The organism is Paenibacillus sp. J5C2022, from assembly GCF_025567625.1.
GTDB lineage: Bacteria > Bacillota > Bacilli > Paenibacillales > Paenibacillaceae > Pristimantibacillus.
In genome coordinates, this window is record NZ_JAOQJC010000032.1 from 1 (window position 1) to 57,671 (window position 57,671).

Below are 57,671 nucleotides of genomic sequence, written 5' to 3' on the forward strand. Positions count from 1 at the left end.
GTTTGATCAGGGTACTGTTGCAAAAATTCGTGCGGCGAATTGAAAACGGACGGGTTTATTGCGCGTGTCTGTCTAGATTCAGAGAGGGGAGACTGGTTGATGTTAGTCTGCACAACGGAAGCTAGCTTCCTGCATTATCGAGGTGTTTGTTGCAATTTTATTCGCAGTAATAATAATATAGGTTCCCTAAATCAGAACTAAATAAAGGGGGTAGTTTATGCTGTTGCGTAAGCCATGGTTCAAGAAGCTTCTCCTTTCCTACCTGCCTTTGTTTATGGGAATTTCGCTGATTTTGATTCTAATTTTTGTTCTGGCAGCGATCGAGGAAGGCAAGCGTGAAGCGCAGCGGGCGAATCAATTGTTTGCTCGTCAGGTGTCGCAGTCTGTCGATTATTCTCTGCGTACAGTTGACCAGATGATGCTGAACGAATTGGGCCTTAACGAGATATGGCGTCAATTTTTTAATCCGCGAGCAGGCACAAATAAGTATTTAACAGAATATGAGCTGTCTAAAAAGCTATCAGGCATTGTGAATAACTATCCTTTGATCGACTCGGTCTATTTGGTGCGGTTCAGTGATCAGACTATCATGACCAACTATGCCATGCTAAGGCTGGACAATATGCTGGATAAGGATTTTATTGTAATGATGCAGCAGCAAGAGGCGAGTCATCGCTTCTGGACAAGTCCCCGGTATGTAAAAGGTTTAGGCACTCAAGCCCATAGATTGTTCTCGCTCTTTATCCGCTATCCGCTGTTGTCCGGAGATGAGGGCATGATGATTGTCAATTTGCAGACAGATGCGGTAGGGGATTTATTGGCGGGACTTTCAGGTTCGGATCTGAACTTCGTCTTGATCTGCGATGAGGCGGGGAACTTGGTGGCAGGATCAACAGGCAAGCAAGCGATTCATACGGAAGATGAGATCGGATGTAAGCGGAAGAACATGATCTCCATGGTCCAATCAGATTACACAGGCTGGACGGTTTATAGCGGTATGAACAATGGAGGATATGCTGCAGTGTATACAGTTCCCTCCAGCGTATGGATTACGCTGGCGATTCTCGTTGTGCTTGTCGGGACAGCAGCAATGATCTATTTGACAGCACGCAACTATAAGCCAATCGGGAAAATTATGGAGCGGATTGAAGGCAACGACAGCATCAATTTGTCCACGCTGCGCAGCGGCGGCAAGGATGAGCTGTCGTTCATCGAGCGCGCCTTGGATGATTTGATCAAACAAACAGGCGAGGATGTTATCTTTAGGCGCAAGCTCTTTTTTCAAGAACTGTTCCAGGGGAATCGTATTATTGCTCAAGAGGAGTGGGAGGAACAGACGCGTTGCATGGGCTGGAAGAGCCCGTCCGAACGGCTCCAGGCAAGTATTATGGATATTGACCGCTATGATGACTTTTGCTTAAGCTACAGCGAGCGGGACCGCGGATTAATAAGGTTTGCCCTTATAAATGTTGTATCCGAGCTGGTCCAGCAGCAAGGACTGAATATTTGGTCAGAGTGGATTTCGAATCAGCGCATGGGAATTTTGATTTCATTGGATACGAAAGATATTAGTGAATATGAGCTCTCCTTTATTCGGGTTATGAATGGGATGGTGCAGTGGGTGAAAGACAATCTGCATATTACCGTTACCATTACAGCAGGAGTTACAGTAGATCAAGCAGCTGATATTGGAATATCGTATGAAAGCGCGATAGAAGCATTAAAATATAAGTCGGTAATCGGCAATAACCGTGTAATCACTCAATTGGATCTTCCTGTTCAATCTGCGGGGGATGTGTACCATCAATTGCAGCCTATTCGTGCCATGGTGACTGCCTTTCGGCTTGGCGAGGAAAAATGGAGCGAGCTGCTTGAGCAAATAATGGGCGGCTTCGCTAAAAATCTGTTCTCGAGAGACGATATTGTCAATCTGATGAACTATATGCTCTATCAGTTTAACCGCGAATTAATCGAGCTGCCGGAAGACATTCGCCTCTATTGGGAAGATATAGCTGCACCCGCGCTTGAACTGGCAGTTAATCGTATGGAAACGTTGGATGAGTTATCCTCTGAGATTATGATCATCATGCATGAGCAGGCTTCTTTGATTCAGCAAGTTCGGGAGCAAAGAGCCTCTCATTCGATGATTCAAGAGGTGTGTATCTTTATTAAAGAGCATTACCATAATCCGGATATGTCGCTAACCTATATAGGCGAACAATTTCATATTAAGTCCAACTATATGAGTCGTTTGTTTAAGGAAGAGACCGGCGAAAACTTTGTGGATTATTTAGCCCGTATCCGAATTGAACAGGCAATGCATTTGCTCAAGGAAACTGAGCTGCCGGTTCAAGAGATTGCCGGTATGGTTGGATATAGCCATTATGTATCTTTCAATCGTGTGTTCAAAAAAATAGCCGGTGCCACACCGGGAGATTACCGCAGGGAGGCCGTCCGCTAGGACGGTCTTTTTTGAATTATAGGAAAGTGTAAGTTTTCTCCACTTGACCTATAATTCTCGGAACGAAACGCGCAGCGCTGCCAAAGGAGGGCGACAGTCGTTTCACCTTGATGTTCAAAGGAAGACATATGCACAAGAGCCATAGATGCAACGGCCTTCGGCTGGATTGCTGCCGAAAGAAGATGTTATCTTGCAAAAAAGGCTATGTGGCCCGGAATTAAGCGTCTTATTTATAGATTCCAATTCTGTTATCTGATGCAATAGGTGTTAGTTGCCGCTGTCAATATAGGGCATCTATAATGCAATTGTATCGACCAGGCAGATGCAACATGAATTAGAAAGGTGGAGCTTTTATGAGGGGAGATCAACTGGAATCCGGGCCTGCAGCGGCTCAGCTTAATCAGCCGTCCATAAAGGACGGCAAACGCTTGGCTAGCAGCAGAAGATGGAATTTGAATAAGCCGTTAATCATAATGTTCATTCCGGTTGCTGCTTATTTTATTATCTTCAAATACATTCCGATGATGGGCATTGTGATCGCTTTCAAAGATTACAACATGGCGGATGGGATATGGGGAAGCCCTTGGGTAGGATTGGAGAATTACAAGTATTTATTTAGTAATCCGCAAATGATGAATGTCATCCGCAACACATTTATATTGAGTCTGTTAAATGTCTTTGTTGGATTCCCGTTTCCAATTGTGCTGGCTATATTGCTTAATGAAGTACGCAAAGCATGGTTTAAAAAATGGGTACAAACATTGGTCTATTTACCGCATTTTTTAAATTGGGTCATTGTCGGCGGTTTGATTGTTATGGTATTTGCACAAGAGACCGGTATTGTTAATCAGTTGGTGAAAGCAGTAACGGGAGATGTTTACCCGTTTTTGTATAAACACTTTACTTGGCTTTCGATCTATGCCGGTTCTACTATTTGGAAGGGAGCGGGCTGGAGCGCCATTATTTATTTGGCTGCGCTGACCGCTATAGATACTAGTCTCTACGAGGCAGCTAGTATCGACGGTGCCAACAAATGGCGAAAAATATGGCATGTCACCTTGCCCGGAATACAAACAACAGTCGTGCTGATGTTTATTTTGAACATTGGCCACGTCATGGAGGTTGGCTTTGATCAAGTGTTCGTCCTGCAAAATGCGCTTGTTTCCGATATTTCTGAAGTTATCAGCACATGGAACTTCAAATATGGACTTGGTACCGGGGAATTCAGTTATGGTACTGCATTGGGGCTGTTTGAATCACTGATTGGCCTGGTGCTTGTGTTAACCGCAAATGCGATTGCACGCAAGTTTGACCAGGGAATGTGGTAAAACGATAAGGCTAAGCTGAAGTAATAATTGTAGGGAGAGATTAAGAATGAAGGATTCTTTGGGAGAACGGGGTTTCTATACCGTTAATTTTGTCATACTGACTGCCGCAGGACTTGTTTGCCTGTTGCCCCTGCTTCATATTTTGGCTGTATCGCTCAGCAGTAACACGGCTATTGCGACAGGGAAGGTCAGCTTATGGCCTGTCGAACCTTCATGGCGGGCTTACGCGAGTATGATTGAGGGGACGAATATTGTAAGGGCGTTTCAGAACAGTTTGTTCATAACAGCAGCAGGTACAGCCTTTAATATGCTGCTTACGATTTTGGCTGCCTATCCTTTGTCCAAAAGGCAATTTTACCTCAGACGTTTTTTTACGCTGTCGCTTGTGTTTACGATGCTATTCAAGGCAGGGCTTATTCCCGATTATATGCTGGTAAAGTCGCTGCATTTGGTCGATAGCTATTGGGCATTGTGGCTGCCGGGACTTATTAGCGTCTACAATATGCTGTTATTACGCTCTTTCTTTACAGCAATTCCCGAGGAACTGGAGGACGCAGCAAGAATGGACGGCTGCAGTGAGTGGAAGCTGATTCTAAGAATTATCCTTCCATTGTCCTTGCCGGTTATTGCGACATTGACATTGTTTTATGGGGTTGCGCACTGGAATTCTTTTTTCAACGTGATGATCTATATTAATGATTCGAATAAGTACAACCTTTCCGTCTTGGTTCAAAATATGATTCAGAGTTCAACTCTCTTAACAGAAATGAGCAATTTAAATCCGGAAGATTACCAGATGCTCACGCCAGAATCTATTAAATCGGCAAGTGTTATTGTCATGACGCTTCCTATGCTGGTGATTTACCCATTCCTGCAAAAGTATTTTGTCAAAGGCGTTATGCTTGGCGCAGTGAAAGGATAGGACCAAGGAATGAAATGGCGTGAAAGGGGTGATGCGCAACACAAATAAGGATGTTTATTTTGCCGTATGATTTTCATTTATATTTAATTGTAAGGGACAATGAGACGATGGAGGGGTTTGCATGAGTAAAAGGAAGTTGAAATCGTTATCGACAGCTTTGGCATTGACAGCAATATTGGCGACGGGAGCGGTTCTGTCCGGTTGCAGCGGAAATAATGGGGCGGGAGGCAATAATCAACAGCCTGCGGCCACCGGACAAACTGAACAGCAAACAGATGAAGGGCAAGCAACAGAAACGGAAAAGCGCGGACAGATAAGTGTGACGATCTATGATCGCGGTCAGATATCTCCTGATGAAGGGACTTATGGCAACAACCGTTGGACAAAATGGGTTAACGAGAACGGACCGGTTGATGTTGACTATGTGCCTATTCCGAGAGCGGGGTCGGATCAGAAAATTCCGGTGCTCTTTGCATCAGGCAGTGCCCCGGACCTTGTACTGGAGTATAGTGCTGTGATGCGCAACCAGTTATGGGCGCAAAAGCAATTAATGCCATTGGATGATATTATTGAAAACTACAGCACCAACTACAAAAAACTACTTGAGCAATTTCCGCAGTTGAAACAAGTCTCGGCAATGCCGGATGGAAAAACGTATCAAATAGGTCTAGTAAACAAGCCAACAGCACTTACTGTTATGGTTATTAGAAAAGATTGGTTGGATAAATTGGGGCTAAAAGTACCGGAAACAATTGACGAGTTCTATGAGACAGCCTATGCTTTTGCACATCAAGATCCTGATGGCAACAAGAAGGATGATACTTATGGATTTAACATGAATCAGCATACTATTATCGACAAAATGTTTGGCAGTGAGCTGTTTATTATCGAAAACGGTGAATTGGTCAGACAGTTTGATCGTATTAAGCCAGCAGCAGAAGTGAAGAAAAAATTGTTTGAGAATGGAGTAGTTGATAAAGATTTTCTAACGGACAAGACCGGACAAAAAGCACAACAAGATTTTGCTAACGGAAAAACAGGCATTTTTGTAGACACCGTGGTCAATGTCAAGAAGAACTATGAAATTTTGAAAAAGAATGCTCCTAATGTAGAAATTATTCCGATTCTTCTTCCGGAAACATCTTATGGGAAGTACAGTCCCGACTTTGGTTCACCGATTGATGTAGTAGGAGTAGTAAATGCGAATGCGAAAAATCCGCAGGCCGTTATGCAGTATATTGACTTCATGATTGAAACGTCTACGGTGGAGCACTTTCTTAATGGGGAAGAGGGGGTGCACTATACTAAAGGGGCGGATGGTGCGCCTGAAGTAATTGATAGAGAGAAGAATGCAAAGGAAATGGACTACAACGCCGACTATCGAATGTTTATGTCGAAATACGCAATAAAGGAATACCAGAAGGACGGTGTTTCTTTAAGTTCCAAAGATCCTTTCGACCAGGAATGGATTAAAATTTCACGACAGATGGATGAAATGTATATTGATCCGAGTCGGCCTGTACCAGGGTATACCCATTTCAAAATCCGACCGAACTTGGAAAAGGATATTAACGCAACTGTTGATGGAGGCTGGACGCAATGGCATGACACTATTATGAAAGCTGTGGTAAGTAATGGAGATCTGGATCAAGCGGTGAAAGAGATCAAGGACGCGTGGTATAATACCGGCGGGCAAAAAGCGGAAGATTGGCATAAAAAATGGTATCAGGAAAACAAAGACAAGTGGGTATTCATGGAGGATCTTTACAAAATGAAGTTCGACTAAACTAGCATCAATCTGTCTGGAAACGAGCCGAATTGTATTCATTGCCTATCAATTTGGCTCGTTTTTCCTTACTATATTCGCATTTCTATTTCGCAAAATGATAACAAATTAAGAGTAAAGGAATGAAGAAGATGAAGCTAATCAAACATAGAAAAATGCGTGAAGTTATTACAGCAGTATTGACTTTGGTGCTGCTTTTCACCTCTGTTGGCTCGGTACTAGCAGATGATGGGGCTGTCACTGCAAATATGAACGTAGAGAACAAGGAACTCGGCAATTTTAAGGAAGATTTCAATTATTGGAAATTCGAAAATGGACCGGAGTTTCCGGGAGCCGTCGGTTTTTTTCAACAAGAGCAAGGGACAGATATGAGCATTGGAACAGATGGTTATATAGCGAAAATGATGGGTGATTTTACGAATGGGGGGCTGTATGTGGCTGCCCGCCGTCCCTTAGATTGGCTTGATATTAAGAAGTTGGACCTCCGCGTGAAAACAGAGGATTCCTCCTTTGTTCGTCTGCGTATGATTGATAACACAGGGCAGGTTCACCAGCAGAAACTTGCATTAACTGCGAATGGCCAGTATGAGAATATTGAGGTCAACGTATTTAACGGCGGAATTGACTATTCAAGCTGGGGCGGTGCCAATGACGGCATCTGGCATGCGCCTGCCAAAGAAATTGTACTTATTCTGGATCGTAAGGATCTAATAGGTGGTAAAAAAATCGGGCAGATTCAGGTCAGTGATGTAACCGCTTTCGTTCCGATGCCGCCGCTCAGGCTTAACCAAACGAAGCTCGGCAATATTTTTATACAAGGGGAACAGCCGATTATAGAAGCAGTAACAGCTGGTGACGAAATAGCCTGGCGGGCTGTGAATTTTGGGGGCATCCAAGTGGCGGAGGGCACGATTCCAGCTCCTGCAGGAACAGCCTCAATTGCAATACCGGTGACGGTGAACGGCTATTACTCCCTGCAGGTAACCGCCTTGCAAAGCGGAGCTCAGTTGGCGACGACGGAAACGTCATTTGCGATGCTTGAGCCGTTTGACATTAACCAGTTTGACGACTCCCCTTTTGGGCTGGCCACACATTTCGGACAGACATGGAATACGGAACTGATCTCCTTGATCAGCAAGCTAGGAGCCAAGACGATTCGGGATGAGATTTATTGGAAAGATGTGGAGAAGGCGCTAGGACAGTATGAGTTTCCGGCTAAGTACAACGATTATATGAATGCGATTGAGCAGAGCGGAATCAAGCCGTTTATCGTGTTATCTTATGGTAATCCACTCTATGACGAGGGGAAAAAACCATATACTGATGCTGGACATAATGGTTTCGCAAACTACGGAAATTCTATTCTGAATCAATATCCGACTCTGGTCGATGCTGTGGAAGTTTACAATGAATTCAATCACGGTTTGGGAGAACACAATAACAGCCAGCATTATTTGCCGTTGCTTGAAGCAACTTATGAAAAACTCAAATCACAGCATTCAACTGTTACAGTTGTCGGACCTGCCACTGCGGGGGCTCCTACTGCTTGGATTGAGGAGTTATTCCAACTTGGCGGACTGCAGTACTTGGATGCCATATCCATTCATCCATACCGCTACCCTCTTTCCCCTGAAAGTGGATTGGTTGGAGATTTAAACAGAGTTCAAAATTTAATTAAAAAGTATAACAATCAACAAACAAAACCAATTTGGCTCAGTGAGCTGGGCTGGCCATCTCACCAAGGGTCTGAGGGTGTCAGTGAGCAAGTTCAAGCAAATTATTTAACCAAAAGTTATGTGTTGGCACTCGCTAACGGTGTTGAAAAATATTTCTGGTACGATTTTATGGATGATGGAATATTGAATACTGAAAGAGAGCAGAACTTTGGTATTGTTCGCAATGCTACAAGTCCATACGGCAAATATGCACCTAAACCTTCCTATGTAGCTTACGGGGTAATGGCAAGACAATTGAGCGTGGCAAAATTTGAACAAAAGGAAACTATACATGACTCAATTAATAGCTTTTTGTTTAATGATCACAACGAGGATATCCGGGCCATGTGGTCTTCGGAGCCAACACTAATTACTTTAAAAGCATCTACTCCTATTATCGTGACTGATATGATGGGGGTTGCTCAAAGCTTCGCTCCTGACCATAACAATACTATCTACCTATCGCTTTCTGAACAGCCCATTTATGTTCGTGGAGAGCTTACTGAGGTAGCTGCTGGCAGCCAATTTATTCTTTCTGACGGTGAAGCCGTAATTGGCGAGCCGATTATAATGAAGCTTCAGGTGAACAATACGACCCCTGCTGCCAAGCCGATCGATGCTGTACTGAAAATCGGAGAACTGAACTATCCGGTGAAGACGGCTGCCGGTGTGCGCGAGGAAATCAGCATCACCTTGCCGCCACAACAAGAAGCAGGCATATGGCCTGTAGCGGCAGAGTTGATGATGAATGGCGAGGTTATCGGCAGGCTGGATGCACAAATGCATATTAAGTGGCCTTTTACCTTGCAGGCTAGGCATCAGTGGGATGAGAAGCGGAATAATGAATTTCTGCGTGTTACGATCAGCAATCAATCAGGAACCCCACAGTCTGTAGACAGCCTTGTATGGAGTATCGGCGCAAGCAATGGGACCGAACAGCTTGAGAAGTCAGTTCCAGGCCGTTCAAGCATTGAAGTGCTGCTGCCATTAAGTGAGCTTGACGGACCCAAAACCTACGATCTTGAGCTGAAGCTGCACGCACAGCAAAATGAAATTCTGAGTTATAATGGCAAGGTTGTTATTCCGGATAAAACTGCTGTGACTGAAATGCCAATGCAGATGATCAAAATTGACGGAACGCTTGATGAGGTCACAGATATACCTGTAATCGATATAATGAAGGAGGGCAACAATCGATTATCGCCATATAATGGCGAAGCGGATTTAAGCGGTCAGGCATGGCTGAGCTGGGATAAGCAAAATTTATATTTCAGCGCACGAATTCAGGATGATATTTTCTCACAGAAGGCTGTAGGCGATCAGATTTGGGAAGGAGACAGCATTCAATTTGCATTGGCGGCTGGTTATCCGGGAGAGCGTCAGGAGCGATTCGAATATGGGATCGCATTGACACCGGAAGGACCTCAAATTTACAGCTGGTATGCGCATGGGAGAAGTCCCGGCGCCCAAAATGGGCAGCTGGTTGTTAAACGTGACGATGACAAGCAGCAAACCGTCTATGAGTTAGCCCTGCCTTGGGAAGAAATTAGTCCGATCGATCCCGCAGACGGATTGTTCAGCTTCTCCTTTCTCGTCAATGATAATGATGGTCAAGGGAGAAAGGGGTATGTCGAGTGGGGATCAGGGATCGGCACTGCCAAGAACCCAGCACTTTTCAAACCGGTAAGGCTGACAGGAGCAGAGAATGAACCATCAGCAGTTATGACGCCATCCGAGCCGGATGGTTTGGACGGATGGTACACAGTGCCAGTTACGATGGCATTGTCGACCTCCGGGAAAGCGGAATATAGTCTGAACGGCGGGGCTGCATGGCATTCCTATACTTCTCCGATCGTCTTAGATCAGGATGGCGTTCATGTGATAAATTACCGTTCAACAAACGCTGCCGGAATGATCGGGGCAATCCAAACGGTCACGGTAAACATCGATAGGACGGCTCCGGCAGATGCAATCTTTGCTGCAGATATCACAGCACCGACCAATGCCGATGTCACCTTAACGATTAGCTATCCGGATGACGCTGCTGTGAAAGAATTCAAAGTGGGCGCAAATGGCACATGGACTACGTACGGGGAGCCAATGGTTGTTTCGTCTAACGACACGGTATATGCAAGAGGTATGGATGCTGCAGGCAACGTATCGAATGTAACCAATTATGTAGTAAGCAACATCAATAAGATTGCCCCTGTAACAGTCGCAAAGTTAAGTCCGGCTGCACCTAACGGCAGCAACAACTGGTATACGACCGATGTTTCGATCAGCTTATCCGTAAGCGCCAATGTATACGGAGGGGGGACGTCAACCGAATACCAGGTGAATGACGGGGCTTGGATTGCTTACACCGGTTCCATTCCTGCCTTCGGTGAAGGGACTTATAAGTTCGGTTACCGCAGCAAGGATCAAGCAGGCAACATAGAACAGGTCAAAACCATCGAGTTTAAAGTTGACAAAACGGCGCCATCACTATTCGTCCATTTGGATAAGACGTCCATATGGCCGGCGAATCACAAAATGGTTACGATTCATGCCACCCTAAATTCGAGTGATGATACATCGGGTGTTGAATCTGTGGTGTTAACCTCCATCACGATCAATCACTCGGATAGCGGTCAAGGCGACATTGATGCTAATCTTGGTACAGAGGCCACTTCATTTAGTTTACGCGCTGAAAAAGGGCGTACCTATACGATCACCTACATGGCAACCGACAATGCGGGCAACCAAACGGTTTCTTCTGCAACTGTCACAGTGCCTCATGATCAATCAGGAAATCATTAACAGAGTAGGGCCCTCAAAATAGATTTAAAACACTAAAATATACCCGAAAAACATATAAAACTCACCTAATGTTATGGGCGGCATGATGTAACCCATCAAGCCAAAGCCCTTATATAGAAAGCGAAACGGGACCTTTCGGGGTCCCGTTTCACTTATAAAATCACGAAAAAGTCACATTACTTGCAAATTGGTGTCCTTCAGAATGGTAATTTCATTATGAATCGTAATGACGATCATAAGCTAAAAGGCGAGCAGCTCCTGCTCGCCTTTTTTCCATTATTAGCGTATAAGTTCCGGGCTCCCCGCAAAGTACCCCAGTAAGCTTGGAAGTAGAGCCCCACTTCCAGAACCTGTAGAATCAAAAAAATGAAGTAATGAAGAAATAATGAATCATTGAAAAAAAATGCATCATGCATAATGTGGAAATGTGAATCCTCAGATGGAATGATGATTATTTCAATTAAGGTTGAATTGGGCTAGCTTTAGGTTATGCGAGATACACCAAATATCAGGAGGAGTTTGAGAAATGACCGATGGATGGAGGAATAACCTGGAGCTATGCGAATTCTCCGAAGCGAGTATTTTTTTATCGGACTCTGTGTCTGTTAGAGGCCGGCATGCGGTTCGTATACTAATTGAAGAAATTGAACGAAGAACGGGTATTCACTTACCTGTTTTAGATTCTGTTCCTGTCGATCAACGGCCGATCATCTCTATTACAATGATCCATTCCCAAGGTTCCTCCGGCGACAGCACTTACTCATCATCCCCAGTCTATGGTCAGGAAGGCTACCGAATTAAGATAAGTCATTCGAGCGCAAGACGGTTAATCGAAATTGAATCGGCGGATGACAGAGGGATGCTGTATGGTGTTGGAAAGCTGCTAAGAATGATGTATCTGACAAAAAACAAAATCGAAGTTCCAACTGATGTGGACTTGGCGGAAACCCCGCATTTTTCCCTGCGAGGACATCAATTGGGCTACAGACCCAAAACGAATGCCTATGACGCCTGGACGCCTGAAATCTATTCGCAGTATATTAGAGAGCTTGCATTGTTCGGGACGAATAGTATCGAACTTGTACCGCCAATCACCGACGATGAAAGAACAGGACCGCTAATGAAGGTTGACCCGTTGTTTATGATGCGTCATGTTTCGGAGGTGTGCGATGTAATGGATTTGGATGTGTGGATCTGGTACCCGAATATGGGAAGTCCGGATAACTGGTATCCCGCAACTGGAAATGATGAGGAGTTTATGAAGCCAGAATACTTGAAGCGGCAATTGGAAGAACGAGAAGAGATATTCAGTTCCTTGAAGCGCATTGATCATATTCTGGTCCCCGGCGGAGATCCCGGTGCATTAAACGCTCAGGATTTGTTTGATTTTATGGCTATGGAAGCAGAATTGCTAAATAAGTATCATCCGAATGCGAAGCTGTGGGTATCGCCGCAAGCTTTCAATCCTACGGATGAATGGCTGGATACGTTCTATGCGAATGTGAGGAAAGAGCCTGCCTGGCTCGCTGGAGTCGCATTTGCGCCGTGGGAGAAGCATTCGTTGCCAGAATTGCGCAGATTGATCCCTGAGGGGATGAAGATTCGCAATTACCCGGATATTACGCATACGATCAACGCGCAGTACCCTGTGCACAACTGGGACACGGCATTTGCTTTGACTCATTCCAGAGAATGCATCAATCCTCGGCCAATGGCGATGAAGCATATTCATAATCAATTAAAGGACGAAGGAATTGTCGGTTCGCTTACTTATTCGGAGGGCATTAATGACGATGTGAATAAATATGTCTGGAGCGGGCAGGATTGGAACCCCGACACGCCTGTTTTGGAGACGCTGAGAGAATATGCCCGTTTCTTCATACATCCGGATGTGGAGTATAGTGTAGCTCATGGACTTCTTGCACTGGAACAAAACTTTGAAGGACCGATGATGACGAATCGTCAAATCCCGCACACATTGAATCAATGGAAGAAGATGGAGTGCAGAGTGGGTGACAATGTTTTACAAAACTATCGATTTGAATTGGGGCTGCTCAGAGCATATTATGATGCCTATGTCCAAAGAAGGCTTATCCATGAGCAGGAGCTGGAGCAGCGAGCAATGGAGGTGCTGTATCGAGCGAATGAGTCAGGGATTATGCCCGCAATGGAACAGGCAGAAGAAATTCTGAATCAGAAATATACACATCCGGTCTGCGTGGAATACAGAAAAAAATGTTTAGATTTAACAGACCGATTGTTTGCGCATATTGGCGCGCAGCTGACAGTGTCGAAGCATCATGGAGTCAGCATTACCCGGGGAGCCTTCGTAGAAGCGATAGACACTCCTCTTAATGACATGGCCTATCTTTTGTCAGCCTTCAACGTGATCAGAACCATGAAGGATGAGTCTTCAAGGGTAGAGGCCTTGGATGCAATCATTTATAGAACTGATCCTGGAGAAGGCGGGTTTTATAACAGCTTTGCAGCAGATCAGTCGTTATTAAAGGTTGAAATTGCCCATGAGTGGAAGGATGATCCTGGATATCTCAATACAGCGCTTATCAGACATAACCCGGGTTTGCTAGAAACGGCTTATTCCATTTTAAATGGCAGTAATTCGCATACATTGCTTAGCAGGGAAACGTTGAATCGTATTCTTCCTGGTTTAACAAGTCCGCCGCTTGCCTGGATATCCAATCTGTCTACTTATTATTCAGCTCCAGTCAAAGTAACCTATTCGAATTTGGACTGTCACAGCTCCTATACCTTGCAAGTCATGGGCCTGTGGGGAGGAGGCGTTGATATGCTGCTTAATGGCAAGAGTACGGCAGACGACAGTATAAAACACAGAGGACTGATGGAAACCTTTGAAGTAACTCCGGATATGATCCCGACCGGGGTACTAGAGATTGTTTGGGCTAATGAAGAATCAGGAATCGGACCTTATATCAACGAATTGTGGTTAAGAAAAAACAACAGTCTAGGACACGTTTAAAATAGATAATTTTCAAGGGATCGTGGTTTACTTAAGATAGATCTAACTACTGATTTATCAAAGTTGAGGGGTATCTTATGAAAGCCAATCGATTGTTTTACCGCATCCTGTTTTATTTTCTCACATTGCTCGTTCCGTTGTTAATTGTGTCTTTTATCTTTTACGGATATCAGACCATGCAGGCCAAACAGGAAGACTCAAAAAAAATAGTGCACTACTTGCAGTCATCAGCGAAAACCGTTGATCTGTATTTGAGATCTGTGCATGAAGTCAGTCTTGGCCTGCTTCGCAACAAGGCGATTGTAACTGTCCTAAGACCTTACGATATGCTGACACTGGAACAAAGAGTGCAAATGTCGGACATATCAAGAACGATTGCGCAATCCGAAAATATTATTGCCGAGTTTACGGAAGATATCTTTTTATACGTGGATCACGAACGGATTTATACTGTAGGCGGCGCTGATGAATTCTCCCTTTATTTCGAAAAGTTCTACGTGCATCAGAAGTACCCTGTTGATTTTTGGAAAGGCTTGCTTGACCGGCAAGAGTCTTTTGAGATTCTTTCCCCGACCCTGGTCTCGACTAATGGCCAAGGGAAGGGGCGGGTCATTCCTTTTATTGTGAAATCGTACGTGAACAGTCATGATGCTGTAGTGTCTGCCAATTTATCCGAAAACAATATATTAAAAATATTTACGGAAAACTCCATTTTTAGAGAAAGTGATTTTTTTGTTATAAATGAAAACGAGCAATTGATGCTTAGCAGCAACTCTGCATTCATTGACGAGCATTCATTGGACCAATTGAATTATGCATTTGACAAACATGATAAGACTTATCGGGAAATTCGCTTTCGCGACAACATGTATTTGCTAGCCTATGTAAACTCTGAAAGATACGGATGGAAGTATTATTCGTTGACTCCACTCAGCGCGCTGGATCAGGAAGCACGAAGCATATTTGGATTCGTTGTGGCAATTAGTGTAACTTTCTTAATTCTTGGTGTGGTGTTTTCATTTATTTTTAGTATGAAAATTTATAATCCTATCCGAAAAATTAGCGAGATTGTGAACGGGTTCGAAGATTTGGATGAAAGGATAAACTATAAAAATGATTTCGAGTATATCGGTATGAATATTAAACAAATGCATGATAAAAGCGCTCAAATTAAAAAACAAAGTTCGCAAATCTCTCGCGAGTTTCTCGACTACACTTTTTACGATCTGTTTATGGGGAGGTCGGTCGAACCGGATACATTGAACATTTTGAACAACATTCTTAAAGATGAATGGCATTTTTCCGGAAATCGCTATGTTTGCCTGAACGTCTGGTTTCAATTTTCGGAAGCGTTTTATCAGGAAGTTCAGGATACGGATCGTTTAATTATTTTAAGCAAGCTTAATAATGTCGTCACTGCCTTGAGTCGTGAATTTGCTCATGCATATGTACAGGAATACAACGATCTTCTCTTTGTTTGTGTGGTCAATATGGAGGAAGGCAATGAAAAAGGAGTGCTGGACAATATTATTCGTCATATATATGACACTTTTTCGTTCGATTTCAAGTATTGCCGGATTATCATTGGAAGCGGTCGATTTTGTACAGAACTGTCTGATTTAACGCATTCTTTCAACGAAGCGATGACAGCGCTGCAACGCCGTAATGCACAAGAAAAGTTTCAAGTTATTCCTGCCGAGGCGACCAAGCTTGAGAATTCATTTCTATATTCGTCTCAGGAGGAGAATCAACTGATTCATGCCATCAACTCTGGAGATTTGGAAGCGGTATCTAACCATGTTCGACTCATTATGGAGGAAAACCAAAAGAATAGCGCGTCATATCATGCGATGAACGGCTTGCACAACGAAATGATACGAACAGGATATAAGTTGATGACGGTAAAAGGCATGCATGACGAGCACATTTCGATTGAGGCCAAAACATATATTGCAAGTCCAGACAAGTTGATTATTCGATTCGAAGAGCAGTATGAGAAGCTTATGGCTTTTTATACTCACATGATTGAGGCAGAAAAGAATCAGAGTAATCATTTGAGCTCGATTGTGCTTACGACGATGGATTATATTCAGACACATCTGGAGCATGATTTGTATTTGGAAAAGATCTCTGAGCAAATGGGTATTTCAACGAAGTATTTGTCGAAAATTTTCAAAGAGCAAACCGGAAATAATTTAACGGATTATATCAGTTTTTTACGAATTTCCAAAGCAAAACAATTATTGATTGCATGTGATATCAGTATTAATGAGGTAGCTGAGAAAGTAGGCATATTCAACAGAACGACCTTTTTGCGGACATTTAAAAAGTACGAAGGAGTATCTCCTTTGGAGTTCAAGAAGCTTAATGAAATAAGAAAAGACAAAGCGTCTCTTCGAACAGAAAAGGGAAGTGATGAATGAATGAACAGTGAGGTTTGGCTTGCTTCCTCAAAGGGCATGAGTGAGCGGAAAGGCAGACGGAATCACATATGGAACCAAATAAAGAGCAGCGGATATTTATATTTGATTTTTCTGTTGCCGCTTGTGTACTTTCTTATTTTCAAGTACGGGCCGATGTTCGGAATTCTGATCGCCTTTAAGGATTATAACGTTTTTGCAGGTGTATCAAACAGCGAGTGGGTAGGCTTGAAGCATTTTGAACAATTTACTTTCGAACCGTATTTTTGGAAGCTAGTCCGAAACACTGTACTTTTAAACGTTTATATGCTGATCTTTTATTTTCCGGCGCCAATTATACTTGCTTTACTGCTGAATGAAATTCGTATCATAGCTTTTAAGCGAGTGGTGCAAAGCATCAGCTATTTGCCCCATTTTTTATCTACAGTTGTTATAGCGGGCATGCTCGTCAATTTCCTGGCTACGGATGGATTAATTAATCAAATAATTGCCTCTCTGGGCTTCAATAAAATCCAGTTTCTCATGATGCCGGAATGGTTCCGAACGATTTATGTTTCATCTGAAGTTTGGCAGAAGATTGGCTGGGGATCGATCATCTATTTGGCAGCGTTAAGCAGCGTTGATCCTCATTTGTACGAAGCGGCAAAAATGGACGGCGCGAACCGGATCAAGCAGGCCATACATGTTACACTCCCTGGTATATCTTCCGTTATTATGATTCTTTTTTTGCTAACGCTGGGCGACTTAATTTCGATCGGGTTTGAAAAAATATTGCTGCTTTATACCGGCCCGACATATGAAACAGCGGATGTGATCTCCACCTTTGTGTACAGGCGCGGTTTGCTTGGTGCCGATTTCAGCTATGGAGCAGCCGTCGGTCTATTCCAATCCGTAATCTCGTTCTTATTGATTGTAGGTGCAAACTATATAGCTAGAAGGCTAAATGCAACCAGTTTATGGTAGGGGAGGAGATGAATTTAGTGCGTATAAACGCGGGGAAGATATTTGACGCTGCGAATATTTTATTCATGGTTGTTTTGAGTATGACTATACTGTACCCGATTTACCATATGTTCATCGTATCGGTTAGTGATGGTCATGCTGTGCTTAGAGGTGATATCAAGTTATGGCCGGTGTCTCCGTCATGGGATACGTATAAGGCAGTTTTAAAGGATCCAGATATACTGGGTTCGTATAAAAATACGTTCCTGTATACGACTGTAGGTACGTTGATTAATGTGACCCTGACTGCCTTCTGCGCATATCCGCTTGCTCGCAAAAAATTTTTTGGGCGATCCTTTTTTGCTATGCTGGTCATATTTACGATGTTTTTCGAAGGTGGAATCATCCCCAATTATATTGTGATTGACGGTTTGGGCCTTATTAATACGATGTGGGCGATAGTATTGCCTCCTGCGATTCATGTGTTCTATATGATTATTATGCGCACCTTCTTCCAGCAGATTCCAGAAGATATTTATGAATCCGCCTACATTGACGGCGCAAATGATTTACGCATCTTTTTTCGTATGATTTTACCTTTATCAGTGCCAGTGATTGCGACGATTACTTTGTTTTATTTAGTCTGGCATTGGAATAGCTTCTTCCCTGCGCTGATGTATCTGAATGAGAAGAGCAACTATCCGATGCAGCTCATTATGAGGAACATCGTGATTGCGGGGAATGTAGCCGCGCAAGAATCAGCTGCTGCTTCGATGAATGCTATGATTACCGGACAAAACATCAAATATGCCGTTATTATTGTGACTATTGCACCAATATTGGTCGTGTACCCGTTCATTCAAAAATATTTCGTCAAGGGTATGATGGTAGGATCCTTGAAAGGCTGATTACAACTGTATTTGTACGTGGAACCAAAAGTAATGGAAATGGGAAGTTTTAATTCATTTGGGAGGGATTCATATGTTGAAAATGAAAAAACATGTGTTAGGACTTACGTGCATGCTGCTTAGTTTTACTCTCTTGTTTGGAGCTTGTAGTGGTAGTAACAATAAGTCGCCGTCTTCAGAGAAAAACACCCCTGCGAGCGGGCAGCATTCATCGCAGCCATCTGCCACAGAAGGCAAGAAACCTTTGCCGGCGAATCCTTTGAAGTTAAGCTGGATGCTGGAGGACAATCCCAATCAACCTATTCTTTCGAACACTCCGGTAACACGGGAAATACTAAGCCGGATGAATGTGCAATTACAACTGGAGTCGGTGCCAACAAGCAACTATGTAGAGCGAAAGAATGCGTTGATTGCTACTAATAATATACCCGACATGCTCACAGTCGATTTAAATGATATTCAGATGTTTGCCCGAACGGGGATTTTTCTGAACATATCTGATTACTTGCATCTGGCTCCCAATTTCCAAAAAGCAATCGAAGATAGAGAAGAAATGAAGAAAATGTTGGTCGATGGGAAATTGTACGCTTTCCCAACCTTGGAGTATTATCGTGTGGCTGTAGCCCCGCAACCTCTTATGCGTGTGGATTTGCTGAAGGAGTTGAATCTCGAGGAGCCCCGCACATTTGATGAGCTTTTTGATGTACTACTAGCATTTAAAGAAGCGTATCCGGAAAGTATCCCATTTGTCGGAAGTCGCAGAGGGACGTTGTACATGCTTGGTCAACTGGCATATCCTATGGGAGCCGGCGGCTTTCAAGGCTTTTCAACAAGCGGTATGTATTTCGAGCCGAGAGAAGGCAGGTACGTTTTTGGACCGACAAGCGAAAATTATAAAGACGTCGTTGCTTACTTGAACAAATTGTACAGTCATAAGTTGCTTGATCCCGACTATTCAGTCAATACGCAGCAAATGGCTGTTGAGAAATTGTCTTCCGGTCGTTCCTTCTTTACTTATGACAACAACACGCATGCGGTAAGATTATTCAACCCGGCAATAGCCGAAATTGATCCTAAAGCCAAATTCGATATTATTGGTCCATTGCAAAATCAGTATGGGGAAACGAGAAGCTTGCGATATGAACAGGATTGGCTTGGCACTAGCACTGCTATCAGTTCCAAGGTGAAAGACCCTGAAGCAGCCGTTCGTTTTATGGATTGGATGTATTCGGAAGAGGGTATGCTGGTCACCAATTTCGGAATTGAAGGCGAAACTTATGAAATGAGAGATGGGAAGCCTTATATTCTTCAGAGTATTCTCGATGATCATAAGGACCAGCAAGATGTATTTTCAGCTACACAGAGTACATTGGGAGTAGGCTATCTTACATTTGCAAAGTATGTTCACGAAGGCACGTTGGCAGACATTTCCGAAGACCTGCTTATAGACATGTCGGAACGTATTGACCGTCTTACCGAAGAAGGCACGATTCAATTTATGGGCAATAATCCTCCGTTTACCGAGGAGGAATCTGAAGCGCTCAGGAGATTAGAAATTCAAGTTACGACTATATTCGAGCAAGGCGTGGACCGATTCATCATGGGTACGCGGCCGATGAGTGAATGGGGCGCGTTCCGCCAGCAGATGCTTGATGCAGGAGTCGCTGAGATTGAAAAAATATATAATGATGCGTTGTCGCGTCTTTAGGAGATACAAAGAAATGATCATTGATCAACTTGAAAATGCGGCTATCTATGCAGAAATGCATGCAAAGATTGGGGCTGCACTGAACTATTTGCAGCGTTATCCTTTGATCGACCGGGAGCCCGGCAGATATGAAATCGAAGGCAGCGACATGTTCTTACTGCTGCAGCAGTACGAGACACGCGAAGTGAAAGACAGCTTTTGGGAAGCTCATCAAAATTATATTGACGTGCAGTATATGCTGCAAGGAAGTGAAAGCATGGGATTTGCCCATGTGAACCGATTAAAAGTAAAGGAGCCATACTGTCCGATTAAAGATTTTGTCGTACTGGAGGGCGAAGGGGATACCATGACCGTACATGAAGGAAGCTTCGCAATATTTTATCCCCAGGACGCGCACATGCCCTGTCTGTCTTGCGGAAAACCCGAGATCATTAAGAAGGCCGTAATCAAAGTGCCTGTAATCTGATTTTAGTCCTTGGAGGTATGTATGAACAGTAAACAGTTGATGAATGAACTGAAAAATGGCGGCCGCGTGTACGGGACATTGATCGTATCGACTTCCCCGAGGTGGCCTCAAGAAGTGAGCAAGCTTGATATTGATTTTGTTTTTCTTGATGCCGAACATATGGCGTTGGATCGCGGTTTGTTGTCCTGGATGTGTCAAACATACAAGGCGCTCGAATTGGCGCCGATCGTGCGTATTCCTTCGCCGGATCCCTATCAGGCGAGTATGGCGCTTGACGGCGGTGCTTCCGGGATTATCGCGCCATACATCGAAACGCCTGAGCAGGTCAAGGCACTCCGGGCAGCCGTTAAACTCCGGCCGTTAAAAGGCCAGTTCGCTAGACGGCGCGCCGAGTTGCAAGGTCAACCGTCCGATTCGGCGGAAGCGGAGTTGAATGAATATATTCAGGAGTATAATGAGTCCAATCTGCTCATTGTGAATATCGAAAGCGTTCCCGCGCTAGAAGCGCTTGATGACATTCTTGCCGTGGATCAGCTGGATGCGGTTCTTATCGGTCCGCATGATTTGTCCTGCAGTCTGGGAGTGCCGGAACAGTATCGTCATCCCATCTTCGTGGAAGCAGTCGAAACGATTATTAGCAAGGCGAGGGCGGCAGGTGTTGCTGCGGGAATCCACTATTTCTTTGGAATTGACCAGGAAATTCAATGGGCGAAGGCGGGTTTGAATTTGCTTGTTCATGCTTCGGATATGACCGCTTTTATGGCGCGCATGTCTGACGAGATTGCGGAGATTAAAAAGGCGTTGGGCGATCCGATTCGTGAATTGCATAACCGTATAAATATTTGATTCAAAAGGATTATGGAAGGTATGGTAAAAATGAAACCAAAAGTGTACGTTACAAGACAAATTCCGGATGAAGTGTTAGCCATTATTCGGCAGACCTGTGAGGTGCGTGTATGGTCAGAGAGCGATGTGCCGGTGCCGCGGGATGTTTTGGAACGAGAGATTACCGATGTTGAAGGGTTGTATTGTTTACTGACTGATCGGGTCGATGAGGCTCTTCTGGAGCGGGCTCCCCGATTAAAGATAGTCAGTAATATGGCAGCAGGATACAACAATATTGATGTAGAAGCGGCGACACGACGTGGTATCATGGTCACCAATACACCTGATGTACTGACAGAAACAACAGCAGACCTTACATTCGCGCTATTGATGGCTACAGCACGGCGGCTGCTTGAGGCTTCTGAATACTTGCATAGAGGAGATTGGCAGACTTGGTCTCCTATGTTGCTGACGGGTCAAGATGTGTTTGGCTCTACCCTCGGTATAATCGGAATGGGGCGCATCGGCGAAGCGTTGGTTAGGCGTGCCAAAGGCTTTAACATGAATGTGCTGTATTACAACCGCACACGAAAGGCAGAGACGGAAGAAGCTTACGGTATTCGATACACCGATATGAACGAGCTGCTTCGTATGTCAGACTTCGTCTGTGTGCTGACACCTTATTCTCCACAGACACATAATTTGATTGGTCCGGCAGAGTTGCGTCGGATGAAACCGACAGCTGTGCTTATCAATACCGCCCGTGGTGGTATTGTCAATGAGGATGCCTTGTATGAGGCGCTGCGAGACGGTACTATCTGGGCCGCCGGCCTGGACGTGTTCGAACGTGAGCCGGTTGTCCCTGACCATCCGTTGTTGACTTTGCCCAACTTGGTCAGCTTGCCTCATATCGGCAGCGCTAGTGTTGCAACGCGTATCAAGATGGCGAGCTTGGCCGCTAATCATTTAATCGATGCGATCGGCGGTCATCGTCCGGCGCATCTGGTGAATCCGATCGTATGGGAAATAAACTGATTTTAAGTTATTCGTGAATACATACAGTAAAGATGATAGAATCAGAGTATAAACGGATTATCATTTCATATGAAACGGCATTTGGCAACGAGGTGAATGGAATATGGCGGTCAACACGAAAAAAGAGCTGGAGCGCGAGGCAGTTGATCTGTTTATTAGCTTGTACAACGAAACGGCGGATAATCGCCTAAGATTGCTTTATCAGCAGGAAAAGCCGGACGCTGTGCTGATGGATAGTCGCGGGAACAAGTTAGGGCTGGAAATTACACACTTGTTCTATAGCGAACAGGAAGCTCGTCAATTGTTTCTGCGAGAGCATCGCTCCATGATTTGCATTGAATCGATTGATCATTTGATTGAATCGCTAAATCAATTAATACTGCGAAAAGAAGCCAAGAGCGCCGGCTACAGCTCCGACTATCCACTGGCTTTGCTTATTCGGAACCTGTCGCCCAACTTCGGCTGGAGCGATTTCAATCAGGCTTGGGACAAAATTGCAGTCCCTTCGGCAGCCTTTACGGAGATCTGGCTGCTGACAAGGGATGAGCCCGCAACGGAACAATGGTATCTCAAATCATTGCGCTCCAGGTTAACAGGAACTCGTTCTATTATGGGGTCATGATAGGAAATAAAAACAAGCTTGAAACGATTCCGTTTAAAGCTTGTTTTTATTTTGCGGCAGAGCACTGAAGCGTCGAAAAGGGGCGCACGGGAAGTTTAATCTAACTGTATTTCATGTCATAAGCAGCCTCCAACTCCGAATGAAGTGCGAGGGCTGGAGTTTTAAAGTGCGAGGGTTGGAGGCTTTGACGGCGCTCACAAGAGAAAACGACCGCCATATCCTGACAAATTGACATGTAACCCCACGTCCTATAGTGGCTTTATACTATGGGGAGGCAATGAATGAATGGTGGGGAGGTTATGGAAATATGAGAAAAGCGATGAAGCAAGTAACGGCTGCGCTTGTTGCGGGGACGGTGTTTGGCTGTTTGCTATACGTCAGCCCGGCGGGGGCCGTGAATTCGTCTGCAGGAGGCGCGGAAGCCGAAGCGAACCCGGCTGCCGTCAAATCCATACGCAAAGTCGATCGAATGGCCGATTGGGCGAGTTCATATCGCTATATGGATTTTGACGGGATGGCGCAGCGTTATGACGAGTTATTATTTGCTTTTGCCGCCAATCCTGCATATGTGCCTGTCGATCAGACGGCATCGTATATGCCGATCGGCTATTGGGACGATACCAATCACAACGGGTATGGTCGAATGTTCGGATTCCCGTCGTACATAGGCCATGTCAACGGCTCGGGGGAAGGCACGATGACGCCGGGAGCGCAGGAGGCGATCTCGACGCTGGCGCCTCTGCTGTCTGGCATGCTGGCGGGCATCGATAAGACGAATCAGTACGGCTACAATTTGGCGGAAATGGCGAACGGCTTTCACAATGCCGTAAATGGCGAAGAGATGGTGTTGAACCGCACGAATACGTCCACCGGCCAAAGCTTCTGGTACGAGCTATACCCGCAGTTGCTTCACATTCAAATTTATGAGACGGCAAAGCGGAAATTCGGACGAGAACTTCCTTCGATGCGCAATATTATTGTGCAGGGAGCGGAAAAATGGCTGGAGGCATTGCCGAACTTCAAAGATAGCAGCGGGAAGCTGTCATTTGACTTCACCTCCTACAACATGAAAACAGATGAGCCGGTCCGCAATGAAGGGTGGATAGAACCGCCCGGCGGGGCACTTGCTTATATTTTTTATTCGGCTTACGAGACGACAGGCGAGCAGAAGTATCTGGATGCAATGGCGTTGGTCATGGATGAGCTGAATGCAAGCGCTATCAACCCCAATTATGAGGTCACCCAGGATTACAGCCCGCTGATGGCGGCCGTGATGAACTTCAGATTTGGCCAAAAGTATAATGTCGACAAAATGATCAATTGGCTCTTCGACGCGGACAGCGATGTCCGTACCGGCTGGGGCGTCATGGAGGGCGAGTGGGGCGGCTATCAAGCTGACGGGCTTGTTGGCGCGGAACGGGACGGCGGTGGATATGGTTTTCTGATGAACACCTATCATCTGGGTTCGGTGCTTGCGCCGCTTGCCAAATATGATCCCCGTTATTCCGACGCTGTCGGCAAATGGTTCCTGAGCGCCTCCAACAGCGTGCGGCTAATGTATCCGAACGAAGTGCCGGCTACCAATCAGTCGCATGGAGGTGCGTTCCAGCATGACCCGGACGGCGTTATTGGCTATGAGGGTGTCCGGCGTTCGGAAAATGGCGTTGCGCCGTACGCTACAGGCGATCCGGTCAGTCATGGCTGGGGACAGACCAACTATGGCATTTACGGTTCGTCGCTGATTGGCGTTTTTGCCGCAATTATCGATCCGACAAGCGTGGAGCGCATTCTGCGTCTCGATCTGAATGCAACAGATTATTATCGCGAGGCGGGCAGCTTCCCGCAATATTTGTATTACAACCCGTATCCGGAGGCCAGACATGTGACAGTTGAACTGGACGGTCCCTCCAAGCTGTTCGACGTCATTGCCAAAACTACAATTGTCGCCAATGCAACGGGTAACTACAACCTGACGATTCCGTCGCAATCATCGCGCAATGTGATTGTGCTGCCTGCCGAGGCGGATATTCGTCATGTCGGAACCAACTGGATGGTCGGCGCGCGGACCATCGCCAAAGACGCGATCGGGGTTAACATCCTGTCACCGTCTGTACAACGCAAGAACATATCGGCGGATACGGTCGAGCTGACGCTGGAGCTGACGGGCAGCGACAACGCCTCGATGGAAATTGCCGCTGGCGATACATTGCTGTACTCGGGTCCGTTCATGGCTGATTATTCACTGGAGACGGCTCGGCTGACCAACGGGATCGTCGATATTGCGGTAACGGTGAACGACGCGAACGGGTTAAGCGATACGGCGAATATTAAGCTGGAGATCAGTCGTCCCGATGAGGCCAACATCATCTATGAGGCTTCAGCCGCGGATGCGCTGCTGTATACGCCGGTAGCGGTGATGCCGGCAACGGTATCGGATAGCGGCGAGGGTTACACGCTTATTACGGAAACCAATGAGGACGGCGACTGGGGAGCGGTGCAATCCGATTCAATTGAAGTTGATTTCTCCCGCCGACCGTTTCTGGAACTGGAGGCGGTCTGGCCCGACCTGTATTATACGGTTCAGATCAAATTCGAAGATGAGCAATGGGGCAAATATGTGCTGTCGAATGGGGGAGATGCCGGCAAAAAGCTGATCGATCTGAAAAATGCGCTGGCTTCGTTCGGCGACCGGGATCGAACGGGCAAGGTGCCGCTGCGCATCTATCTGATGGCGAACGGCAAGGAAGGAGCGTCCTTTGGAATGAAGTCGCTTAAGCTGTTCTACGACGATCCGCCGGCTGTGGCTGCAGATGTTACCTTTGAAGCTTCTGATATCGTTAATTTTGTATCCGGCGAATCACCAGGTACGGCAACGCTTATCGGCAAAAAAGGCATTATGGAAAACAGGACCGACAACGAGGGTTACGGAGGTGTTCAATCTGATGCATTTACGCTCGATTTTGCGAGAAATCCGTCTCTACTTATCGATATTGCGGAGGTCGGCGAAGGAAACACCTATACGCTCAAGCTGCTGTGGGGTGGTACATCCTATTATGTATACGCGAACCGGGTGGCCACCGGCATGCAAACGATCAATCTGGCTCAGGGAATATTGGACTATCAGAGCCAGGCGCCGAACGGCTCCGGCGAAGCAAGGCTGGAGTTGTGGGCGACCGACAAGAAAGGCGCGTACTTCATAGTTAATTCGCTAGAGGTTATATATGAGGATGAAACAACGGCTTATGCGGCGGATAAAGCAACGATCGAGACGTTCGAATCTTCCTCGGCACCGGGGCGGATCGGTTACATTAACGCAGCGGCGCGCGTGACGGAGAATCATCCTGACGGCGATTATGGCACGGTTCGGTCGGCTCCGTTCCTGCTGGATTTCGACAAGCCGATCCGGCTTGCGATCGATGTGGCGCAGGCAACAGCCCGATGGACGTTGCAATTGAAGTTTGAAGGCGACGAACATCCGAAATACCTGGTGGCAGATTATACAACAACAGGAATTGTGGAGGTGGATGTAGCGTACATGCTGCGTCAATACGACGCATTGTTCGACAAGACGGGGTTGCAGCGGGCGACGTTGTACGTGATGGCGAATGGAGCGGAAGGTGCTTCCGTTGATGTAAGAAGCATCGCTATCCGGCATGGTCAGCCGGAACACTATGCCATTGCGCTTGACAAGAAGCTGATCGAATTGACGACAGGAGAGTCGGCGGAAGCGACAGCTCGGCTTGTGGGAGGCGATGTCAACGCCGCCGTGATCTGGAGCTCCTCTGATGATAATGTGGCGTCGGTCGACAGCAGCGGAAGCATCACAGCAATAGGCAGCGGTACGGCGGCAATCAGGGCCGAACGCAGCGACCGTCCGAGTGTGGAAGCGAGTCTGACGCTTGTCGTTCTTCCGGCACGGGCCGAGACCATAACGGCTGAAGCTCCGCAGTCGGTGTTAGCCGTCGGCAGCCGGGTGACGCTGAAGCCAATCGTATCGCCGTCTAATGCCGTCAACCGCCAATGGATCTTCCGCTCCTCGAATTCGTCGGTAGCTCAAGTTGATCCGGAAGGCACCGTTACTGTGACTGGTGCGGGCACAACGGTTATTGACATCCGTACAGAGGATCATTACGCGAGCGCAAGCGTTGAGGTGACCGGGTATACGCCCGGCAATACGGGAGTTGGCGGAAGCGGTAGCGGTACGGATAGCGGCAGAGACGAGTCCGCTGCGTACGATGGCGAGCGGAGAGAAGGGCTCTTCATGGCGAAGCTTCGTTCGTACGGCGTGGCACGGGCTGTGCAAGCTGCGGGAGAGCAAGGCGGCATAGCTCGAATTGCGGTGAGCATGGATAAGGCGGATATGGCCGCTGCGGAAGGCTTCTCGGTTGCGATTCCGGAGGAAGTATGGAAGGGGGATGCATGGACAGAGACGGGAGTCCGGCATCTGTTGCTCGGAAGTCCGCTGGGTGATATCCAATTAAGTATTGAAGCGGTGCTGGATCTTTACCGCGATCGCTCGGGTACGCTGCAGTTGACACTGCGGAAAGCGGATACTGCGCAACTGGCGGAAGCCGTGCGCGAAGTCGCGGGCGGACGCCAGATATATGCGTTCATTGCGACGTTGGATGGAGAAGAACTGCCGTCGGCTGCAGGCGTCCATCTTGCGCTTGTCACCTTGCCGGTTGCAGGTGCCGCTGCGGTTGTGGACGAACTGTCGGCTGCCGGCGTTGAACGGGCCAATCTGTGGTCGGATCGTACGGCCGGAGGCGTTAGCTTCATGGTCGGCGGAACCGTCTATGTTGTTCTGGCGAATCAGTCGAATCATTATGTTGACACGAATTCGCATTGGGCGGCGGAGAGCATTGCTCTGGCAACGACCAGAGGCTTGATGCAGGGAATCGGCGGCGGGCGCTTTGCGCCGGAGCAGGGCATGACCCGGGCGATGGCGGTTCACATGTTGGCCAATTTGGAACAAACAGTGAACTCAGGCTCGGTCGGAGGCGTGCCATTTACGGATACGAATGATGAGGAGTGGTATGCAGCGGCCGCAGGCTGGGCTTATGAAGCGGGAGTTATCGTCGGAACGGGGAACGGGAAGTTTGAGCCATATCGGTTGGTGACACGCGAGGAGATGGCTGTCATGCTGCTGCGCTACGCGCAATACACCGGGCTTGCGCTGCAGGAGGCGGCTGAATGGCCTGAGAACGAGAAGGCAGATGAATTCGTCGATGCGGCGGACATTCAGCCATGGGCGGAAGAGGCGGTTCGGCTGTTGCATAGCGCCGGTATCCACCGCGGCAAGGAGGGCAACCGCTTTGCACCCGGGGACAATTTGACGCGTGCCCAGGCAGCCGCGTTGATGCAGGAATGGATTGGCTATACGATTCGAACCTGGAGGGGAGCAGGGTGGTGAAGGCATAATGGATCTCGCTCATCGCAACTGAGAGTGTAAACCAAGTGAGGGATAGAATCTGATTGCCGGAGTCGAATCTGGATTAAAGCGAGGGGTCGTCCTCCAAGTCATGTACGACTTTGGGGACAGCCTCTTTATTGCAGTTGCGGCGTACATGATGAGGGTTGAAAAATAACGTATCGCATTTTCATCCGTCGCTTTACAATAAAAGGAGGCGAGAATGCCACGAAAGGAAGAGTCCGCATGAATGTCAGACATCTGCTGCATTGGCTGTGGCCGGACACGCTGAAGGGCAGACTTAGCATATTGCTTATTTTTGTGACGATTACGCCAATTGTGTTGATCGGATTCACTTCTTATTTCTGGTTTTATCAGATTCAGATGGAGAAAATCAATGCCAGCTATGAGACGGTGCTGCGCGGCGAGCGGGATGCGCTGGAGAAGGCGTTCGACAATTTTGCGAGCGTCTCCCAGCTGTTGGCGGCCGACGGAGGCTTGGGCGATGACATCGCGCTGTATATACAAAGCGAAGATCCTTTCGAGAAGACGAAGTACTTCCGCTCGATCGACCGTTCGCTTACGAACATCATCTATTCCAACCCGGCGATTCATGCGATTTTCATCTACTTCGAAGAGCATTATAAGGCGATCCAGTTCGAGAATGCTCCGTTGAAGCATCGCTTCATGAGCGCAACAATAGATGATATGCCGTTCGTGCCGTTGTTCCGGGCCAATCAGTTGACCTACAACAGCCCTCACCCGACGGTGCGGGACAATTCCGACAAGACGGTGCTGTCATTGCTGCGGCCGATTCCCTACGGCAACGGACAAATATATTATGTCTATCTGGAGACGGAATGGATGCATCATGTCCCGCTTGGGGGGGAAGACGGAGGAACGGCCGGCGTATACCATTCGCTGATCGGGAGCGATGGGTTGATCCGGTACAGCAATCTGCCGATTGAGCTGCGCGAAGGGGCAAGCCTGGATGACGAACGCGTCGCGCTAAGCGCCTTCAAGTCATTCGCCATAGCCGGCAAGAATGGATGGAAGCTGGTGTCGCACGTGAAACTGAGCGTATATGAGAAGGAAGTTCAGCAATGGCGTATTCTGTACGTCATCATGTCCTGTTTATCGCTCGTGCTGACCGTTGGCGCTGTGTCGTATATTTGGAGGATGGTGTACCGTCCGCTGCAGACGATGAACAAGGCGATGAACCGCTTCAGCCACGATGGCAATCACCTGCAGAAGCTGCATACTCGGTTGACAGAATTTGAAGTGATCTATTCCAGCTTCAGAGATATGAGCCGCAGAATTGTAGAATTGATCACCGAGGTGGAGCAGAAGGAGAAGCGCAAGGGCGAACTGGAGGTTGAAAAACTCATTGCCCAGATTAATCCGCATTTTCTTCACAATACGCTGAATACGATTCAATGGCTGGCTCTGGAGAAGGGGCAACGCGAAATTTACGATCTGGTGAAAGTGTTCACACGAGTGCTGCAATATAATTTGGGCAAAAGAAGCATGATTGTAACCATCCGCGAGGAACTTGCCGCATTAAACGACTATATCGAGCTGCAAAATATTCGTTACGATCACCGCTTCAAGGTGGATTCCAGCGTGGATTCGGATATTGCCGAAGTGCCGATACCAAGATTTGTGCTGCAGCCTATTGTGGAGAATGCGCTTTACCATGGTGTAAGCGGAGATCAAGACCGCGTGGTCGTTCATTTGAAGCGGAGCCCCGGGCGTTATATCCAGATTACGGTAGCCGACAGCGGGCAAGGCATGAATCCGGACACCGTGGCCGCATTGCTCAGGGGAGAAGAAGGCAAGTCGACCGGTATTGGCATTGGGCTGAATTATGTGCAGAAAATGCTGGATGTTCATTACGGCGATCTGGCCTCTATGAGCATTGACAGCCGAATTGGAGAAGGAACGACCGTCACCATCGTAATTCCGGATAGCGTAAAGGGGGAGGGAGAACATGATCAGGGTGTTGCTCGTGGATGATGAGCCATTGGTGCGCAGAGGCATTCGCAGTATTATGCCGTTGGCCGAATATGGCATGGAATGGGCCGGGGAGGCGTCCACGGTCGAAGAAGCGTTGAAAGCGTTGGACGCCGGAGGCATCGATTTGGTGCTGACCGACATTTCGATGCCGGGAATGGATGGGCTCACTTTTATCCGAAAACTGCAGTCGGATCATCCATCCGTCCGTTCCGTTGTCATTACTTGTCATCAGGATTTTGATTATTTGCAGCAAGCGCTGCGACTTGGAGCCGTCGATTACATGGTCAAAACACAGTTAGATGATGATTCCGTGCATGATCTGCTGAAGCGAATCTCCCGCCATGTCGAGCGGTACTCCGAGACGGAGCAGGCCGAAGCTGATCCCGGCATCCGTAAACGGCTGGCGGAGCGTTGGGCCTCGCTGCACTGGGTGGCGCGCGAGGAATTGTACGAGGCCTTGTCGGCGGATACACTGCGAGTGTTCAACGCTGCCCTCTGGAAGGAAACGTTGACGTATTGCATAGCCGGGGAGTGGCGACGGTTCTGCCCGCAGCTGGCCCCGGAGATTGCACATGCATCCGCGCAACTGGAGCCGTTGCAATCCGTGCCGGAGCTGCTGGAATGGGTGGAGCGGTTTCGGGACGCAGCTATGCACAGATTGTGCCGCACGATGTATTCGGAGCAGGTGATTGCATCGATCATGCAGGGGCTCGACCTGTTGCACGGGACTGACGGCGGCAGATGGAGCCAAGCCGACATTTGCAAGCAGGTGGGGATGAGCGTCAGTTATTTCAGCAAATGCTTCAAAGAAATTGTCGGCGTTTCTTTCGTGTACTATGTGCAGGAGATGAATTTGCACTACGCGCAGCGGCTGCTGGAGACGACCAATCTGCCAATCTACGAGGTGGCGGACAAATCGGGGTTTAGCGATGAGAAGTATTTCGGGAAAATATTTCGCACAAAGCTGGGTTGCGCACCAAGCGAATACAGGCTGCAAAGCCGCTGCGAGCAATGAACGGCAGCATACCGGATGTTTAGCACGTTATTTTATGTGCTGAATCTCCGGTTTTTTTGTTGCGTGAGCGAGGCGCAATAAATTTATCCACCCAATGCGACAAAAGGGGATGTAACGACTGATGGCGGCGTGAAGCTACAATAAGGGTACAGAACTGGAAGCGGAACTGAGTGGCGGAGGACAACTACAAAGAAATTGAGGTGGAAGGGGCATGAGCAGAAAAATAAAATCCGCCGGTGTGCGAGATCTGGTCTATAACCGTTATCTGTATGCGCTTGCTGTGCCGGCTGTACTGTTCAGCATCATATTTGCCTATTTGCCGATGATTGGCGTATCGATAGCGTTTATGGATTTCAACCCGATCAAAGGCATATTCGGCAGTGAATGGATTGGGTTTGACAATTTCCGCTTTTTTTTCCGAGGCCAGGCCTGGGTGCAAATTACTTTAAATACGGTGCTGTACAACATCTCCTTTATCGTGACGGGTACACTCATGTCGCTGACACTGGCTATTATGCTGACGGAGCTGGGGCGCAACTGGCTGGTGCGGGTCATGCAGTCGATCATGATCTTGCCCAACTTTATCTCTTGGCCGATTATCGGATTGTTTACGGTTGCTTTTTTCACCGCGGATACGGGGGTGATCAACAGCCTGCTTAACAGGCTTGGCTGGGAGACGATTGCCTTTTATACCGATCCCGAGGTGTGGCCGCCGATTCTTGTGCTGATGAATTTGTGGAAAACGGCTGGCTTTGGAGCCATCGTGTACATGGCGGCCATCGTGGGCATTGATAAAGAGCTGTACGAGGCGGCCAGAATTGACGGTGCTTCGCGCTTGTCATGCATCTTCCGCATTACGCTGCCTCTGTTGCGGAGTACCGTAGTCCTTCTGTTTCTGCTCAGTATGGGCAATATTTTTGGAGGCAATCTGGACATGATCTATTCGCTGGTAGGTGACAATACCTTTCTGTTCCGAACGACAGATACGATCGATACGTATGTGTTCCGCGCATTGCGCACTTCCGGCTCGATGGGCATGACGCAGGCAATAGCGCTGTATCAGTCGGTGGTCGGCTTCGTACTGGTCGTAGTGGCGAACAAGATCGCTTCGCGGATTGACAAGGATTCTGCATTGTTCTAGGAGGGAAGGCAACATGAAAAATTCCAGGCAAGACCGAATAATGTCCATCTTGTTCTATCTGTTCACCGCCGGCTTCGCTGCCCTATGTCTGTATCCGTTCTGGTTGGTGTTGTCAAGCTCTGCCACGGCGGAAACGGCGCTGCTGCGCGACGGTTACCGCCTGTTCCCGGAACATTATTCGTTGGCGGCCTACAAGGCCATTTTTTCGTCGGACACGATCCCCGACGCCTATCTGGTTACGATATTTATCACGTTGGCTGGAACGGCGCTCAGCTTGCTTGTTACCAGCATGGCGGCATATGCGCTTTCCGGGCGCAGATTGCATTTCGCGCCGCATATCTCGCTGTTTTTCTATTTTACAATGCTGTTCAGTGGAGGTATGGTATCAAGCTATATTTTGATTACTAAGTATCTCCATCTGGGCAATTCGATCTGGGTGTATATTTTACCGGCTTTGCTATCGCCGTGGAATATGTTCCTGATGCGCAACTTCTTCAACGATATTCCGAAGGAGCTGTTCGAATCGGCCAAGCTGGAAGGCGCAGGCGAAGCGGTTATCTTGCGTTTAATCGTGCTACCGCTGTCGCTGCCGGCACTTGCGACAATCGGTTTGTTCTACGCGCTTGGCTACTGGTCGAGCTGGATGCCGGCGATGTTGTATATCGATGATACCAAGTTGTTTTCACTGCAATACATCATTATGCAAATTATTCGCAACGTCGATATGGCGCAAAATATTGCGGTGGCCGGCGCGCAGTCGACGGCCGCGATCGCTCCCGCTTACACGGTGCGGCTGGCGACGGCCATTGTGACGATCGGGCCGATCATTTTCCTGTATCCGTTCTTGCAGCGTTTTTTTGTAGGCGGACTGAAGGTTGGCGCCATTAAGGGCTGAATCCGGCGATTGCGCCGGTTGGCATACAGCATTACGATATGATACGGGAGGGTTCGTACATGAAAAATCGGAGAAAGCAAGGGTTGATTATGCTGCTGGCGATGTGTCTGTTCGCAACGATGCTGGCGGCATGCAGCGGCAACGACAATAACGGCAACAACGGCCAGGGGGCGGGGACGACGGTAACGCCGACTGCTGGCGAAGAGCAAGGCTCCAAAACGCCTGAAGCGGCTACTCTGAACATTATGTTATGGGGCGACAAGCCGAAGCAATTCGACGAAGTTGTCGCCGAATTCGAGCGGAGAACAAAGGATACGCTGAACCTGAAACTGAACTTTACGTTCACGCCTCAAGCCGATTACGTCAACAAGCTGAAGCTGAAGCTGTCGGCGGGTGAGCAGGTCGACATCGCGTTTGACGCGCCATGGATGAACATGAACACCTTTATTGCGCAAGACAACTATACGAATCTGGATGAATACTTCAACAACGATCAATATCCGGGTCTGAAGAAGGCGTTTGGCGAGGGATTCCTCGATAACAACCGGTTTGTCGGAGCGGATGGCAAGCTCCATGTGTACGGCGTGCCGCTGGGACAATATTTGGGCGATCTCGGAGTGATCTATTACCGTAAGGATTTATCCGAGAAATACGGCATAGGCGAGTTGTCTACCTATGAGGAGTTGCTGGAGTTCTTCGGCAAGGTTACCGAAAACGATGCTGGCATGATTCCGTTCGTGATCAAAAACGACGGGCATTACGGCGCGGTTACTGCGATCGAAGTCAATAAACCGATGCATGCGAAATATGAGAAGGGAATATGGCCGATCCAGCTTGGACCTAACGTGGAGGGCACCGTTCTGATTCAGGACAACAAGGTTGTAGCCGCCAACATTAAAGGCGAGAAGCTGGAAGCGATCGAATCGTACCCTGAACCGTTCAACAAGCCGGACCACAGCGTACTCGAGACGGTCCGCGAATGGCATGACAAGGGGTATATCGAGAAAGAGCCGATCGTGCGCAAAGACGCAAGCGGCACATTCGCAGCGGGAAGAGCGGCGGCAATGATGGAAGGCTTGTCTAATCTCGACAATATTAAAGCACAACTAACGGCAGGCGTGCCTTCGGCTGAAATGGGCGTATTCTTGGTATCCAAGGCAGCCCGCGAGAACGTGCAGCCGAATCCGGCGTACATCTCCGATTTCCGCGTCTGGAATTTCCTGGCGATCCCGAAAACCTCGGTGAATGCCGATCGGGCGATGGCATTTATTAACTGGTTGTTCGAAAGTCAGGAAAATCACGATCTGTTCGAAATAGGCATTGAGGGCACGCATTGGGAAGCGATTGGCGAAGACAAATTCAAGTACCCGGATGGTGTCGATATGAGCCAAAACTATGTTTTCCCCGGCTATATGCTGACATGGAATCCCAATTATATCCGCCTGTCGGAGAACGTGCCGGACAATCTGGTTGATGCGTTCCGCTATCTGGCCGACGAAAAAACGTATGTCCGATCTGCGCTTGCTGGATTTGCCTTTAATCAAGATCCGGTCAAAAACGAACTGGCCAACCCCGACTTTGGCACAATTGCATCCGATGAGCTGGCTTACAAGCTAGGCATGGTTGTCAACCCGGAAGAGGGCTTGACCAGCCTCCAGCAGAAGTGGGAAGCGAACAGCAGGCTGCAAGCGGATATTGCCAAAATCAAGGAGGAGCTGATTCGTCAAACGCAGGAATTCCTGGATCAGCAGGCGGCGCAGCAATAAGCGGAAAAACACATGACTATAGCTTGCAGGCTTAGCTCCTGCGTGGACGGAGGTTTAGTTCTTTATGCTTCAAATTCACCATCACCCGCAAACATGCGAACAACTGCTGGAGGCATACCGGGTTAACAAAGAGCCGGCGACCGGAGTGAAGCTTCGGTTCGAAGGCGTGGACGGCAGAGATGTTTACAACATTACCGCTGCTTTCCCTGATTCCGGCGCTTCAGTGCTGGCGGGCCGCGTCGAAGCGCGCGATACGGAATTTAGCTGCGTCAAGTTTTTCCGTCAGAAGGACGGCCGTTGGCAGGTCGATGAAGCGTTGCCGGAGTTAGATTGGCAAGATCCCTTCTATACCTTTATCGGCGAGGAGCTGATTCTTGGCGGTGTGTGCGTCATCGAGGACGCGGACAATCCGGGTCAAATCGTATCCTGGGAAACGGTATTTTATCGCGGAGCGAATATTGCCGTGTTGCAGCCGTTGCTGGTTGGACCCAGTCATATGAAGGACATACGGCTAGTGCAACTGGCGGACGGCGCAATCGGCGTGTTTACCCGTCCGCAAGGAAAGAAGGGCGGCAGAGGGAAAATCGGGTTTTTCAAAGCGGCTTCTCTCGAAGCCATTACGCAGGAGGCGATTGCCGGAGCACCGTTGCTCGAAGGCATGTTCATGGACGAGGAGTGGGGCGGGGCCAACGAGGCACATCTGCTGGCGAACGGGCTGATTGGTGTGCTTGGCCATATCGCCTGGTTCGACGAAGCCGGCAATCGCCATTATTACGCCATGACGTTTGCCCTCAATCCGGATACGCTGGCACGTACAACGCTCAAGCTTGTTGCTGAACGCGCCGACTTTCCGGATGGACCAGCCAAACGCAGCGACTTGCAAGATGTCATTTTTAGCGGCGGTCTGATTCGCCAAGGAAACGGCAAGGCCGAATTGTATGTAGGCGCCAGCGACGCCGAAGCATATGTCATTTCCATACCCGATCCGCTGTTGGAATATGAGGGGATGCATTCGGAATTGGAATAGAGTTAGCGGGAAGATGGCCTCGAATGGGCTGTCTTCCTTTCTTTCTTTCTTTCTTTTCAGCCTACATCCGTGTTAAGAAGACTGCAGTTTTTCCCTATTACGGCGCAACATTTCTTGTTTCCTGGACATTTCCAAAAATTAATGAGGGCATCATCCAGGTTTTGACTGGCAGAAAGGACAGCCTGTGCAGAAAATGAGTTATGTTGAGTGAATTTGCTCTCCATGTTCATGCGCAAATACTCAATCTTTATCGTACAGACGCAAATAAACATGCAAATCTCCCCTTGCTACTAAGTTATTTATAGTTTACAACAAATAACGAAGTTTGGCGATATGTGGAAGGGGAGGAACTCTTTTAAATCTTTCTGAAGGCAGACTAAATTATGCGATAAGGAGGCTCGCTGTGTTACAATGAACAATTAATACGAGCACTGGGGGATGGTCGGAGTGAGGTTCATCAAAGGCAGCTTAATATTCAAAATTATTATCAGCTTGCTGATCGCGACGACCATACCGTTCATCGTCTCGAATTATATCTCGTACCAGATGACGGGGAAAGCGATCAAAACGCAGCTTGTCGAGCTGAATCAAAATTCCATGTCCATTACAATGTCCACGCTGCATTCGTATTTTCATGAGCTGTCGCTTCTGGGGCTGTCTTATTTCAACGATCCGGCGCTTGTGCGGCTGCTCTCTTCGACCGAACCGCAGACTCCTGCGGAAAGCGTCTATATCTCGCAGCGTCTGGCGCAAATTTACGCCAACCACAACGAGATAGGCTCGGTTTCTTATAAAAGCGCTTTAACGAACAAGCAATTCAACATTAGACATCATTATAATTCTAAAGTGACGATACCGGATTTCGTCGATCGGGAGCTTTCTTACGCCCACAGCGAGCTGCAGCGCCCGTTCCAGGTTACGCATATCAATAAAGAACGGCGTCTTCGCGTCAACAAGCCGTTTATCGATATTTCTACCCGCGAGGTGATTGGGTTAACGACCTTCGAAGTGAAGCCGTCCCGTATTGCCGAAGCCGTCGATTCATTAGCGACCAGCGAGCATGGTCCGATCTACGTATTTCTCGGCAGCGAGATGGAATTGCTCCACTCGACACTGAGCGGCAGCGATGGGCGAGCGGTGGCCTGGCAGTCGGAGCTGAAGCGAATTCTGCTGCAGTCGCCTGCAGCAGATAAGGGAGAGCTTAAGGCGCCGGAGGGCAGCTATGTGTATGATCGGGAATGGCAGAATGGCTTGGAGCTGACGATTGTGAAGCTTATCCCGCAAGCGCTGATTAACGAAGCAAGAACATCGGCGTTGAACAAGACGGTTGCTATACAAGTCGTATCGATCGCATTTGTGTCGGTTCTTGCAGCGTTTATTGCCTATTACATGCTGCGCAGAATCAAGCATATTTTGCAGCATATTAAAATGGTGCAGATGGGTAATTTCCAGCTAAGGCGCAAGCCTGCCCCTGTTACGCCGGATGAGCTGGACTTGCTGGAAATCCGATTCCAGGAGATGGCGGCAGAGCTGGACGAGCTGTTGAATAAGCAATACAGACATCAGCTGGAATTGTCCCAAGCCCGTCTGAAAATGATGCAAGCGCAAATCAATCCGCACTTCTTCTATAATACGCTGCAATCGATCGGCACATTGGCGATCAAATCCAACGCCCGAGATGTCAGCGATCGGCTAGCCGAATTCGGCGCCTTGTTCCGATATACGATGGATATTGAAAGCGAAGATGTGCTTCTGATCCAGGAAATGGAGCATGTGGAACGATACGCGGCATTGCAGCAAGGACGGTATAAGCAAAGACTAACGTACAGGTTCCACTGTCCGGAGGAAGCCCGCCAATTCCGTGTGCCGAGAATGATGCTTCAACCGTTGGTAGAGAACAGCATTGTCCACGGCTTGGAGCGGGGCAACGGGCACATTCATATCATCGTTCAAGTTGCCGTATGGTCTGACTCGCTGTCGATCGAGGTCATCGATAACGGGAAGGGCTTTACCGAGGAGCAGATCGAGTGGATCAAGCGATCGTATGCGGAGCACCGGACAATTATCACAGATAAGCATGGCATCGGTCTGTCGAATGTGTTAAAACGATTGCGGCTATATTATGGCGCTTCATTCGGATGGTCTATCGCAAGCGAGCCTTATGCACGCACGAACGTGACGCTGCAGCTGCCGTGTCAAAGTACTGGGGGGGAAGAGCATGAAGATGCTGATCGTCGATGATGAAGAGCATGTTCGCGAAGGCATTGAGCTGTCAATCGATTGGAACAGTCATGGAATTTATCGACTATTTGTAGCGGAGAACGGATTGGAAGCGCTGGAGATCGTTAGAACGCAGCATCCCGAGTTAATTATTTGCGATATGAGCATGCATGTGATGGACGGACCGACATTTTTGGGGAAATTGCGCGAGGAAGGGTGGACCTCTAAAGTGATCGTGCTTAGCGGGTATCAGCAATTCAATTACGCACGCGCAACTTTGCTTGCAAGCGGCGTCGATTACTTGCTCAAGCCGTTCAAAATTCGCGATCTGGATGAAGCGATTCATAAAGCGTGCTCGCAAGTACGTGCAGAGAGGCAGAAGCGGCTGGATGAGCTGAGCGTGAATCAGCGCTTGCACGAAGCGGATCAAGCGGCCAAAGAGCAGCGGTTCGCAAGCTTGATCGAAGGGGAGAATGCTTCAGGCGAAGTGCTGGCCTCTTTCCTTGCATCGCTTGGCATCGATCCCGAAGGCTTCTATACCGCAACATTTTTGCCGAGGAACGGGGATGATCTCGTAAGGCAATACTATAACGGAGATGAACGGCTGTTCAATTACGCGTTGCAAAATATTACCGGAGAAATGCTCGGTCGCTATGGCAACTGGTGTTTTATCCGGTACGAATCGTTCATTATTGTGCTGATCTCAGCCGACAGCGAAGCTTGCGATGTGCAAGGCAAAATTACGCAGTTGCAAAATGCGTGGAGACATACGCTTCGCCTAGCCACCTTCGTCGGCCTCCGCAATGAGCGCATCTCCGCTGCACAACTGCAATCTGCGATGCTGGAAGAGAAGTCGATTATATTAAGCAGCAATATTCTTCATGAAGGCAAGCCCGGTGAGCGCAATGCGGCATATCTGAACGCCTTTATGGCCAAAGAGCTCATTATTCTGGAAGCTGTGCGAGCAAAAAACATACAGCAAATTAAAACGATCATCCGCGATTTCGCATCGGAGCTTATCGCCAAACAATGCGTGACGATCAGAGAATTGCAGCATTACACGGTAGAAATTAATTTATTGCTCATGCGCATCTATACGCAGTTGAAGGACGACCGCTTATACGAGACGATGCCGCTGTGGATATGCGAGCTGGAGGAATGGTCTGCGAGGCTGGAGCAAATTTTCAACGAAATGATTGCCTTAATCGATTACAGCAAAGTGGAGTTAAGCCATACCCATCATGTGCTTGCCGTGCGCAACTACATTCATGATCATCTGAAGGACGACATTACGCTCGCCGGTCTGGCGGAACGCTTTCATTTTTCTCCGCAATACTTGGCCAAGCGCTTTAAACAGGAATATAACACGACCATTATTCATTACTTGAATCAGCAAAGAATGGAGAAAGCGAGCTCATTGCTGCTTCATACCGATATGTCCGTCCAGGCTATCGCGACGGAAAGCGGTTTTGAGGAGCTCAATTATTTCAGCAAGGTATTTCGGAAGTATTTCGGCCTTTCTCCGACAAGCTATCGCAAAAGAGAGGCTCATCACTGAACCGAAGCAGATTCATAATTTGCTACTTTAGGCGCGTATATCTCCTGTAAGCGGTTCACCATACTTTTTATAATAAAGTGAACACACCGAATAGATTAGGGGGAATCGCCATGAAGAGAAGAAATCTGCTATTTATGCTCATGGTCATTGTAATCGTATTGTCAGCATGCAGCAATAACGCGAACAAACAAGCTGAAGGAGATTCGACGGGCCAGGTTAAAATCAGCTTGTTCCAAAGTAAAGTCGAAATTACGGAAGCGCTGGAAAACTTGATAGCCAAGTACAAGGAAGAAACGGGTAATGTCGTTGAAGTATGGGGATCGGCCGGCGACGCTTATATTACTCAGCTGCAAACGAAGCTTGCGGCAAACGAAGGTCCGACAATCTTCGCTGTTCAGCCGGGTGAGGAAGCGGAAAAGTTCGCATCGTATTATTACGATATGAGCAATGAGAAATACGCTTCTTATATATCGCCTAACATGGCGCTGGAGATCGACGGCAAAATCGTCGGCGTGCCTACCGGCGTCGAAGGCTTCGGACTTGTCTACAACAAGAAGCTGTATGATCCTTCCGCGGCGACGGACACAAGCTCATTCATTAAAGCGCTGGAGCAATTCAAGGCGGACGGGGTGAATGGACTAAGCTTATCGCAAGAGGCATACTTCTTAATCGGCCACATTATTAATACGCCGTTCGCCTTGCAGGCCGATCCCGCCGCATTCATCGAACAATTGAACAAAGGCGAAGTGAAGCTGAACGATGTGCCGGAATTCCAGCAGTTCGCACAAGTGATGGACGCCATTCGCGCCAATTCCGTGAACCCGATGGAAGTGACCTACGATTCGCAGATGGGCGACCTTGCAACAGGCAAAACGGCGATTATCCATCAGGGCAACTGGAGCTACGGCATGTTGGCGGATTATGACGAGATGGAGATCGGCATGGCGCCGCTTCCGATCGCGGGCAATACCAAGCTTGCGGTAGATATTCCCGCAGGATGGGTCATTAACAATAAAGCGACAGAAGAGCAGATCGCGGCGGCGAATGCATTCCTGGACTGGTTATATACGAGCGAGACAGGCAAAAATACGATCGTGAACGATTTCGGGTTTATACCCGCAGTGACAACGATTGAGCCGACTGGTCTCGATCCGCTTTCCCAGGAAGTATTTGAGGCGGCGAAATCCGGAAATACAATACCTTGGGCGCTTACCCGTTTTCCTCAAGGCATTATCGTGAACGATCTTGCACCGCTGGCTTCCGAGTTTTTCCTTGACTCTTCGATGACTCCTGAGCAATTTTTGCAGAAGATAGAAGAGGTGTGGGTGAAAGCGGCGAAGTAGCGCCGCATAGAGAAGCCTTATCGAAAGCCTAACTCTTTCTTTGAGGGATGTTGGGCTTTCTTTCTATCTTGTGCAAGAAGCGATGCGAAAGGATGGTAGTTATGACGGATAAACAGAACAAGCTATGGTATTTTATTTTCACAATGCCGTTATTTTTCATTTTTCTCGTCGTTGTGGTTATCCCGTTTTTGATTGGCATTTATTATTCGTTCATTAACTGGGATGGCATCGCCAGCAATCCCAAGGTTTTTATCCGCTTTGACAATTATGCCACGCTGTTTCAAGATGAACGTTTTTTGGATTCGGCGTGGGTTACGATTAAGTTTACCGTTCTCGCGTTAATTAGCGTCAATTTGTTTGGCTTAATCTTTGCGCTAGTCGTCACAGCGGGATTCAAGACAAGCCATATCGCCCGTACATTGTTATTTATGCCCAACCTGATTGGCGGATTAATTTTGGGGTATATTTGGCGGTTCATTTTTACGGACGGCTTTAAGCAGATCGGTTCGATTGCCGGCAGCGATGCCTTCTTCTTCAACTGGCTGATTCATCCTGAGTATGCGCTAATCGCGTTAGTAATTGTATTTACCTGGCAGATGGCGGGATATACGATGGTCATTTATATTGCCGGTATTCAGGGCATTTCCGATGAAGTGATGGAGGCCGCGAAGGTGGACGGCGCCAACTTGTGGCATCGTATAACGAGAATTGTGTTTCCGCTGCTGATGCCTTCGTTTACAATCTGTCTGTTCTTGACCTTATCCGGCGCGTTCAAAATATACGACGTCAATCTCTCCTTGACGAATGGCGGCCCGATGCATGCTACCGAGCTGTTCGCCATGAATATATTCAATGAAATTTTCGGTTACGGCAACTATGGACTTGGCCAGGCAAAAGCCATTGTATTCTTCGTTATCGTGGCACTGGTAACCGTTACCCAAGTTGTCATTACGAAGCGGAAAGAGGTGCAAATGTGAAGATGAACGCGAGAAACCACCTCGTATCCGCATTAATTGCTATCGTGGCGCTGCTCTTTTTGTCGCCGATCTATATTATGCTGGTCAACTCGTTCAAGACAAGAGCCGAGCTGTATGAGAATGTGCTGGTATTTCCCTCCAGCTTCAGCTTCGAATATTATGCGGCTGCAATGAAAAAAATGAACTTCCTGACCGTATTTGGAAATTCCCTATATGTTACGATTGCAACGGTTGTTTTCGTCATCGTGCTTGCGTCAATGACGTCCTGGATGCTCGTTCGCCGCGACAATACGCTAAGCAAAATCATTTTTTTCTCGTTCGTTGCCACGATGCTTATTCCGTTCCAAACGTTAATGATGCCGCTTATGCAGGTGATGGACTGGATTCGCACTTATTTGCATTTGCCCGTGCTGAACACGCATGAAGGCTTGATCTTTATGAATATCGGCTTCCATGCGGGAATGGCCGTCTTTCTTTACCATGGCTTCATAAAGTCGATTCCGAATGCGCTGGAGGAAGCGGCGATATTGGACGGCTGCAGCACATTCGGTGTATTTTGGCGCATCGTATTTCCGCTATTGAAGAGCATTACCGTAACGGTCGCGATATTGGATGTCATAGCATCCTGGAACGACTACCTGTTGCCTTCGCTTGTGCTTTCCGATAAAGGCTTGCGCACGATTCAGTTGTCTACCTTTTACTTCTTCGGCGAATTTACGATTGTATGGAACCAAGCGATGGCCGGCTTGACGTTGACGATTATTCCGGTCGTCATCTTCTATGCTTTCGCGCAGAAATTTATCATTAAAGGGATTGCGGCCGGAGCTGTGAAATGATTGTCCGCTTCCTATCCGAACAAGTCGGGCAAGGAACGCTGGGCGCTTATTTCTACTTATTAGGACGGTAAGCAAGCCGACCCGCCTTACAGTTGGGCAAGCGCCGCGTTTGTTGTTGGCCGTTCCCGAAGCTAGACTATTCATGCGATAAAGCAATAACACAAGAAGATCGCCTAACCGACCTGTCAGATCAGGGAGTTGGCGGTCTTCTTCATGCTTGAATAGCTTCTTACTTCTTTACTTTTATACTTCCTCACTTCCTAACTTCCTCACGATAGCAGTTTTTATTAATCAGATTGAGTTTGCCATGCAGCTAACTGGATTTTTTGTCATTAGATTTATTGAAGTGCTCCTGAATGTTACAAAGAAATGGATTTCATGCTACTGTTTCGTCCAATTATTGCAATCGTGATCGATTTAGTCTGAATTAGCTGTACATATTCCATTAGAAGTGTGTGAAAAAAACAGATATGGCCTTATTAATGACATAAAATCCAGTTAGTATAGTCTAAGTGTATAGAGTGTGGAGTCTTCTACGTGTTGGTTGACCTGAACGCTCTGAACGCTTGTTCTCCAACGCTTTACGCGGTTTACGTCTAACCCCGTATCGTCACCCTTGTACCGACGGGAACGAGCTGCGCCAGCTCCAGTACATCGCGATTGTACATTCTGATGCAGCCATGAGAGACCTCGTGGCCGATCGATGATGGATCGTTCGTTCCATGAATGCCGTAGGACGGCTTCGACAACCCCATCCAGAATGCGCCGAACGGCCCGCCCGGATTCCGCTGCTTATTCATAATGGCATATTCGCCGGTCGGCGTCGGTGTCAGCATCTTCCCGACGCCGACCGGGAAGCTGCGGACGACAATATCGCCATCCAGCAGATGGAGCTGACGATCCGACAGATCGACGATGATTCGATAATGTGCCATCGCTATCCACCTCACCTTCATTATTATGCTATGTAGCCGGCGAACAATGGATATATGGACGTTCATCTATTGTTAAGAACGATGTCTTATAATGAGAGAGAACATGAATAGTGGAGGAGAAGGTTGAATGACCTGGATGAAAGACCGGCTGTGGCTGTTCCTTCTATTAATGTTAGTAAGCGTCGTTGCTGTCGTGTGGGCAATGAAGGAGCCGACAGACAAGCTATGGAGCATAGAACAAGGTACGCTGGACCTGCAAGGCTGGGACCCCGAAGCGCATGGCGTTATACAGTTGGACGGAGAGTGGACATTTTATCCCGGGATGCTGGTATCTCCGGACGACATGCTGCAGTATGCAGGCCCGAAGACATTCATCGCGGTTCCCGGCAATTGGAGGGGCATCGAGTTCGCTCTTGGTCAAGCCCCTATGAAAGGGCATGGATACGGCACTTACCGGCTCCAGATTCGCAACGCGCCTGAGGGGGTGCCGCTGGGGCTGGACAAGAGCTACGTCCGCTTCGCAGACAAGCTCTATGTGAACGGGATCGCCGCTGGGGAGTCCGGGCGTGTGGGAGAGTCGAAGGAGAACTACATTCCTCGCAATATCCCATATGTCGGCTATTTTCAATCCGACGATGGAATTATTGACATCTTGCTGCAGACATCGAATTTCGATTACAAGGATGGCGGCATATCCCGCTCCATCACGTTCGGATTGGCGAAGGATATTGAGATACGGAGAACATTGAAGTCCAGCATAGACGTGTCGGGCACATTCCTGTTTCTGCTCTTTTCCATCCTGCTGCTGCTCGCTTATATCTGGAACAGACGCAGCTCTATTCTGTTGCAGCTGGCTGTTTATTTTCTGCTGTTCGCCATGCAGTTTCTACTGAACGGCGAGAGACTGTTCATGCATTGGTTCTCAGGCGTGCCGTTCGAGCTTGCGTTCAAGCTGAAAGGACTGGCCGTATTCACCGCACTGTCGCTCAGCTTGTTCCTGATCTGGAAGCTTCTGAAGAGGCAACGCTTCAGCGGATGGATATTGGGATACTCTCTCTTGCTTGCCGCCTATTGTCTGTTCGTCTTGCTGCTGCCTTACAGTATGTACTCCTACAGGCAGGATCTTATGTACGTACTGGCTACTGCTGCTTATATACACGCATTGGCATTCGCTGTCGCCGCTTATATCCGGCGAAGCTACGGTTCGATCAATCAACGGCAATTCCAGCTCTTTATCGCGGCTATATGGACACTTCTCATGACGAACGCGATTGTCATTGCCAACAACCTCCATTATATTCCGATGGAGACAGTCGTCATCACTGTGTTGTTCCTGGGCATTATTATCGTGTCTCTCTTCTTGTACCAATATGTTCTGGCTTACTCGGCATTGACGCGGATGACCGCGCAGCTGCAGATGGCGGACCGCATGAAGGACGAGTTCCTGCTGATGACCTCCCATGAGCTGAATACGCCGCTGCATCATATTATGAGTCTGTCCCGATCGCTTATTCCCGGGCCGATGAAGCGAGCGAGCGCTCAAGAGATGGAGGATAAGCTCCAATTCATTCACGATACCGCTTATCGCCTCTCCAGTATGGTCAAGGATATTATCGATACGGATCGGCTGCGTGAAGGAACGCTTCAGCTCACACTTCAGCGGGTCGATCTGATCGGATGTCTGACGGTGCTGTTGGAAGTGTCGGGGCATATGGCGAGGGAATGGCGGGTGGAATGCATCCATGCCATTGATCCCGCAGCCAGATTCGTGCTGGCGGATGAAGCGCGCCTGATGCAGGTGCTGTACCACAGCATGCTCTATAGTCTTGGGCACGCCGGAGGCGGGAAGCTGTATATAAGAGGCATGGTGCTGCAGGACCATACCGTCGTTGAATTGACCGCCGTCGATGGAGCGGAGAAGCCGATCGTGGCGGAGTCACGGCTGGAGGGCTCCTTCACTACAGGACTCTCAATTGCCCGAGAATTAATTGGTCATATGGGAGGGAGCTGGCGGCAAGATCATGCCAGTGGGACGATCGTCATTACAATGCTTCGCGCGGATGGTCCGACAGCGTATGCCGAGAGCGCTGCATCGGTTGCCGCTTCACTGGATTGGGAGCGGGAGAAGAGCAAGACGGAAGCGGCCCGAGGCAAGCTGAATCGGTATGACAGAGAGCGAGAGGTGCTGGTAGCCTCAAGCGATATGATTATAATCGAGCATCTTAACCGCATGCTGGAAGGGGACGGCTACCGCGTCGCAGCGGCGGTCTCCGCAGAGGAAGCGTATGAGCGGATGACGACAGTAGACCGGCCTGACATCGTACTGATTGATGTAGGACTGTCGGATGGTCAAGGTTATGGGTTATGCCGGCGCATAAGGGAGAGATTCTCTCAAGCGGATCTTCCCGTGCTGTTGATCAGCGCTCGCATGACGCCTCTCGACATCGAGACGGGACTTGAAGCAGGCGGCAGCGACTTCGTGATGAAGCCGCTGGACGCCGGGGAGATTCGGATGCGCATCAACACGCTGCTCTCGATGAAGCAGCTTGTGAAGGATGCGGCGAGGAATGAGATGGCGTTCCTGCGTTCGCAGATCAAGCCGCACTTTCTGTATAATGCGCTCGGAACGATCATGTCCCTCTGTTATACGAACGGAGAGCGGGCAGGCGAGCTATTAGGCGTATTCAGCCGCTACTTGCGCATTATTTTTCATATGGACATTACGGAAGAAACCGTTATGCTAAGTAAAGAGATGGAGCTTATTCGCGCTTATATCGATATCGAGAGGGAACGCTTCGGGGATCGGGTTAGAGTGCTGTTCGATGTGGACGAAAGCTTGTACGGAGCATATATTATGCCACTTACGATCGAGCCGTTAGTCGAGAATGCCATTCGCCACGGTCTATCGCGGAAGATGGGCGGAGGCACGGTCCGGCTTGCGGTAAGCAGGCTGGGACAGTACATGCAAGTTGTAGTAGAGGATGACGGCATCGGCATGTCGGAAGAGCAAGTGAAGTGTATATTGAACCAGGACAAAGGTGTGGACGGCATCGGATTCCGCAACATTATTCGCCGTGTCTCCCACTTCACAGATCAGCATCCCGTCATCGAGAGCGCACCGGGCCATGGGACGAAGGTCGTCTTGATGTTGCCGATCCTAAGCAGAAAGGATGCTAGCAGATGATTAGAGCTTTTTTGGTCGATGACGAAATGCACGCCCTGCAATTATTGGAATATTTCTTGAAAACAATCGGCGATGTCGATATTGTCGGTCAAGCGGGCAATGGTCCGGAGGCGTTGACCATGCTGCAAGCCTGTAAGCCTGATGTGCTGTTCCTGGATATCGAGATGCCCGGAATGAACGGTATTGAACTGGCGGAAGTGATCAGGAACGAATATCCTGGCTTGCCGATTATATTTGTCACGGCATACGACCAGTATGCGGTAGCGGCATTCGAGCAGGAAGCGATCGATTATTTGCTCAAGCCGCTGGAGTTGCCCAGATTGCAGAAGACGATGGCGAGAGTGCGCCGGGAGCTGGCGAGGAATGCCGAATCTTCCATTGATGAAGCGGTGCCGCAGAGCAACCGAAAGCTGACAATTCGCCTGTTGGGCGCTTTCTACGCGGGGGCGGAGGGAGTCGGGGAGATTAAGTGGCGCACGGCAAAAGAAAGGGAGCTATTGGCCTTCCTTGCCGCGCACAGCTCTATGCGGGTTCATCGCGATACGATTATCGAGCAGCTGTGGCCTGAGGAACACTATCAGAAGGCCAAAATTTATTTGCATACGTGCATCAGTCTGCTTCGCAAGCACTTCAAGCAGCTGGGGTTCGAGCAGATATTGAATTACGAACAGGAACGTTATTCGCTGGACCCCGACAAATTGGATAACGATGTCATCGTATTCCGCCGGCTCATACAGCAGCTAACTACGGATTCGAGCGGTTCCTTCTCCTATGCGGAGGCAAAAACGGCGCTAAGCGCTTATCGGGGAAGGCTGCTGCAGGAAGAGGATTACGCATGGGCGCATGCGGAAGCGGAATGGCTGGACAAGTCGGCATGCCAATTGCGGATGCTGCTGTCTGAGCAATATATGAAGCAATCCGCATACGACAAGGTCATTAAGCTGGCCCAGGAGACCATTGCCTATTCCCCTTACGACGAGGAGGCATATCGCTTGCTCATGAATGCACACCATGCGATGGGGAACAATGTTCAAGTGATGCAGGTATATCGGGAATTGGCGGACAAATTGGACGAGATGCAAATCAGACCTTCGCAGGTGACAAGCGAGTTATATAGCCGGATATGTAGAATTTGATATCGGAATAACAGGGCCGGACAGTCCAATAAGCTGTCCGGCCTTGTTCATTGTGTCAGAATTGCGCGGTACGGGCATTCCTTTGCGGTCTCCTCAAAAATGACATATTGTCATTAGTGTAGCTATTGATGTTCCAACGGCATTCGGAAAGCGCTTACTATTAGGTGCGCACGATGAGGCGGGCTGGAAAAAACCACATATTTACGAGTATCGGGATGTGGGCTATCGTGGATATGTAAGCGATTGCAGCTTAGACGATACAGAGAAAGGAGAGAGGCTATGCTGGAGGCAAAGAGCAGTATGGGGAAGAGTATGCTTCAGGAGCCGAGACGAAGCAGGAGCAAGGGCTGGAGAAGAATTTTGCACAATTGGGAACTGTATGTATTTATCGCCCCTGCGTTCTTCTACTTTCTTATTTTTGCGTACGGTCCGATGTACGGCATTCAGATCGCGTTCAAAAACTTTATACCGACGAAAGGCTTTCTGGATAGCCCGTGGGTAGGCTTCGATCATTTTGAGCGCTTCTTCAATTCTTATTATTTTTGGGATCTGCTGTGGAATACGCTGAGCATTAGCTTGTATGAGCTGGCCATCGGCTTTCCTATCCCCATTATCTTGGCTCTGGCGTTCAATGAGCTGCGGAACGGGGTGTTCAAGAAGACGGCACAGACGGTGACGTATGCTCCGCATTTCATATCGGTTGTGGTCATGGCGGGCATGATTATTACATTTCTGTCCCCATCGACGGGCATTATCACTCATTTTATTGAATGGCTTGGCTTCGATTCTCCCGATTTTCTGACGGACCCCAGATGGTTCAAGACGATGTATGTCTTCTCGGGCGTATGGCAGAGCGCGGGATGGGGAACAATCATTTATTTGGCGGCGCTGTCAGCCGTTGATCCCGGCCAGCACGAAGCAGCCATTATTGACGGCGCATCGCGGTTTCAACGGGTCATTCACATTAACATTCCGACCATCGTTCCGACGATGACAATTCTGCTCATCCTGAATATGGGCAGTCTCCTGGGAGTTGGCTTCGAGAAAATATTGCTGCTCCAAAACTCGCTCAATATGGAATCCTCGGATGTCATCTCGACGTTCGTGTACCGCTCGGGACTTGAGGACGCCCAATACAGCTTCTCGACTGCGGTAGGCTTGTTCAACTCTGTCATCAACGCCATTATTCTCATCGTCGTCAATCAAGTTGTACGACGGACGAATGAGAACAGTCTATGGTAGAAGGGGCGTGTAGCGATTGATTTCGGCTGTGAAGGAGTCCGGCAGGGACAAAGTGTTTCTTGTATGCAACTATATCTATGTATTTCTTGCTTTCGCCATCGTGGCTTATCCCGTTCTGTACATGATGAGCGCCTCCATAAGCGATCCCAAGCTGGTGGCTTCCGGGGACATGTGGCTACTGCCGAAAGGCATTACGTTCGACGGTTATATTCGGGTGTTCGAGAACAACAACGTATGGATGGGCTACCGCAACACCATTATCTATACGGTGGTAGGTACGGCAATCAATCTGTTCGTCACGCTACCGGCCGCCTATGCGCTTAGCCGCAAGGATTTCGCCGGCCGCCACTTCTTCATGGGCATGTTCCTTGTGACCATGTTCTTCGGCGGAGGACTTGTGCCGACTTATCTGCTTATCAAGTCGCTCGGCATGATCGATACGATCTGGGCGATCGTCATTCCATCCGCCGCATCCATCTGGAATATTATCGTCGCCCGCACGTTCTTCCAGGCGTCGATTCCGACGGAGCTGCAGGAGGCTGCCCAGATTGACGGCAGCAGCAATCTGTTATTATTCATAAAGATCGTACTGCCGTTGTCCATGCCGATCATTGCCGTTATGGCGCTGTTCTACGGCGTCGGGCATTGGAACAGCTACTTCCCGGCGATGATCTATCTGAACGACGTGGCCAAGTATCCGCTGCAGCTTGTGCTTCGGCAAATTCTGGTGCTCCAGGAGATGTCGGCTCAAGGCGGCGGCGCAATCGATATGTCGTCAGCTTCCGCACTGAACAGCAAGGCGGAGGTGGCCGCACTGGTCAGATACGCAGTCATTATCGTCGCGACGGCGCCGATCATCGCGGTGTATCCGTTCCTGCAGCGCTACTTCGTACAAGGTGTCATGATCGGTTCCGTCAAGGGCTGATCTTGCTCATACATTCATCACATATAAAGGAGAGGGTTGGATTTGGTAAAGTACCGTAAAGCGTCATCCATGTTGTTATGCTTCGTCATGATTATCGCCATGCTCGCAGCTTGCGGGTCTCCGAACGATGAGAAGAAGGATAGCGAGGCCAGCAAACCGCCGGCTAGCGAAGCGCCTAAAGGCGACGACAAAGAGGGAGAATCCGGCGAGGCCGGCGGCGTAAGCAAGGAAGGCTTCCCCATTGTCAAGGAAGCTGTTACTCTGACGATGATGGCGCCGGATGTAGGTGTGGCCGACTGGAAAGAGATGCCTGTGCTTCAGGAGATGGAGAAGCTGACAGGCATTAAGCTGGAATTCCGGAATGCGCCTCAGGACAGCTTCGAGACGAAGAAGAACCTGGTCTACGCCAGCGGCGACTTGCCGGACATTCTGTTCGCGGCGGACATTAAGCCGGCGGAGCAGGTCACATACGGCTCGCAGGGAATTCTGCTGCCGTTGGACAAGTACATTGACGAAGGCTATGCGCCCAATCTGAAAAAAATATTCGACGAGCATCCGGAAATCCGTCAATCGTTCACGACGCCGGACGGTCACATGTATGCGTTGCCTAATATTAATCTGTCTGCGGTCTGGTATAGAGGTCCGGTGTGGTATAACGGCACTTTCCTGAAAGCGATGGGTCAGACCGAGCTGCCTAAAACGACGGAGGAGCTGTACGACTATCTGAAGCGGGTGAAGGAAAGCGATCCTAACGGCAACGGCAAGGCGGATGAGATTCCGCTCACCTCCGTCAAGCTGGACGATCTGCGGATGTACTTCCTCGGCTTCTGGGGCATCTATAACGAGAAGGTGTATGCGGACAAAGAAAACAAGGTACACTATACGCCGCAAGAGGAAGGGTATAAAGGCTACTTGACGTTCTTGAATCGTCTGTGGAAGGAGGAGCTGCTGGATCACGAGACGTTCTCGCAGACGAACGAGCAGAAGAAAGCGAAGGGGAAAAACCAGCAGCTTGCGCTGTTCAGCGACTACTTCCCATACTTCACGCTGGATGAAGAGCCAAGTCAGAACAATCCGCTGATGACGCCGGTGGCGAGCGAAATTGCGGGCACTCCGGTGTACGGCAAGCATCCTGGCATCTCTGCGAACGGCACGTTCGCGATCACGAGCAGCAACCCGAATCCGGAAGCGACGATGCGCTGGGTCGATTATATGTACAGCTATGAAGGAGCGACACTGTTCGGTCAAGGGCCGGAAGGCTTGCTATGGCAATATAAGGACAAGGAGAAGAAAGAGAAGGAATGGCTTCCGGTTCCGGACGGCAGCGAGCGCGAGGAATATCGCGGCAAGCTGACGCCGAACTACGGCATTCTGACGCCGGGCATGCATTCCAATGATGTAAATATCGGTCTTCGCAGTGAGTTCGATCTGTGGATTGACAAGGAGAACGAAGAGAAGCTGGTGCCGATCTCCAAGCCGCCTATGCGCAACGTCTATCTGAACAACGAAGAGCAGACGGAAGCGTCCACGCTGCTGTCCGATCTGGATACGTATGTGAAGCAGATGGAAGCGAAGTTCGTGACGGGGCAAGAGCCGTTGGAGAACTGGGATAAGTATGTCGCTCAGCTGAAGAAGATGGGCAGCGACCGCATCGTAGAGCTGTATCAAAGCGCGGTTGACCGCTAAAGAGCATATAGCATTGTATTGCTGAAGGAAGTCGGCCGCCTGCGCGCGGCCGGCTTTCTTGTAGATAAAGCGTGAAAGTTCCGGGGTCCCGGCAAATTACCTGATTAAGTTTCGAAGCAATGCCCGCTTTGTGGAGTTGCTTTGGCGGGGAGCGATTGTAACGGTTGCCACTGAGCCTAATTGGCTCTAAAGGGGCGAATTTGGAGGCTAACGATCGCCATTGCGCTTATTTGACTCGGAAAGTGCAATATCGGGTGTCACAGCGAGAAATAGGCTCGGTCGCGACCGTTAAAGCAAACAATGTGTGATATGAGACGCATTAAGCTCGAGGGCAACCGTAAGAACGTTCGAAGAACGAATGGAAAAGCCTATCAACCTTCCGTCGAGGGATTTGTTCACGTTCTATGAGAGGAATGCGGATGCGGTGGCTTGGATGGATGTCGTAGCGAAAGTTGGAGCGCGAATGGTGCGCGAATGAGCAGGTGTAAGATATGAGGGATGGTCTGGAACAGAGAAAGTGTGCATATGAGCGGCAGTACAGCTAATATTTGCGACGAAGGACATGATAAGCTTTACCATGTGAAACGGACGAACTGGATGTTAAAGGGTAATTAGACTTAATGAGAAAATATGGAAAGGTTCTTTCGAACTAAAAAAATGTCCGATAATTGAAAAAAGCTATGAAAATTTTATCCATAGATGCCGATAACTATTAAAGCTATTAAAATTTCTTTGGAGGAGCAGCTAATTATGAAGATGACAAAAGCAGTAATATTGTCGGCAGCGCTTGCCTTAGGTGTATCCGTAGGCGTAGCCAGTGCGGACGGTATGACCGCGCAGGAGAAATTCGATGCGCTTAAGGCGAAGGGGATATTCTCGGGCCTGAATGACAGGGGAGATTCCGGACTGGATCAGAATATGACGCGGGCCCAATTCGCCCGAGTGGCAGGACTGCTTGACGGTCTGAACGTCGACGCCACTCCAAGTTCAACTACGTTCAGAGACGTATCAACCGACCATTGGGCTTACGAAGAGATTGCGGCTGCGTCCAGAGCCGGTCTGATGCAGGGCAATGGCAACGGCACGTTCAATCCGGACGGCCATGTCACGACTGAGCAGATGGCCACTGTATTGACTAGATTGCTGCGCATCCAGCCAGATAATAGCGCTACGGTCGGAGGCGATGTCTCGGATTGGGCGCAAAAGTATGTCGATGCGGCACTACGTGCGGGACTGATCTCTTCCGACTCCGACTTCCAAGCGCCTGCTACTCGCGGACAATTAGTCAACAGCACTTATGAAACGGATCAATTGCAAGGAGAAGTGCGGACTGTCAAGGAGGAGAACAAGCCTTCCATCGGCAAGCTGCTCGCGCTAGGCGTCATGTCCGCCGACGAATCGCGCTTCGGTGGCATGGAAACGATGTCTAAGGACGATGTGCTGAAGGCACTCGGCACGATGACCAACGACAAGCTGGATCTGTCGAAGCTCACGCTCTCCGACAATCCGTCTTTCGCCGAGATTCTTCGGGCGTATCTGCAAGCGCTCGGCTATCCGGCCGACATGCTTAACGATTCCGACAAGCTTGTCGAGCAGGCGATTGAAGCCGGTATTGTGGGCGAGGATAGCCCGCTTCTGAAGGTGCAGCAGCTGAATGTGCCGATGACCCGGGAATGGGGCTCTTATCTGACAGCCGGCACCTTGTTCAACGCTTCAACCGTAACGGTAGACAGCGAAGGCAATGTGAAGCAGAACGCCGACAAGAAGCTCAGCCAGACGATGAAGCTGCCTAAATCGCCTATTAAGGTCGAACTGGAAGATATCGAAGGCGTGCCGACGTACACTACGCTCAAAAGCATTGATACGTCCATTGCAGACCGCTTGTCGAATGCCGGCGGGGGCGGGGGCGTCTACATTCCTCCTGTCGTTACAGATACGACGGCTCCGAGCATCACGGCTGCCACAATTAACGGTCAGAACGTGCAGTTGACGAATGGTGAAACAGGAACAATCACGCTGCAGTATAGCTATAACGACGGGTATCTCGATGAGGGCACGATTAGCGTCAATGAGGCCTCCACGCTGAAAATAACCGCAATTGAAGGCGTTAATTTGTCTCAATTCGCGACCAACTTCCTGACGCAGTCCCTTAATGCGGGAGTGAATAACCTTGATCTCATCAGCAAGCTTAATACAATTGTGATGGACCCGCAGGATGATGGCATATCCTTTTCGCTTGTCAATGAATGGGACGAGGACAATAATGGCCTGACCATTACAGGCGAGCTGTCCGACGGCTCGAACAACTCCCGGACCGTTACGCTGACGATTATGGTTGGCGAAGTCTAAACATATTGGAATGGTTAGCCGAAATAACTGAATGATATGAACAGGGCACCCGCTTGCGGTGCCCTGTTTGTTTGATCTTGAGCGAACTGCTATCCCATTTCTCTATGACGACTCCAGCTCCGAGAACTGCTTGCGGTACTGGCCCGGCGTGTAGCCGGTCTCCTTCTTGAACTTGCGGATGAAGTTGGACGTATCCAGATAGCCGACGCCGATAATGATCTCCTTTAGAGGAACGGATGTCGTCTTCAACTGGTGTGTAACCTCCTCCAGTCTTCGCTGCCAAATATATTGTATAAAGTTGACCTCCATCTTCTCCTTGAACGAACGGCTTAAGTGCGAGGGAGAGATGGAGAAGTGAAAGGCTACCGTCTCCAGACTCAGCGTCTGGTCCGTGAAATGCTCGTCGATATAGGAGACGATCTGCTCGATCTGGGATTGCTCCTCCGTCTCATGAAGCTGCTCTGCTTGCTCGCAAATGCGTGAGGCGAGCGACTTCAGCATGACTTCGAGCTCATTCGGCGAATGGCTGTTCATCACGTTGGGCGCGATATCGTGCGCAAGCTGCTCCATGCCCAGCTCCGAGGCCGTCTTCAGCATCGTATTGAGCAGATCGAAGTAGATGCAGCGCAAGTAGATGATGGACAGATCGGGTGTATGCAGCGGGCGCATAGAATCGCCGATGACCTCTGCGGCTACGTCGAAGCTGCCTTGCTTCAAGCTCTGGACCAGCTTCATCAGCGAGCTGTCGGGTATCCAGAACGGGCGGTCCGGCGTATGCTGCAGCTTCTCGAAGTAGGACACATGCCCTCCGCCGTTGCCGGACGCGCGCCATTGGATGGCGGAGCACGCCTCGATGAAGGACTGGTTCAGCTGGTTCAGGCTTCGGTAGCATGTACCGACGCCGATCGCCGGCGCTACATCGAAGGTATCCAGGATGGTTAAGCGGACAGCTTCGACGATAGGACGCAAGGCGTATAGCTCCGCTTGCGATTCATCGTAATGGAAGTTGACGATGAGCGCGATTCGCTCCAGCTGCGTCAGCTCGACGCCATAGGCATGAGCGGACAGCTCGGGAAAGTCGATATGCAGCAGCATCTCCATCATATCTTGCCGCTCCTTGCGCTCTTCCTCGGAATCCTTCATCTCTTCCCACTCCATCACGATAACGAATAGATGGGAGCGGTCGAATTGCAGGTTGAACGAGGATTGCAGCTCCGGGGTCATATTGTTCGCATGACCGTGCTTGAGCAGGATGGACAGGAAGTGATTGCGGGCGTATGGCTCCTGCATATCGATTCGCGAGCTGTAATGCTGCAGAGCTGTGCGAATGCGTTCCAGCTCATTGCCTCTCCTCGCGCCTCCTTCCTCCGCATGCTTCTCCTCAGAGCCGGAAGTGGCGAATTCTACAAGCGTGGAGATCGGCCTGTACTGCATTCTTGCCAGTACGAGCGCAATCGCTACTCCCGCGAGAAGGGTAATGATGAACAGCATGATAATAAAGCTGCGCACATGGACGACCCGGCTGAAAAATTGCTCGCTCGGCATAACCGTCACATAGGACCAGCCGTTGCTGTCCGATGAGACGGATACGATGGAATGGGGCTTGCCGTTAATCTCCTTGTTATGGATGCCGGGAGCAAGTCCGGCCAGGCTTTCCGCCTGGTCCCTCGGCAATGCTTCTCCTTGCCAATTGTCGACGAGCAGCCGTCCGTTCTGGTCCAGAATATAGGTGGCGCCCTTGTAATTGCCCAGTACGGAGTCGATCAGGCTTGTCAGCTCGTTTTCCTTGATGAAGTACATGACCATGCCGTGCGGATTGGGGCTATTGGGCGTAATGGGCACCAGATATGCCAGTATGGAGGACTCGATATTGCCCTTCAGGAGCACGGTATCCGCTGGTCGCATCGCGCGGAAGGTCATGCTGTTCAAGTCTTTTAAAACGCTTTCTTTTTTCCAGTTGCGAAATGCAAATGTTTCCGAAAACACATCAAAGCTGTATAAGCCTTGTGTAGAATAAATATCGTTGTCTCCGCGGAAATAAAGAAGCAGCTCGTCCACAATTGAGCTGGTCGACTTGTACTGGTCAAGCGCCTGGATAGCCTCTCTGATGAAGTAGGGGTCATGCACCCGATAGGCGGTCAGCCTGGTGTCGTAGGAGATGCGGGAGGCCACCTCATTCAGCTCCTTCATCCGCCCGTCGACCATTACTTTGGCTTGCGTCAGCTGGCTCAGCCGGGAATGCTCGATCTCGGACTGCAGATTGCTGACGGCGTTCTGATAGATGAAGACGGTGGTCAGCACCAGCGGGATCAGCAGAATGAATAGGTAAGACCATATATATTTCAAGAACAGCTTGGATTTGAAGTAGCTCCAATTCATGTATGCATCCTCCTGTGATCTGTTCATCCATATTGCTATGACCATCATACCAACTATCGATGAATTTGAATACATCTGATGTCGGATTTCGATGATTTACCCCCGGTTCACGTGACGGAGGGTGTGAGCTTGTAGCCGGACCGATTGCAACAGCCCTTCCGATTCTCTTCACGGAGAGAGGGAAGGGCTGTTGCCATTCAGCGTACCGGCTCCCCATATAATCCAGGAGAATATATGCGGCTTTATCTTCCCAAGCAGGATGGAGCGTATATAGGGAATGAAGCCTATATACGTCAGCAGAGTAGCCGCTATCGCCAGAAGCTCTTTATAGGTCATGTCATCATCACATCTCTTCACCGTTCATTTACAAGTTCGCATATCCTTATTTTAGTCTATTTTGAAGCTTGAAAGCATATGAAAATACCGCAATATCACCAAGCCTGTATGGAAGATTAAATACAAAGGGGAGCAATGAGCATCTTCGCAATTTCCAGCGGAGTTCATGGCGGCAGAGGAGTAGACGCGCTGAGGTGGTTGTCCGATGTGAATCGGCAGCGGACGAATGGCGCTAATCGTAGCTAGAACTGGAGATCGGCGAGACTTGATGAAGTCTCGCCGATTTCCGTACTCCAGCCGAGGATTCATAGCTTTCGGCTGCTCAACAAGCTACTTTCCGAGCGCAACCGAAGCTACGTT

Annotated in this window: 35 protein-coding genes; 32 read left to right on the forward strand and 3 right to left on the reverse strand. The window is 48.8% G+C overall.

Features of this window, described 5'->3' with window-relative positions; genetic code table 11:
• The first annotated feature begins 217 nt into the window (after positions 1-217).
• The 26 genes from M6D81_RS22085 to M6D81_RS22210 all read left to right on the forward strand — a co-directional run bounded on the left by M6D81_RS22085 (position 218) and on the right by M6D81_RS22210 (position 43,139).
• Positions 218-2,461 (forward strand): AraC family transcriptional regulator, encoded by a 2,244-nt coding sequence (locus M6D81_RS22085; RefSeq protein ID WP_262679226.1) that lies wholly within the window; start codon positions 218-220, stop codon positions 2,459-2,461.
• Positions 2,462-2,814: 353 nt separating this feature from the next.
• Positions 2,815-3,789, forward strand: a complete 975-nt coding sequence (locus M6D81_RS22090; RefSeq protein WP_262679227.1) for an ABC transporter permease — start codon at positions 2,815-2,817, stop codon at positions 3,787-3,789.
• A 46-nt stretch (positions 3,790-3,835) separates the two neighbouring features.
• Positions 3,836-4,711: a carbohydrate ABC transporter permease gene (locus M6D81_RS22095; RefSeq protein ID WP_262679228.1), complete on the forward strand. Its 876-nt coding sequence runs from the start codon at positions 3,836-3,838 to the stop codon at positions 4,709-4,711.
• A gap of 121 nt (positions 4,712-4,832) precedes the next feature.
• On the forward strand, positions 4,833-6,497 hold the full coding sequence (locus tag M6D81_RS22100) for an extracellular solute-binding protein (RefSeq protein ID WP_262679229.1): 1,665 nt from the start codon (positions 4,833-4,835) through the stop codon (positions 6,495-6,497).
• A 122-nt stretch (positions 6,498-6,619) separates the two neighbouring features.
• Positions 6,620-11,011 (forward strand): OmpL47-type beta-barrel domain-containing protein, encoded by a 4,392-nt coding sequence (locus tag M6D81_RS22105; RefSeq protein WP_262679230.1) that lies wholly within the window; start codon positions 6,620-6,622, stop codon positions 11,009-11,011.
• Between the two features lie 526 nt (positions 11,012-11,537).
• Positions 11,538-14,009, forward strand: coding sequence for a hypothetical protein (locus M6D81_RS22110; RefSeq protein WP_262679231.1), 2,472 nt, complete (start codon positions 11,538-11,540; stop codon positions 14,007-14,009).
• A gap of 77 nt (positions 14,010-14,086) precedes the next feature.
• Positions 14,087-16,432 (forward strand): helix-turn-helix domain-containing protein, encoded by a 2,346-nt coding sequence (locus tag M6D81_RS22115; RefSeq protein WP_262679232.1) that lies wholly within the window; start codon positions 14,087-14,089, stop codon positions 16,430-16,432.
• Between the two features lie 36 nt (positions 16,433-16,468).
• Positions 16,469-17,392, forward strand: a complete 924-nt coding sequence (locus M6D81_RS22120) for an ABC transporter permease (RefSeq protein WP_410795778.1) — start codon at positions 16,469-16,471, stop codon at positions 17,390-17,392.
• Between the two features lie 8 nt (positions 17,393-17,400).
• Entirely contained in the window at positions 17,401-18,279 is an 879-nt protein-coding gene (locus M6D81_RS22125) for a carbohydrate ABC transporter permease (RefSeq protein ID WP_262679235.1), read from the forward strand.
• Positions 18,280-18,352: 73 nt separating this feature from the next.
• Positions 18,353-19,987 carry an extracellular solute-binding protein gene (locus tag M6D81_RS22130; protein ID WP_262679237.1) on the forward strand — a complete coding sequence of 545 codons (1,635 nt, stop codon included), beginning with the start codon at positions 18,353-18,355 and terminating at the stop codon, positions 19,985-19,987.
• Between the two features lie 13 nt (positions 19,988-20,000).
• A complete protein-coding gene (locus tag M6D81_RS22135; RefSeq protein ID WP_262679239.1) occupies positions 20,001-20,453 on the forward strand; it encodes a NanQ anomerase/TabA/YiaL family protein in 453 nt (150 codons plus the stop codon).
• Positions 20,454-20,474: 21 nt separating this feature from the next.
• Entirely contained in the window at positions 20,475-21,299 is an 825-nt protein-coding gene (locus M6D81_RS22140; protein WP_262679240.1) for an HpcH/HpaI aldolase family protein, read from the forward strand.
• A gap of 30 nt (positions 21,300-21,329) precedes the next feature.
• The gene (locus M6D81_RS22145) at positions 21,330-22,313 is read left to right on the forward strand and encodes a 2-hydroxyacid dehydrogenase (protein ID WP_262679299.1); all 984 of its coding nucleotides are present in this window, start codon (positions 21,330-21,332) and stop codon (positions 22,311-22,313) included.
• A 103-nt stretch (positions 22,314-22,416) separates the two neighbouring features.
• Positions 22,417-22,935: a hypothetical protein gene (locus M6D81_RS22150; protein WP_262679241.1), complete on the forward strand. Its 519-nt coding sequence runs from the start codon at positions 22,417-22,419 to the stop codon at positions 22,933-22,935.
• 307 nt (positions 22,936-23,242) lie between these two features.
• Positions 23,243-28,348, forward strand: coding sequence for an S-layer homology domain-containing protein (locus tag M6D81_RS22155; RefSeq protein ID WP_262679242.1), 5,106 nt, complete (start codon positions 23,243-23,245; stop codon positions 28,346-28,348).
• A 243-nt stretch (positions 28,349-28,591) separates the two neighbouring features.
• Positions 28,592-30,361, forward strand: coding sequence for a sensor histidine kinase (locus M6D81_RS22160; RefSeq protein ID WP_262679243.1), 1,770 nt, complete (start codon positions 28,592-28,594; stop codon positions 30,359-30,361).
• Positions 30,336-31,376, forward strand: coding sequence for a response regulator (locus M6D81_RS22165; protein WP_262679244.1), 1,041 nt, complete (start codon positions 30,336-30,338; stop codon positions 31,374-31,376). The genes M6D81_RS22160 and M6D81_RS22165 overlap by 26 nt, the downstream gene beginning before the upstream one ends.
• Positions 31,377-31,587: 211 nt before the next feature.
• Entirely contained in the window at positions 31,588-32,517 is a 930-nt protein-coding gene (locus M6D81_RS22170) for an ABC transporter permease (protein WP_262679246.1), read from the forward strand.
• A gap of 13 nt (positions 32,518-32,530) precedes the next feature.
• Positions 32,531-33,412, forward strand: a complete 882-nt coding sequence (locus tag M6D81_RS22175) for a carbohydrate ABC transporter permease (RefSeq protein WP_262679247.1) — start codon at positions 32,531-32,533, stop codon at positions 33,410-33,412.
• A 59-nt stretch (positions 33,413-33,471) separates the two neighbouring features.
• On the forward strand, positions 33,472-35,178 hold the full coding sequence (locus M6D81_RS22180; protein WP_262679249.1) for an extracellular solute-binding protein: 1,707 nt from the start codon (positions 33,472-33,474) through the stop codon (positions 35,176-35,178).
• Positions 35,179-35,242: 64 nt separating this feature from the next.
• Positions 35,243-36,205 carry a DUF1861 family protein gene (locus M6D81_RS22185; RefSeq protein WP_262679250.1) on the forward strand — a complete coding sequence of 321 codons (963 nt, stop codon included), beginning with the start codon at positions 35,243-35,245 and terminating at the stop codon, positions 36,203-36,205.
• Between the two features lie 447 nt (positions 36,206-36,652).
• Positions 36,653-38,446, forward strand: a complete 1,794-nt coding sequence (locus M6D81_RS22190; protein WP_262679252.1) for a sensor histidine kinase — start codon at positions 36,653-36,655, stop codon at positions 38,444-38,446.
• Positions 38,424-39,983 (forward strand): helix-turn-helix domain-containing protein, encoded by a 1,560-nt coding sequence (locus M6D81_RS22195; protein ID WP_262679253.1) that lies wholly within the window; start codon positions 38,424-38,426, stop codon positions 39,981-39,983. The genes M6D81_RS22190 and M6D81_RS22195 overlap by 23 nt, the downstream gene beginning before the upstream one ends.
• 110 nt (positions 39,984-40,093) lie before the next feature.
• Entirely contained in the window at positions 40,094-41,326 is a 1,233-nt protein-coding gene (locus tag M6D81_RS22200; protein WP_262679254.1) for an ABC transporter substrate-binding protein, read from the forward strand.
• A 101-nt stretch (positions 41,327-41,427) separates the two neighbouring features.
• Positions 41,428-42,303 carry a carbohydrate ABC transporter permease gene (locus tag M6D81_RS22205; RefSeq protein ID WP_262679255.1) on the forward strand — a complete coding sequence of 292 codons (876 nt, stop codon included), beginning with the start codon at positions 41,428-41,430 and terminating at the stop codon, positions 42,301-42,303.
• Positions 42,304-42,305: 2 nt separating this feature from the next.
• A complete protein-coding gene (locus tag M6D81_RS22210; protein ID WP_262679300.1) occupies positions 42,306-43,139 on the forward strand; it encodes a carbohydrate ABC transporter permease in 834 nt (277 codons plus the stop codon).
• Between the two features lie 596 nt (positions 43,140-43,735).
• Here M6D81_RS22210 and M6D81_RS22215 read toward each other — a convergent pair.
• Entirely contained in the window at positions 43,736-44,074 is a 339-nt protein-coding gene (locus M6D81_RS22215) for a L,D-transpeptidase (protein ID WP_262679257.1), read from the reverse strand.
• Positions 44,075-44,201: 127 nt separating this feature from the next.
• Between M6D81_RS22215 and M6D81_RS22220 the strand changes: the two genes are divergently transcribed.
• From M6D81_RS22220 to M6D81_RS22245, 6 genes are all read left to right on the forward strand, one after another.
• Positions 44,202-47,258: a hybrid sensor histidine kinase/response regulator gene (locus M6D81_RS22220; protein ID WP_262679258.1), complete on the forward strand. Its 3,057-nt coding sequence runs from the start codon at positions 44,202-44,204 to the stop codon at positions 47,256-47,258.
• The gene (locus M6D81_RS22225; RefSeq protein WP_262679259.1) at positions 47,255-48,394 is read left to right on the forward strand and encodes a response regulator; all 1,140 of its coding nucleotides are present in this window, start codon (positions 47,255-47,257) and stop codon (positions 48,392-48,394) included. Before M6D81_RS22220 ends, M6D81_RS22225 begins: the two co-directional genes overlap by 4 nt.
• A 312-nt stretch (positions 48,395-48,706) precedes the next feature.
• Positions 48,707-49,636 carry an ABC transporter permease gene (locus M6D81_RS22230; RefSeq protein WP_262679303.1) on the forward strand — a complete coding sequence of 310 codons (930 nt, stop codon included), beginning with the start codon at positions 48,707-48,709 and terminating at the stop codon, positions 49,634-49,636.
• Positions 49,637-49,652: 16 nt separating this feature from the next.
• Complete coding sequence (locus M6D81_RS22235; RefSeq protein WP_262679260.1) at positions 49,653-50,561, forward strand: carbohydrate ABC transporter permease; 909 nt, start codon at positions 49,653-49,655, stop codon at positions 50,559-50,561.
• A 42-nt stretch (positions 50,562-50,603) separates the two neighbouring features.
• Complete coding sequence (locus M6D81_RS22240; protein WP_262679262.1) at positions 50,604-52,247, forward strand: extracellular solute-binding protein; 1,644 nt, start codon at positions 50,604-50,606, stop codon at positions 52,245-52,247.
• A 750-nt stretch (positions 52,248-52,997) separates the two neighbouring features.
• A complete protein-coding gene (locus M6D81_RS22245) occupies positions 52,998-54,596 on the forward strand; it encodes an S-layer homology domain-containing protein (protein WP_262679263.1) in 1,599 nt (532 codons plus the stop codon).
• 102 nt (positions 54,597-54,698) lie between these two features.
• Here the strand turns inward: M6D81_RS22245 and M6D81_RS22250 are convergent, their stop codons facing one another.
• A complete protein-coding gene (locus M6D81_RS22250) occupies positions 54,699-56,975 on the reverse strand; it encodes a helix-turn-helix domain-containing protein (RefSeq protein ID WP_262679264.1) in 2,277 nt (758 codons plus the stop codon).
• Positions 56,976-57,143: 168 nt separating this feature from the next.
• Complete coding sequence (locus M6D81_RS22255) at positions 57,144-57,311, reverse strand: TDP-N-acetylfucosamine:lipid II N-acetylfucosaminyltransferase (RefSeq protein ID WP_262679265.1); 168 nt, start codon at positions 57,309-57,311, stop codon at positions 57,144-57,146.
• Positions 57,312-57,671 lie beyond the last annotated feature (360 nt).

Coding starts and splice junctions, on each gene's coding strand:
- M6D81_RS22085 (WP_262679226.1), top strand. CDS start 218: ATGCTGTTGCGTAAGCCATGGTTCAAGAAGCTTCTCCTTTCCTACCTG.
- M6D81_RS22090 (WP_262679227.1), top strand. CDS start 2,815: ATGAGGGGAGATCAACTGGAATCCGGGCCTGCAGCGGCTCAGCTTAAT.
- M6D81_RS22095 (WP_262679228.1), top strand. CDS start 3,836: ATGAAGGATTCTTTGGGAGAACGGGGTTTCTATACCGTTAATTTTGTC.
- M6D81_RS22100 (WP_262679229.1), top strand. CDS start 4,833: ATGAGTAAAAGGAAGTTGAAATCGTTATCGACAGCTTTGGCATTGACA.
- M6D81_RS22105 (WP_262679230.1), top strand. CDS start 6,620: ATGAAGAAGATGAAGCTAATCAAACATAGAAAAATGCGTGAAGTTATT.
- M6D81_RS22110 (WP_262679231.1), top strand. CDS start 11,538: ATGACCGATGGATGGAGGAATAACCTGGAGCTATGCGAATTCTCCGAA.
- M6D81_RS22115 (WP_262679232.1), top strand. CDS start 14,087: ATGAAAGCCAATCGATTGTTTTACCGCATCCTGTTTTATTTTCTCACA.
- M6D81_RS22120 (WP_410795778.1), top strand. CDS start 16,469: ATGAGTGAGCGGAAAGGCAGACGGAATCACATATGGAACCAAATAAAG.
- M6D81_RS22125 (WP_262679235.1), top strand. CDS start 17,401: ATGAATTTAGTGCGTATAAACGCGGGGAAGATATTTGACGCTGCGAAT.
- M6D81_RS22130 (WP_262679237.1), top strand. CDS start 18,353: ATGTTGAAAATGAAAAAACATGTGTTAGGACTTACGTGCATGCTGCTT.
- M6D81_RS22135 (WP_262679239.1), top strand. CDS start 20,001: ATGATCATTGATCAACTTGAAAATGCGGCTATCTATGCAGAAATGCAT.
- M6D81_RS22140 (WP_262679240.1), top strand. CDS start 20,475: ATGAACAGTAAACAGTTGATGAATGAACTGAAAAATGGCGGCCGCGTG.
- M6D81_RS22145 (WP_262679299.1), top strand. CDS start 21,330: ATGAAACCAAAAGTGTACGTTACAAGACAAATTCCGGATGAAGTGTTA.
- M6D81_RS22150 (WP_262679241.1), top strand. CDS start 22,417: ATGGCGGTCAACACGAAAAAAGAGCTGGAGCGCGAGGCAGTTGATCTG.
- M6D81_RS22155 (WP_262679242.1), top strand. CDS start 23,243: ATGAGAAAAGCGATGAAGCAAGTAACGGCTGCGCTTGTTGCGGGGACG.
- M6D81_RS22160 (WP_262679243.1), top strand. CDS start 28,592: ATGAATGTCAGACATCTGCTGCATTGGCTGTGGCCGGACACGCTGAAG.
- M6D81_RS22165 (WP_262679244.1), top strand. CDS start 30,336: ATGATCAGGGTGTTGCTCGTGGATGATGAGCCATTGGTGCGCAGAGGC.
- M6D81_RS22170 (WP_262679246.1), top strand. CDS start 31,588: ATGAGCAGAAAAATAAAATCCGCCGGTGTGCGAGATCTGGTCTATAAC.
- M6D81_RS22175 (WP_262679247.1), top strand. CDS start 32,531: ATGAAAAATTCCAGGCAAGACCGAATAATGTCCATCTTGTTCTATCTG.
- M6D81_RS22180 (WP_262679249.1), top strand. CDS start 33,472: ATGAAAAATCGGAGAAAGCAAGGGTTGATTATGCTGCTGGCGATGTGT.
- M6D81_RS22185 (WP_262679250.1), top strand. CDS start 35,243: ATGCTTCAAATTCACCATCACCCGCAAACATGCGAACAACTGCTGGAG.
- M6D81_RS22195 (WP_262679253.1), top strand. CDS start 38,424: ATGAAGATGCTGATCGTCGATGATGAAGAGCATGTTCGCGAAGGCATT.
- M6D81_RS22200 (WP_262679254.1), top strand. CDS start 40,094: ATGAAGAGAAGAAATCTGCTATTTATGCTCATGGTCATTGTAATCGTA.
- M6D81_RS22205 (WP_262679255.1), top strand. CDS start 41,428: ATGACGGATAAACAGAACAAGCTATGGTATTTTATTTTCACAATGCCG.
- M6D81_RS22210 (WP_262679300.1), top strand. CDS start 42,306: ATGAACGCGAGAAACCACCTCGTATCCGCATTAATTGCTATCGTGGCG.
- M6D81_RS22215 (WP_262679257.1), bottom strand. CDS start 44,074: ATGGCACATTATCGAATCATCGTCGATCTGTCGGATCGTCAGCTCCAT.
- M6D81_RS22220 (WP_262679258.1), top strand. CDS start 44,202: ATGACCTGGATGAAAGACCGGCTGTGGCTGTTCCTTCTATTAATGTTA.
- M6D81_RS22225 (WP_262679259.1), top strand. CDS start 47,255: ATGATTAGAGCTTTTTTGGTCGATGACGAAATGCACGCCCTGCAATTA.
- M6D81_RS22230 (WP_262679303.1), top strand. CDS start 48,707: ATGCTTCAGGAGCCGAGACGAAGCAGGAGCAAGGGCTGGAGAAGAATT.
- M6D81_RS22245 (WP_262679263.1), top strand. CDS start 52,998: ATGAAGATGACAAAAGCAGTAATATTGTCGGCAGCGCTTGCCTTAGGT.
- M6D81_RS22250 (WP_262679264.1), bottom strand. CDS start 56,975: ATGAATTGGAGCTACTTCAAATCCAAGCTGTTCTTGAAATATATATGG.
- M6D81_RS22255 (WP_262679265.1), bottom strand. CDS start 57,311: ATGACCTATAAAGAGCTTCTGGCGATAGCGGCTACTCTGCTGACGTAT.